Source organism: Aureibaculum sp. 2308TA14-22 (genome assembly GCF_040538665.1).
Lineage (GTDB): Bacteria > Bacteroidota > Bacteroidia > Flavobacteriales > Flavobacteriaceae > Aureibaculum.
Window position 1 is genome coordinate 692,057 of sequence record NZ_JBEWXT010000001.1, and the last position, 57,671, is coordinate 749,727.

The 57,671-nt window shown below is 32.8% G+C and carries 61 protein-coding genes (2 of these 61 running past the window's edge); 24 read left to right on the top strand and 37 right to left on the bottom strand.

Features of this window, described 5'->3' with window-relative positions; translation table 11 throughout:
• The 11 genes from U5A88_RS03090 to U5A88_RS03140 form a co-directional block, all read right to left on the bottom strand.
• Window positions 1-481, bottom strand: the 5' portion of a protein-coding gene (locus U5A88_RS03090) for a serine hydrolase domain-containing protein (protein WP_354203678.1). Its footprint begins 641 nt before the window's first position; only the first 481 of its 1,122 coding nucleotides appear in the window; it begins with the start codon at window positions 479-481; its stop codon lies off the left edge, out of view.
• Window positions 482-571: 90 nt separating this feature from the next.
• Window positions 572-2,224: an N-acyl-D-amino-acid deacylase family protein gene (locus tag U5A88_RS03095; RefSeq protein WP_354203680.1), complete on the bottom strand. Its 1,653-nt coding sequence runs from the start codon at window positions 2,222-2,224 to the stop codon at window positions 572-574.
• A gap of 81 nt (window positions 2,225-2,305) precedes the next feature.
• Window positions 2,306-2,725, bottom strand: coding sequence for a DUF1801 domain-containing protein (locus U5A88_RS03100; RefSeq protein WP_354203682.1), 420 nt, complete (start codon window positions 2,723-2,725; stop codon window positions 2,306-2,308).
• Between the two features lie 108 nt (window positions 2,726-2,833).
• Complete coding sequence (locus U5A88_RS03105) at window positions 2,834-3,658, bottom strand: CHRD domain-containing protein (RefSeq protein ID WP_354203684.1); 825 nt, start codon at window positions 3,656-3,658, stop codon at window positions 2,834-2,836.
• Between the two features lie 250 nt (window positions 3,659-3,908).
• Window positions 3,909-4,706, bottom strand: coding sequence for a GNAT family N-acetyltransferase (locus U5A88_RS03110; RefSeq protein ID WP_354203686.1), 798 nt, complete (start codon window positions 4,704-4,706; stop codon window positions 3,909-3,911).
• On the bottom strand, window positions 4,703-5,749 hold the full coding sequence (locus U5A88_RS03115; RefSeq protein WP_354203688.1) for a S41 family peptidase: 1,047 nt from the start codon (window positions 5,747-5,749) through the stop codon (window positions 4,703-4,705). Before U5A88_RS03115 ends, U5A88_RS03110 begins: the two co-directional genes overlap by 4 nt.
• A gap of 123 nt (window positions 5,750-5,872) precedes the next feature.
• Complete coding sequence (locus U5A88_RS03120; protein WP_354208119.1) at window positions 5,873-6,250, bottom strand: DUF2200 domain-containing protein; 378 nt, start codon at window positions 6,248-6,250, stop codon at window positions 5,873-5,875.
• A 208-nt stretch (window positions 6,251-6,458) separates the two neighbouring features.
• Complete coding sequence (locus U5A88_RS03125) at window positions 6,459-7,481, bottom strand: hypothetical protein (protein WP_354203690.1); 1,023 nt, start codon at window positions 7,479-7,481, stop codon at window positions 6,459-6,461.
• 175 nt (window positions 7,482-7,656) lie between these two features.
• Window positions 7,657-8,448 (bottom strand): DUF6503 family protein, encoded by a 792-nt coding sequence (locus U5A88_RS03130; RefSeq protein ID WP_354203692.1) that lies wholly within the window; start codon window positions 8,446-8,448, stop codon window positions 7,657-7,659.
• Between the two features lie 253 nt (window positions 8,449-8,701).
• Window positions 8,702-9,709, bottom strand: coding sequence for a UDP-N-acetylmuramate dehydrogenase (murB, locus tag U5A88_RS03135; RefSeq protein WP_354203694.1), 1,008 nt, complete (start codon window positions 9,707-9,709; stop codon window positions 8,702-8,704).
• Entirely contained in the window at window positions 9,709-10,899 is a 1,191-nt protein-coding gene (locus U5A88_RS03140) for a pyridoxal phosphate-dependent aminotransferase (protein WP_354203696.1), read from the bottom strand. Before U5A88_RS03140 ends, murB begins: the two co-directional genes overlap by 1 nt.
• Window positions 10,900-11,077: 178 nt before the next feature.
• Between U5A88_RS03140 and U5A88_RS03145 the strand changes: the two genes are divergently transcribed.
• The gene (locus U5A88_RS03145) at window positions 11,078-12,403 is read left to right on the top strand and encodes an aspartyl protease family protein (protein ID WP_354203697.1); all 1,326 of its coding nucleotides are present in this window, start codon (window positions 11,078-11,080) and stop codon (window positions 12,401-12,403) included.
• A gap of 90 nt (window positions 12,404-12,493) precedes the next feature.
• Here U5A88_RS03145 and U5A88_RS03150 read toward each other — a convergent pair whose 3' ends face one another.
• Window positions 12,494-12,955, bottom strand: coding sequence for a DUF1573 domain-containing protein (locus tag U5A88_RS03150; RefSeq protein WP_354203699.1), 462 nt, complete (start codon window positions 12,953-12,955; stop codon window positions 12,494-12,496).
• 136 nt (window positions 12,956-13,091) lie between these two features.
• Here U5A88_RS03150 and U5A88_RS03155 point away from each other — a divergent pair, with 136 nt between their 5' ends.
• Window positions 13,092-15,785, top strand: a complete 2,694-nt coding sequence (locus U5A88_RS03155) for a valine--tRNA ligase (RefSeq protein WP_354203701.1) — start codon at window positions 13,092-13,094, stop codon at window positions 15,783-15,785.
• Window positions 15,786-15,921: 136 nt separating this feature from the next.
• Here the strand turns inward: U5A88_RS03155 and rluF are convergent, their stop codons facing one another.
• The 3 genes from rluF to U5A88_RS03170 form a co-directional block, all read right to left on the bottom strand.
• Window positions 15,922-16,653 (bottom strand): 23S rRNA pseudouridine(2604) synthase RluF, encoded by a 732-nt coding sequence (gene rluF, locus U5A88_RS03160; protein WP_354203703.1) that lies wholly within the window; start codon window positions 16,651-16,653, stop codon window positions 15,922-15,924.
• Between the two features lie 86 nt (window positions 16,654-16,739).
• Window positions 16,740-17,510, bottom strand: coding sequence for a zinc ribbon domain-containing protein (locus tag U5A88_RS03165; protein ID WP_354203705.1), 771 nt, complete (start codon window positions 17,508-17,510; stop codon window positions 16,740-16,742).
• Window positions 17,511-17,513: 3 nt separating this feature from the next.
• Window positions 17,514-18,608 (bottom strand): Nif3-like dinuclear metal center hexameric protein, encoded by a 1,095-nt coding sequence (locus tag U5A88_RS03170; RefSeq protein ID WP_354203707.1) that lies wholly within the window; start codon window positions 18,606-18,608, stop codon window positions 17,514-17,516.
• An 84-nt stretch (window positions 18,609-18,692) separates the two neighbouring features.
• On the opposite strand from U5A88_RS03170, the gene U5A88_RS03175 reads away from it, so the two are divergent.
• Together U5A88_RS03175 and U5A88_RS03180 are read left to right on the top strand one after the other, a co-directional pair.
• Entirely contained in the window at window positions 18,693-19,268 is a 576-nt protein-coding gene (locus tag U5A88_RS03175) for a hypothetical protein (RefSeq protein ID WP_354203708.1), read from the top strand.
• 4 nt (window positions 19,269-19,272) lie between these two features.
• Window positions 19,273-20,406, top strand: coding sequence for a sialidase family protein (locus tag U5A88_RS03180; RefSeq protein ID WP_354203710.1), 1,134 nt, complete (start codon window positions 19,273-19,275; stop codon window positions 20,404-20,406).
• On the opposite strand, the gene mazG is transcribed toward U5A88_RS03180, so the two are convergent.
• From mazG to ruvX, 4 genes are all read right to left on the bottom strand, one after another.
• A complete protein-coding gene (gene mazG, locus U5A88_RS03185) occupies window positions 20,407-21,222 on the bottom strand; it encodes a nucleoside triphosphate pyrophosphohydrolase (RefSeq protein WP_451962857.1) in 816 nt (271 codons plus the stop codon).
• A 103-nt stretch (window positions 21,223-21,325) separates the two neighbouring features.
• Window positions 21,326-21,739: a DUF5606 family protein gene (locus U5A88_RS03190; protein ID WP_354203711.1), complete on the bottom strand. Its 414-nt coding sequence runs from the start codon at window positions 21,737-21,739 to the stop codon at window positions 21,326-21,328.
• 5 nt (window positions 21,740-21,744) lie between these two features.
• Complete coding sequence (gene def, locus U5A88_RS03195; RefSeq protein ID WP_354203713.1) at window positions 21,745-22,323, bottom strand: peptide deformylase; 579 nt, start codon at window positions 22,321-22,323, stop codon at window positions 21,745-21,747.
• Window positions 22,324-22,331: 8 nt separating this feature from the next.
• A complete protein-coding gene (ruvX, locus tag U5A88_RS03200) occupies window positions 22,332-22,748 on the bottom strand; it encodes a Holliday junction resolvase RuvX (protein WP_354203715.1) in 417 nt (138 codons plus the stop codon).
• Window positions 22,749-22,877: 129 nt separating this feature from the next.
• Between ruvX and U5A88_RS03205 the strand changes: the two genes are divergently transcribed.
• From U5A88_RS03205 to U5A88_RS03220, 4 genes are all read left to right on the top strand, one after another.
• The gene (locus tag U5A88_RS03205) at window positions 22,878-23,693 is read left to right on the top strand and encodes a 2,3,4,5-tetrahydropyridine-2,6-dicarboxylate N-succinyltransferase (protein ID WP_354203717.1); all 816 of its coding nucleotides are present in this window, start codon (window positions 22,878-22,880) and stop codon (window positions 23,691-23,693) included.
• A 38-nt stretch (window positions 23,694-23,731) separates the two neighbouring features.
• The gene (locus U5A88_RS03210) at window positions 23,732-24,295 is read left to right on the top strand and encodes an L-threonylcarbamoyladenylate synthase (protein ID WP_354203719.1); all 564 of its coding nucleotides are present in this window, start codon (window positions 23,732-23,734) and stop codon (window positions 24,293-24,295) included.
• A gap of 85 nt (window positions 24,296-24,380) precedes the next feature.
• Window positions 24,381-25,796 (top strand): CCA tRNA nucleotidyltransferase, encoded by a 1,416-nt coding sequence (locus tag U5A88_RS03215; RefSeq protein WP_354203721.1) that lies wholly within the window; start codon window positions 24,381-24,383, stop codon window positions 25,794-25,796.
• A gap of 8 nt (window positions 25,797-25,804) precedes the next feature.
• Window positions 25,805-26,287: a DUF3592 domain-containing protein gene (locus U5A88_RS03220; protein ID WP_354203723.1), complete on the top strand. Its 483-nt coding sequence runs from the start codon at window positions 25,805-25,807 to the stop codon at window positions 26,285-26,287.
• A gap of 15 nt (window positions 26,288-26,302) precedes the next feature.
• Here U5A88_RS03220 and U5A88_RS03225 read toward each other — a convergent pair whose 3' ends face one another.
• From U5A88_RS03225 to U5A88_RS03240, 4 genes are all read right to left on the bottom strand, one after another.
• The gene (locus U5A88_RS03225; RefSeq protein WP_354203724.1) at window positions 26,303-26,863 is read right to left on the bottom strand and encodes a pentapeptide repeat-containing protein; all 561 of its coding nucleotides are present in this window, start codon (window positions 26,861-26,863) and stop codon (window positions 26,303-26,305) included.
• A gap of 80 nt (window positions 26,864-26,943) precedes the next feature.
• Window positions 26,944-28,083, bottom strand: coding sequence for an acyl-CoA dehydrogenase family protein (locus U5A88_RS03230; protein ID WP_354208123.1), 1,140 nt, complete (start codon window positions 28,081-28,083; stop codon window positions 26,944-26,946).
• 69 nt (window positions 28,084-28,152) lie between these two features.
• On the bottom strand, window positions 28,153-29,070 hold the full coding sequence (locus U5A88_RS03235) for a ComEA family DNA-binding protein (RefSeq protein ID WP_354203726.1): 918 nt from the start codon (window positions 29,068-29,070) through the stop codon (window positions 28,153-28,155).
• Between the two features lie 19 nt (window positions 29,071-29,089).
• Window positions 29,090-30,715, bottom strand: coding sequence for an alanine/glycine:cation symporter family protein (locus U5A88_RS03240; protein ID WP_354203728.1), 1,626 nt, complete (start codon window positions 30,713-30,715; stop codon window positions 29,090-29,092).
• A gap of 169 nt (window positions 30,716-30,884) precedes the next feature.
• Between U5A88_RS03240 and U5A88_RS03245 the strand changes: the two genes are divergently transcribed.
• Window positions 30,885-31,247: a CoA-binding protein gene (locus U5A88_RS03245; protein WP_354203730.1), complete on the top strand. Its 363-nt coding sequence runs from the start codon at window positions 30,885-30,887 to the stop codon at window positions 31,245-31,247.
• Here the strand turns inward: U5A88_RS03245 and U5A88_RS03250 are convergent.
• From U5A88_RS03250 to pyrR, 5 genes are read right to left on the bottom strand one after another with little or no spacing between them, the layout of a single operon-like run.
• A complete protein-coding gene (locus U5A88_RS03250; RefSeq protein WP_354203732.1) occupies window positions 31,244-32,200 on the bottom strand; it encodes a ribonuclease Z in 957 nt (318 codons plus the stop codon). The genes U5A88_RS03245 and U5A88_RS03250 overlap by 4 nt on opposite strands.
• Window positions 32,197-32,553, bottom strand: coding sequence for a T9SS type A sorting domain-containing protein (locus U5A88_RS03255; protein ID WP_354203733.1), 357 nt, complete (start codon window positions 32,551-32,553; stop codon window positions 32,197-32,199). The genes U5A88_RS03250 and U5A88_RS03255 overlap by 4 nt, the downstream gene beginning before the upstream one ends.
• A gap of 44 nt (window positions 32,554-32,597) precedes the next feature.
• A complete protein-coding gene (locus U5A88_RS03260) occupies window positions 32,598-32,930 on the bottom strand; it encodes a ribonuclease Z (RefSeq protein ID WP_354203735.1) in 333 nt (110 codons plus the stop codon).
• Complete coding sequence (locus U5A88_RS03265) at window positions 32,927-33,856, bottom strand: aspartate carbamoyltransferase catalytic subunit (RefSeq protein WP_354203737.1); 930 nt, start codon at window positions 33,854-33,856, stop codon at window positions 32,927-32,929. Before U5A88_RS03265 ends, U5A88_RS03260 begins: the two co-directional genes overlap by 4 nt.
• A gap of 1 nt (window position 33,857) precedes the next feature.
• A complete protein-coding gene (pyrR, locus tag U5A88_RS03270) occupies window positions 33,858-34,400 on the bottom strand; it encodes a bifunctional pyr operon transcriptional regulator/uracil phosphoribosyltransferase PyrR (protein WP_354203738.1) in 543 nt (180 codons plus the stop codon).
• Between the two features lie 161 nt (window positions 34,401-34,561).
• On the opposite strand from pyrR, the gene U5A88_RS03275 reads away from it, so the two are divergent.
• Window positions 34,562-35,944, top strand: a complete 1,383-nt coding sequence (locus tag U5A88_RS03275; protein ID WP_354203740.1) for a tetratricopeptide repeat protein — start codon at window positions 34,562-34,564, stop codon at window positions 35,942-35,944.
• A gap of 5 nt (window positions 35,945-35,949) precedes the next feature.
• Here the strand turns inward: U5A88_RS03275 and U5A88_RS03280 are convergent, their stop codons facing one another.
• From U5A88_RS03280 to U5A88_RS03290, 3 genes are read right to left on the bottom strand one after another with little or no spacing between them, the layout of a single operon-like run.
• Window positions 35,950-37,569, bottom strand: coding sequence for an ArnT family glycosyltransferase (locus tag U5A88_RS03280; protein ID WP_354203742.1), 1,620 nt, complete (start codon window positions 37,567-37,569; stop codon window positions 35,950-35,952).
• Complete coding sequence (locus tag U5A88_RS03285; protein ID WP_354203744.1) at window positions 37,566-38,204, bottom strand: lipid-A-disaccharide synthase N-terminal domain-containing protein; 639 nt, start codon at window positions 38,202-38,204, stop codon at window positions 37,566-37,568. Before U5A88_RS03285 ends, U5A88_RS03280 begins: the two co-directional genes overlap by 4 nt.
• A complete protein-coding gene (locus U5A88_RS03290) occupies window positions 38,201-38,923 on the bottom strand; it encodes a glycosyltransferase family 2 protein (protein WP_354203746.1) in 723 nt (240 codons plus the stop codon). The genes U5A88_RS03285 and U5A88_RS03290 overlap by 4 nt, the downstream gene beginning before the upstream one ends.
• 119 nt (window positions 38,924-39,042) lie before the next feature.
• Here U5A88_RS03290 and U5A88_RS03295 point away from each other — a divergent pair, with 119 nt between their 5' ends.
• From U5A88_RS03295 to U5A88_RS03310, 4 genes are all read left to right on the top strand, one after another.
• Window positions 39,043-39,966: a DUF368 domain-containing protein gene (locus tag U5A88_RS03295; protein ID WP_354203748.1), complete on the top strand. Its 924-nt coding sequence runs from the start codon at window positions 39,043-39,045 to the stop codon at window positions 39,964-39,966.
• Window positions 39,967-40,998: a DUF368 domain-containing protein gene (locus U5A88_RS03300; RefSeq protein WP_354203750.1), complete on the top strand. Its 1,032-nt coding sequence runs from the start codon at window positions 39,967-39,969 to the stop codon at window positions 40,996-40,998. It begins immediately after the preceding gene.
• On the top strand, window positions 40,955-41,701 hold the full coding sequence (locus U5A88_RS03305) for a shikimate dehydrogenase family protein (protein WP_354203751.1): 747 nt from the start codon (window positions 40,955-40,957) through the stop codon (window positions 41,699-41,701). The genes U5A88_RS03300 and U5A88_RS03305 overlap by 44 nt, the downstream gene beginning before the upstream one ends.
• Window positions 41,702-41,831: 130 nt before the next feature.
• A complete protein-coding gene (locus tag U5A88_RS03310) occupies window positions 41,832-43,832 on the top strand; it encodes a DUF349 domain-containing protein (protein WP_354203753.1) in 2,001 nt (666 codons plus the stop codon).
• Here U5A88_RS03310 and U5A88_RS03315 read toward each other — a convergent pair.
• Window positions 43,829-44,503, bottom strand: a complete 675-nt coding sequence (locus tag U5A88_RS03315) for a DUF6090 family protein (protein ID WP_354203754.1) — start codon at window positions 44,501-44,503, stop codon at window positions 43,829-43,831. The genes U5A88_RS03310 and U5A88_RS03315 overlap by 4 nt on opposite strands.
• Before the next feature lie 71 nt (window positions 44,504-44,574).
• Window positions 44,575-45,579 (bottom strand): 3-oxoacyl-ACP synthase III family protein, encoded by a 1,005-nt coding sequence (locus U5A88_RS03320; protein WP_354203756.1) that lies wholly within the window; start codon window positions 45,577-45,579, stop codon window positions 44,575-44,577.
• Window positions 45,580-45,733: 154 nt separating this feature from the next.
• Between U5A88_RS03320 and htpG the strand changes: the two genes are divergently transcribed.
• Together htpG and U5A88_RS03330 are read left to right on the top strand one after the other, a co-directional pair.
• A complete protein-coding gene (gene htpG, locus U5A88_RS03325) occupies window positions 45,734-47,662 on the top strand; it encodes a molecular chaperone HtpG (protein WP_354203758.1) in 1,929 nt (642 codons plus the stop codon).
• A gap of 118 nt (window positions 47,663-47,780) precedes the next feature.
• A complete protein-coding gene (locus U5A88_RS03330; RefSeq protein ID WP_354203760.1) occupies window positions 47,781-50,030 on the top strand; it encodes an FUSC family protein in 2,250 nt (749 codons plus the stop codon).
• A gap of 2 nt (window positions 50,031-50,032) precedes the next feature.
• On the opposite strand, the gene U5A88_RS03335 is transcribed toward U5A88_RS03330, so the two are convergent.
• Window positions 50,033-50,431 carry a hypothetical protein gene (locus U5A88_RS03335; protein ID WP_354203762.1) on the bottom strand — a complete coding sequence of 133 codons (399 nt, stop codon included), beginning with the start codon at window positions 50,429-50,431 and terminating at the stop codon, window positions 50,033-50,035.
• Window positions 50,412-51,020 (bottom strand): RNA polymerase sigma factor, encoded by a 609-nt coding sequence (locus U5A88_RS03340; RefSeq protein WP_354203764.1) that lies wholly within the window; start codon window positions 51,018-51,020, stop codon window positions 50,412-50,414. Before U5A88_RS03340 ends, U5A88_RS03335 begins: the two co-directional genes overlap by 20 nt.
• Window positions 51,021-51,143: 123 nt before the next feature.
• Between U5A88_RS03340 and U5A88_RS03345 the strand changes: the two genes are divergently transcribed.
• A complete protein-coding gene (locus U5A88_RS03345) occupies window positions 51,144-51,491 on the top strand; it encodes a DUF6249 domain-containing protein (protein WP_354203766.1) in 348 nt (115 codons plus the stop codon).
• 60 nt (window positions 51,492-51,551) lie between these two features.
• Here the strand turns inward: U5A88_RS03345 and U5A88_RS03350 are convergent, their stop codons facing one another.
• Entirely contained in the window at window positions 51,552-52,250 is a 699-nt protein-coding gene (locus U5A88_RS03350) for a M15 family metallopeptidase (protein ID WP_354203768.1), read from the bottom strand.
• Window positions 52,251-52,482: 232 nt separating this feature from the next.
• Between U5A88_RS03350 and U5A88_RS03355 the strand changes: the two genes are divergently transcribed.
• Window positions 52,483-53,565, top strand: a complete 1,083-nt coding sequence (locus U5A88_RS03355; RefSeq protein ID WP_354203770.1) for a hypothetical protein — start codon at window positions 52,483-52,485, stop codon at window positions 53,563-53,565.
• On the opposite strand, the gene U5A88_RS03360 is transcribed toward U5A88_RS03355, so the two are convergent.
• The gene (locus U5A88_RS03360) at window positions 53,566-54,348 is read right to left on the bottom strand and encodes a S1/P1 nuclease (protein WP_354203772.1); all 783 of its coding nucleotides are present in this window, start codon (window positions 54,346-54,348) and stop codon (window positions 53,566-53,568) included. It lies immediately after the preceding gene.
• Window positions 54,349-54,484: 136 nt separating this feature from the next.
• Here U5A88_RS03360 and U5A88_RS03365 point away from each other — a divergent pair, with 136 nt between their 5' ends.
• From U5A88_RS03365 to U5A88_RS03390, 6 genes are all read left to right on the top strand, one after another.
• Window positions 54,485-55,339, top strand: a complete 855-nt coding sequence (locus U5A88_RS03365) for an SPFH domain-containing protein (RefSeq protein ID WP_354203773.1) — start codon at window positions 54,485-54,487, stop codon at window positions 55,337-55,339.
• An 82-nt stretch (window positions 55,340-55,421) separates the two neighbouring features.
• Window positions 55,422-55,580: a DUF4177 domain-containing protein gene (locus tag U5A88_RS03370; RefSeq protein WP_354203775.1), complete on the top strand. Its 159-nt coding sequence runs from the start codon at window positions 55,422-55,424 to the stop codon at window positions 55,578-55,580.
• A 36-nt stretch (window positions 55,581-55,616) separates the two neighbouring features.
• Entirely contained in the window at window positions 55,617-56,141 is a 525-nt protein-coding gene (locus U5A88_RS03375) for a hypothetical protein (protein ID WP_354203777.1), read from the top strand.
• Window positions 56,138-56,368 (top strand): hypothetical protein, encoded by a 231-nt coding sequence (locus U5A88_RS03380; protein ID WP_354203779.1) that lies wholly within the window; start codon window positions 56,138-56,140, stop codon window positions 56,366-56,368. Before U5A88_RS03375 ends, U5A88_RS03380 begins: the two co-directional genes overlap by 4 nt.
• An 8-nt stretch (window positions 56,369-56,376) precedes the next feature.
• Window positions 56,377-56,544 carry an Arc family DNA binding domain-containing protein gene (locus tag U5A88_RS03385; protein WP_354203781.1) on the top strand — a complete coding sequence of 56 codons (168 nt, stop codon included), beginning with the start codon at window positions 56,377-56,379 and terminating at the stop codon, window positions 56,542-56,544.
• A gap of 56 nt (window positions 56,545-56,600) precedes the next feature.
• A protein-coding gene (locus tag U5A88_RS03390; RefSeq protein ID WP_354203783.1) for a DUF5916 domain-containing protein crosses the window boundary here: on the top strand, window positions 56,601-57,671 show its start. Its footprint extends 1,125 nt past the window's final position; only the first 1,071 of its 2,196 coding nucleotides appear in the window; the start codon lies at window positions 56,601-56,603; its stop codon lies beyond the right edge, outside the window.

Consider the following 57,671-nt stretch of genomic DNA (forward strand, 5'->3'; position numbering starts at 1 on the left):
TTTCAGCATCTTTGACAGTTAAATAAAAAGTGGATTCCGTTCTGGTTTTTCTATTATCTTTTAGGCCAGAAGTATGTGCTAATAAATGTTTGATTTTGACTTTTTCAGCAATCACTTTATTTTTAAAATCAGGAAAGTATTTGTCCATATTGTCGTCAACAGAAAGTTTACCTTCTTCTTGTAAAATTAGTATAGCATTTGAAACAAAGGTTTTCGAAATAGAACCCACATTGAATAGGGTATTGGCATCAATTTTAGTTTTCAGATCTAAATCGGCAATTCCATATCCTTTACTAAAAGCAATACTATCACCTTTCATAATTAGGATAGCTCCTCCGGGTTCATCTATTGGCATTTCACTTGAAAAATAGGTATCCAATTGCTTGACGTCTGTTGTATTTATTGTTTTGGTTTCTTTTTCTGTTTTTTTACAACTTAAGAGGATTATGATAATTGACAGAAAAATTTTTATGTTATTCATGCGGTTTAGTTTTTATTAAAAGCTATTTGACTAAACGAGTTCTCGATACACCACGCAAAAAAAGCGTGGCACTCGAACTGACATCAGTTTTTATTCTTTAAACCCTGGTCCATGTACCACTTTTCCAGGCTTTGCACCAGTATGTTCTCCATCATTTAGTACTAGTGTTCCGTTTACAAGAACATGTACCATTCCACTCGCATACTGATGTGGTTTTTCAAACGTAGCGTGGTCTTGTACCTTGTCAAAATCGAATATGGCGATATCCGCATAATTACCCACTTTTAATTGTCCTCGCTTTTTTATTTTAAGATTAGATGCAGGTAAAGAAGCCATTTTTCTAACGGCTTCTTCCAGCGAAATCAGTTTTTCATCCCGTGTATATTTTCCGATAACTCGAGCAAAATTTCCATACGCACGCGGATGCGTACTATAGTTAAGAAAATCGCCTTCGGTGGCGTAAGACCCAGCATCCGAACCAAAGCTCATCCAAGGCAGGGCAATTTGTTTTCTTACGTTTTCTTCTGACATCATAAAATACACCGTGCTCACATCACTACCGTTTTGTACCACTAGATCCATAGCGGTTTCCTCGGGCGTAGTATTTCGCATTTTGGCAACTTCAGCCAAAGTTTTCCCTGTTAGGTATCGCAAACTGTCATTTTCAAAACCTACTAATATCATTTTATCGGCAGAACCTGCAGCTTGCATTAAACTTTCCCATTCTATGGCAGGCTTACGCATATCCTCCAATACTTTTTTTCTGATGTTGGGGTCTTGCAGACGTTCTGCCCATTTGGCATAACCACCTTCCTGAACCCACGGCGGCATTGAAGCATCCAAACCTGTAGAACCCGCAATATAGCTATACATATTGGTGGTAACGGTCAATCCCGCTTTACGGGCAGAATCTATTTTTGCTACAACAGCATCAAATTTATGCCAATTGTCTTTTCCACTCATTTTAAGATGGTAAATTTCTGCTCTGATATCCGCTTCTTTGGCAATTCGTAATAATTCATTTATGCTTTCCAATAATTTATTGCCTTCGCTACGCATATGCGAAATATAGAGTCCGTCATATTGAGCGGCCACTTTTGAAATTTCAATAAGTTCTTCGGTAGAAGAATAGAAAGCGGGAGCATAAATTAACGAAGAACCAATACCCATAGCACCTTCTTCCATGGCTTGTTTAACCATCATTTTCATGGAATCGAGCTCTACTTCAGTTGGGGCTCTGTCATCATAACCCACGGTATTTATTCTCAGAGTTGTTGCCCCAACAAACGAAGCTATATTGGGAGAAACACCTTTTTTGACCATTTCGTTGAGCTTCTCGTTTAATGAAACCCATGTTGCGGTATTGTTAATGGTATCAATTTTTTTTTGTGGCCCTATGGAGGAGCCTTCCCCAAAAACCTCTAAGGTAACCCCTTGTTTAATGTCGCCCATGGAGCGACCATCTTTATCCAAAGCCGATGCTGCCCAGCTTAGCATATTGATAAATCCAGGAGCAACGGTCAATCCTGTTGCATCAATTTCTTTTTTACCTGTTTTACCACTTAGATTACCAATGGCAGCAATGGTATCAGAGTTAATAGCGATATCACCAATTATCGATTTATTTCCAGAACCGTCAATGAGTTGTCCGTTTTTTATGAGAATATCAAAATCGGGTTCTTTCGCACAGTTAATAATTAACAAGGAACAAAAGATGAGAAGAATTGATTTAAAATTTTTCACGGAAAGCGGTTAAGGCAAATGATTAATTTTAACGAAGTTACGATTATTTTTGAAATAGAATGTTAACTGAAAAAATCAGTATCATGCACCAAGTAATGGTAAATGTTTTACCTTATGATAGGTTAGTGTTATAGCAATGCACTGTTTTAATTCCTCTACAGGAATTTTTTCATTCAATTGAAAAACAATAGCTCGTTTACCTTCAAATTGAAATGTATCACTAAAAATCACTTTAAAAGTCTCAACAAGTCTGCTCGTACATTTAAAATACATAGCGTATTGATTTGGAGTTTTTGCTTTCCAATCCATTCTTAAAGTGCTACCATTTTTTGTAAGATAACTTGGCTCGCCCCATTTCAGAGTTTCTTCTATCGCCTCAAGCCCGTCAATTTCAGTAGCCGTTTCTAAAACTAATGCCCTTAGTTGAAACATTTGTTTTTGCACAGATTTAGGATAGTTATCAAAAACAACTGCGACTTTAGGATCATTTATTAATTCCATAATTCTTCTCCTGAGATTACTTTATAAAAATAGTAAATTGGCTTTAATAAAAAAATAAGGCCGTCTTTTTTAGACGACCTTATTACGAATACTATGAATTGAGTAAAACTATCTTATCTGCCCTCGCATTAAACCAGAAGCATGGTCTGTTGAATGTATATTCACATAAAGAGGATCTTCTAATAATTTTGACATTTTGTTCTCATCTAAAGTAATAGTTTTAGTAACATCTAATTGACTGGCATCTGTTATTTCAAGGTTAATAAATACCTCACCATTTTCAGTAGCATCGCCCAAATGAATATGGCCGGCGGTAATAGCATCAGTAGCTTCTAAATCCGATACAGTTACTTTGTAATAAACCTCTTCACCCACTACCCTAAAAATAGCCATTCCGCTATCATTTCTGTCTGTTATTGCAGGTATTTCATTATCTGGCGATAATACTACATTAAAGGCATTGTTTACTTGTTTATCTAATTGTCCACGAACCAAACCAGCAGGACTATCAGCTGAATGTACATTTACATATACATCTCCTCCCAATAACGCAGCTACTTCTGTCTCGGTTAATTGTATGTTGCCAATTGCTTGATTTCCTTGAAAAGAAATGCTAGAACCATCTACCAAAGTAATTACTGGAGCACCAGTTGAAACAGGATCTCCGCTATGAATATGTGCAACGGTTAGATTATCGCTTCCGGCAAGGTCGTTTAGCGTGATTGAAAATTCAAGAGAGTTATCTTGGTATAATATCATTTTAAAAACTCCCGTTTCTTCCCGATTTTCGACCATAGGAATTTCATTTTCTGTATTTAAGTCAACACTTGCAGCTGCTTTAATCGTTGGCCCCGGATCTCCACCATCATTGAGACAACTAGTTGTAAACCCTAGTAAGATGGTACAAAATAATAATAAAAATGCTTTTTTCATTTGGATGAGTTTAAGTTTTGCCTACTTCAATTTTAAGTCTTTTTCGGCTTAGTTCCGACTTTACTAATGATGCTTTGTTTAATAAAAGGTTGTGCGAAAAACTGAATTATTTTTTCAGATTTGTATATAGTAAAAGAATAAGAAAAATTTTTATTGATATAATCCGATTTCTTTTTTGCTCAAATGCAATTCTATTTTTTCCATTATTATGCAATGGTCTTCGGGAATTTCAATTTCGTTAAATTTGTCATTAAAAATTTACTGAGAGTAATTGATGCATACTTATAAAACCACAATTATAAATTGATTTTACTGAACCAATATTATCTTTTTCGCAAGAACAAATTGGAGTTTTGCCTCTTTCAATAGCTGTATTTTTGGCTTTATTAAGCAAGTATGTGCCATAGCCATTCCTTCTGTAATCAGGAGATACCACCATACCTATATCTGCAAATTCAGATGCTGATAAATTTTTTCTTATCTCGCATGTTCCAATAATTGAACCGTCATTCTCAAAAGAAAATAGTTCTTTTTTCTCAATTAAATTTCCAATATAATCTGTTAACCATTCTGTTGGAGCTCCCATGCTATAATTGTAAAATGTAACAAGTCTTGCAATGTCTTTGTGTTCACATTCTTTTAATGTTCCTTTTTTTTCCAGTAAAGTTACTTCATGGTTATTTTTAAATAAAAAGGTGTTTATTTTAAAATCTTTAGTAAAATTTAATGCAAGCGATAAATAATTAGGGTTGTTTGTGCCTACAATTCCTGATTTAACCTCATGCTCATTAATATACTCTTTAAAGATGGTTTCTCTATCAGAGGAAAAGGTTGGAGTAATATAAAATTGAAGCAATTGGTTACTTTCATCAACTGCAGCATATCCAATTATTTTATCATCAAGTAAAATGTTATAGTGAGTTGCACTGTCTCTAAAAAAAGCCCACATTCCGTCCTGCGGACTTGTTAGTGTTGTTAACCATTCATTTTTTAGATTGGTTAGTGCATCGAAATTAGTTGTTTTAGTAAAACTGTAGTTTTGTTTCATTCTATATTTTTTGAGTTTAGCCATTGAACAGCTCGGTTTATTCCATTGTCTTTTTCGAATTCGATTTTAGGTTCAAACGCAATAGTTTCATCGACATCAACATACTGATCGTAAATATTACCTTCACGGTCTTTGTAATAACTAACAGAAATTGACATGGCTGTTAAACTGTCAATTTGTTTCCAATCAGTAGCAGTAACCTTACCCATAGTTTTGTTTCCAAAAAATCTGGTTTTTGGACGTTTTTTTAAAATCACAGCTAAAGCTTCCCCTGAACTTGCGGTATAAACACTTGTTAGAACTGCAATTTTTTGAATTTTGGTGGCTGTACATTTATTTTCTATAGCCACATTTTGTTCATCATAGTAGAAGTCTCCATTTTTAATTTTCCACACGGAACTCTCATCTTCTGTAACACCTTTTGTGCCTCCTACAATTCCATCTCCAATAATATCAGCTAAACCTTCAACCATAGGAAACATATTACCACCACCATTGAATCTTAAGTCTATAATCCATTTTTTTGCTCCTTTTTCAACTAATTTACAGACCGCATTTTGAATATCGTTTGACATTTTTTGATTGTCTCCCATCGGTAACCCAACAATTCTTACATAGCCTATACTATCTTTTATAATTTGACTTTTGAATTCATAAACTTTCGCCGTTTGAATTTCCGAGTAGATGTCCCAATCTATATTTTTTCTGTGTTCTTTCTTTTCTCCTGAATAGTATGATAGAAATTGATTATTATGAAAAACACGACCGTGGGTGTCATTCAATTTTTTAAGCATTAAATTTAAAGCAGGTTTTAATTGAGAAACGGAATCAGCATTTTTTGCTAATGAATATATTTCCTTTTTTAAAGAGTTCCAATCAACACTTTTTCTATGGAGAGAATTTTTTTCTGCGTGTTCAATTATTTTATCAAGAGTCAATTCAGTTTCAGATTTCTGTGCATAAAAAGTGAATGCATTAAAAATCAGAAAGAATATTAAAATGTATTTCCAAGGGTTTTTCATAATTACGGGTAGTTCTTGCATAGCGTTAGTTGCACGTTAAAGCATCTAAATTAACAAACAAAAACGAACCAGATAAAATTCCGCAGGAATTTTCCGAGTAGCTGAGAACCTAGCAATGAACAGTATACTTTATTAACACGGGTTTTATTTCTTTTCTTCTCGTAAAATTTTTTCCATTTTACGACCTTTTGCCAATTCATCAATCAGTTTTTCCATTTGTCTGCATTGTTTATACAATTCAAATTCATCTTCTATTTCTTCAATTCGATAGCCACAAACAACTCCTTTAATTAGGTGTGCATTAGGATGTATTTTTGCTTTCTCAAAAAACGTTCTAAATGTTACTTTCTCTTCGATAAGCGATTGTAATTTTTTTTCGTTAAAACCTGTAAACCATTCTATTACTTGATGGAACTCTTCTTTTGTTCTACCATGTTTTTCTAATCTATTCCAGTAAAGGGGATAAATAGATGCAAAGATCATATTAGCAACTTTTTCATTTTTTTCAGCTGTAACCTTCATTTTTTGTGATTTTAAATTGATATTAACGTGTTTGTGTATGGTTTCGTGCGGATTTTCAGCCGAAGCGACTTTCACTTTGGATGAGCCACTTGTGGCGAAAAATCCGATGGGAAAAAGGAGCGAGGCTGTGTCTCGCTATTTTTCCAAGTAAACCATTCAGTTTGTTTAAAGATATAAATTTAAATTGAAGTTCGTGTTTTAGCATGAACTATACACGTTGTTGTAAGGCGTTATTTATTCGATTCGTAAATTCAACTTTCTTGTCAACGAACAATGCTAAATTCTTGTATTTACGTTTAATTCCATATAATCCTGTCAGTTTGTTTTCTTGCTTTAATCTGATAATGATATTGTGGCTTTCTAATTCTCCTAAAAATGATAGTTTCCATGTTTCTTTGTTCAATTCAATATCTTTTGACGAAATCTCAATGCTGTCGATACTTTTTAAATCGATAGTTGTTTCGTTCATTATTCCATATCTAAGGTATAGTTTATCATCTTTAATTAATATTGGTCTTTTAGACATTGATTTTAGAAATCCAAGAAGCTGAATTCCAGAATAGATACTTAAAAAAGTTAAAATCCAAGCAACCATAACATTCCATTTTTGAAGTAGAATATGTAAAACAACAGTTTCAACAACAACAATGAAAATGATTGCAATGAGTAGTGAAATTGTTCCACTATCTTTGTGGTAAGAGAATTCATTTTCATTCAGTTTTCTTTTTTTCCAATAAATAAATCCATAGTAAAAAACAGCAATTTCTGTCACTACAGGAATAACTACTCTTTTTGGAAGTATTTCGTAACAAGTGTTTTTTAGTGTCGTGTAAAAGTCAACTTCATCACTTTTATTTACTTTATATCTCTTTATTGCTTTTGTAACATTATAAATGATATATGACACAATCGATAACTCAATTACTGGAAACATCCAAGTCTTAAATAGGTCGAGATAATATTGATTTTCTATCGGAAGTATTGTGGAACAGACTACAATCCCAATAATCAAAAAAGGCACGACCGTTGTCTTTGGAATACTCGTTTTTCTGATAAGCATAAAGTAGATGATAGGAACTGTCAATAATAGGTCGAACGTAATTCCAATCGAGAGTATATTTGGGTTTCTTATAAAAATCGATGATTTCGCTAGGATTATCATCATTCCAATAATCAATATTGGTATTCCAAATATTATTAGATTTTTATGAAGGTTTAATGTTTTGTTCATAGGTTTGTTTTAATGCCTTACGTGTTCGTGTATGGTTAGTTGCGTTGGCTGGAACTAAGTTAGCAAAAGAAAACGAACCAGAGGAAAATCCGTAGGATTTTCCGAGTACACACAGACTTAGCAATTAATTATACACGTTGTTGTGTGTAGTAATTTTTTATGTTCTGATTATAATTTATTCACTAACGTTTTCAAATGCGTCAGCTATAAAAAATTTAAGACTACCAGCAAAAAAAGTCAATTTACTTGCAGGAACTTTAATTCCTTCAACATTAATTTCCCCATCGAACAATACTATTAATCCTTCTTTTGCTTCACCCCAACCATTATCAAAATGAACAGCATGGATTTTATAATCCTCATCAGGAATTACGTATAAAGTGATTTGAATTCCATAGTAACCATGCTCAAAATGATTTGGGTATTCCGTAAATGTGATTGAATTACATTGTTTTCCAAATAAATATTTTTTTCCAACCCCTTCAAGTGGCAGTGCTCCAGCTTTTTTAAGTGCTAGTGGAATGCTAAAATGAAATGTATGATGTTCTTTATAGGTTTGGGCATAGTATTCAGATAAACTGTACGGATATTTTTGATATTTCTCAGGAATTTCCTCAGCCTTATAATTTTTTCCATTTATTGTAAAGAAAGATTTTCCATTTTCAACTCCTTTTATGTAAATTCCATCTTTACGATTTCTAACACATCTATAAACATTCGTATTATTATTTATGGATATTTCCTGTGGCGTGAGGTTTCCATTCATTAGTGAGGTCATATGCATTTTACCAGAAAACTTATCCCAAATTCCATTGCTATCATAATATTTGACAGTTTTTTCAAAAATTTGTTGGGAAGATAGTTCTTCACTTGATTGAGCAAAGGTAAATTGTTGTACTATCAGAAAAGTAAACACAAATGATATGAAAATTTTCGGTCTGTGAATTGAAAAGCTTGTTAAATTCATAATTCAATGTGTTTCAATGTTTTATTTTTGTCTTATTACACACAACAACTGTATAACCGCATTGCGGTTATATCCGTTATAGTTGCAATATACTTATTTAATTTAATGGCTATGCCTAGAAGCATTACTATTTGGGCTTTTGTTTGGCAATGGTAAAAAGTTATCCGTTTGTTAACCGTTAAAAGCGGATAATTTAAAAATGCTCATTTATAAGTAGTTAAGTAAAATAAAAAGGTAATTTTAAAGAAATAAACTAAATAATATTCACTTCCGCCTCAATAGCAATTCCAAATTTAGCTAAAACTGTTTTCTGGATTAATTTAGATAGTTCATATACTTCTTTTCCGGTAGCATTGCCATAATTTACCAACACCAAAGCTTGGTTTTTATGACTTCCAGTATTACCAATCCGTTTGCCTTTAAACCCACATTGTTCTACCAACCAACCGGCTGGTACTTTAATTTCTGTTTCTGAGACTTTGTAGTGCGGTGCATTGGTAAATTTTTCTTGTAATTCTTTAAATTCACTACTAGAAATAACGGGGTTTTTAAAAAAACTACCGCTATTGCCCAATATGGCAGGGTCAGGCAATTTGCTTTGCCGTATGGTAATTACTGCATCAGAAATATTTTTTAGGGTAGGTGTTGTAATTCCATTTTTTTCTAGTTCTGATTGTATAGCACCATAAGAACTGTTTAATATGTGCTTGTTTTTAGTAAGTCTAAAAAACACATTGGTTATAATATATTTTCCTTTCCATTCATTTTTAAAAACGGAATTTCGATAGCCAAATTCACATTCAGTATTACTAAAAGTTTTGGTGTTACCCGTTGCAATTTCAACAGCTTCAACTGAAATGCAGGTGTCTTTTAGTTCAACACCATAAGCACCAATATTTTGTATTGGAGCCGTACCTACGTTTCCAGGAATTAGTGACATGTTTTCTACACCTCCAAAATCGTTATTGATGCACCACAATACAAATTGATGCCAGTTTTCGCCCGCAGCAGCTTTTACAATAACATGGTTGTCGTTTTCTTCAACAATTTCAATGCCCTTAAAGGCAATATGTACAACTAATTTTTCAATATCTTTGGTCAATAAGATATTACTGCCGCCACCTAGTACAAAAAAATCTTTTTGTTGTTTTAGAAGTTGCTTTAACTCATCAATAGAAGTTATCGCTATAAATTGTTTGGCGTTAACATCAATTCCAAAGGTATTATACGGTTTTAAAGAGATATTATTTTGAATGTGCATTAGTCTGTATAAACTTTTAGAGCTTCTTTTAAGATATTGACTGATTGTACCAAACTTTCTTTGTTCAATACATAGGCTATTCTAACTTGGTTTAATCCTACACCAGGGGTAGAGTAGAAGCCACCTGCCGGAGCCACCATAATAGTTTCTCCGTTTACATCAAAATCCTCCAACAACCATTGGGCAAAATTATCTGTATTCTTTACGGGCAATTCAACTATACAATAAAATGCACCTTTGGGCGTACCTACTTTTACACCTTCAATTTTTCGTAGTTCAGCAATCAATGTATTTCGCCGATCCACATATTCAGCAATTACATCATCAAAATAACGTTGAGGAGTTTCTAAAGCAGCCTCGCTTGCAATTTGTGCCAACGTAGGCGGACTCAATCTGGCTTGTGCAAATTTTAACGCTGTTTCTATCACGGATTTATTTTTAGAGACCATACAGCCAATTCTTGCACCGCACATGCTATAACGTTTAGAAACGGAATCAATTACAATAGCATTTTCTTCTAAACCTTCTTCTTGCAGAATTGAATAATGCTCCAAGCTATCGTAAGTAAATTCTCTATATACTTCATCTGCAATTAAAAATAAATCGTGCTTTTTAACAATTGCGGCTAACTTTTTAATTTCTTCTTTAGAATATAAATATCCTGTTGGATTGCCTGGGTTACATATTAAAATGGCTTTGGTTTTTGAAGTAATCAATTTCTCAAATTCTTCAATTGGTGGTAGAGCAAAATTATCGTCAATTTTAGAAACCACTGGTACAATATTTACACTAGAAGCGGTTGAAAATCCGTTGTAATTTGCATAAAAAGGCTCGGGAATTATTACTTCGTCATCAGCATCCATAATACTTCCAAAAGCAAAAAGTAAGGCTTCACTACCGCCCGTGGTTACAATAATATCATTGTGTTTTACATTGATTTCATTTTTTGCATAATAATTGGCAATTTTTTCACGATAAACCTCTGAGCCCTCAGATCTAGAATATGCTAAAATATCTAGCGTACTATTTTTAACAGCTTCTAAAGCTATTTCTGGAGTTTTTATATCGGGCTGACCAATGTTTAAGTGGTATATTTTTTTCCCTTCTTTAAGGGCTTTTTCAGAAAATGGCACCAATTTTCTAATTGGTGATTGTGGCATTAATTTTCCTTTTTTTGATACGGACGGCATGAATGGTGTTTAAAAGTATTAGAAACACAAAATTGCGAAATTTTATTCACTTTTTATAAGAGAACATGAATTATTAAAGTAGGTTTTTCAAAATCTTAAAAAGTTAAAATTTCATAAAAAAGTACAACATATTAAATAATTTACTAAATTTAGATACGTTTAAATAGAGAGTACACTTTTGAAAGCCAGGTTTTTACATATTATTTTACTACTGTTCTTATACGTAAACAGTTATGCCCAAGACAAATTTAATATTTTAGGTAATAAGGATAGCTATGCGGTGTCCTTTAAAATGATTAACAATTTAATTGTTATCCCTATTGAGGTAAATGGCGAAAAGCTTAATTTTTTATTAGACACTGGTATCGATAATTCTTTGCTCATAAATTTAAAGTTAAAGGATTCATTAAACTTAAAGAACGTTGAAGAAGTTCGGTTGAGAGGTTTGGGTGAGGGAGAACATATTTATGCTATAAAGTCTAAAAACAACTCTTTTAAACTGGGTAAAATTTTTAACAACAATCATATGGTGTATGCCATACATAGTGAAGATTTAGATCTTTCTTCACGATTGGGTATTGATGTTAACGGTATTATTGGGGGTGATTTGTTTAGAGATTTTATTGTGGAGATAAATTATACTTCCAAACGTGTAAAGTTTTATAATCCAGATACTTATAAATATAAAGATTGTAAACGATGTGAAGATTTTGACATTCATTTTTATAAAAACAAACCTTACATATATGCTACCGTAGATGTTGAAAAGGAAATACCAGTTAAATTATTGATAGACTCTGGAGGCAGTGATGCTCTGTGGCTCTTTGACAAGTCTAGTTTAGATATTTCAGTTCCGGAAAGACATTTTAATGATTATTTAGGTAGAGGTTTGAGTGGTAATGTTTATGGCAAGCGAAGCAAGATTAAAAAAATAATGCTAGGCAGTTATATACTAGAAGATGCTAATGTTGCTTATCCTGATTTTAATTCCATAGAAAAAGCATATAAACATGAAGGAAGAAATGGCTCAATAGGTTCTGAAGTTTTAAAACGATTTAGAATAGTTTATGATTATCCTAACAAAAGATTAACCATTAAAAAACCGTCAAAATATTTTAATGACCCTTTTTTATATAATATGAGCGGTGTAGAGTTGGCACATAACGGAAGTGTTTTGGTAGGTGAAAGACAAAAACGCATGGCAAGCCAATTAGGTGGAGGCAACGAAAGTGAACAATCAACTGTACAATTAGTGTATAGCTTGGTTTATGCATTAAAACCATCTTACAAAATTGCAGAAATTAGAGAGGATTCTCCGGCAGAGAAAGCAGGATTATTAAAAGGTGACATCGTAAAAAAAATTAATGGGAGACCAGCTTACGAATATAAATTGCAAGACATTACGTATTTATTCTCCAGTAAAGAGGGTAAAAAAGTAAAATTAGAAATTGAGCGTGATGGTGTAAAAATGCAATATGATTTTAAACTCAAAAAGCTACTTTAAGCAATAGTAGTAAAGTTAAGAATTAAAAAAGCGACCCATTAAGGTCGCTTTTTTAGTATTAAATACTCTACTAAATTTAATCTGTAATTCTTATTGCTCTGGGCTAGAAACTATACTTTTTTCGTGCTTTTCTAACTTAGACAAGCTACTTTCCTTTTTTACTGTACCACGTACAGGGATAACAATTTTAGGTCTGTCTGCATTAGAAGTAATAGTGATAGATTTTGCTATTTGTCCAACTCTGTTTGTGTCATACTTCACCGCAATTTCACCACTTTCTCCTGGCATAATTGGTTCTTTTGGTATTGAAGGCACCGTACAACCGCAAGTACTTTTTGCAGAAGCAATAATTAATGGAGATTTACCTACGTTGGTAAATTTTAATAATCTAATACCGTCAGCATTTCTTTCAATTGTACCATAGTCAACTGTTTTAGTTTCAAATTTGAATTTTGGAGCGTTAGGGTCAGTTTTGGTAACTGTAGTTTTTTCTTGTGCATTTAACGAAAAACTAATACATCCGATAAATAATAATACTGCTAATTTTTTCATGTGTTTAGAATTTTTTGATAGTGTAAAGATACAAATTTCTATTAAAAATTATAACGACTAAATTTTATACATATTGTTAGTACAAATGCCTTATAATTGTAACTTTGCGATTATATTCAAAAATGATACCAAAAACATGAGTATTCCCTCTAAATACGATGCTAGCCAAGTAGAAAGTAAGTGGTACGATTACTGGATGAAAAACAATTACTTTCATTCAGAGCCAAATGAGAAAGAACCTTATACAATTGTAATTCCGCCACCAAATGTTACTGGAATTTTGCACATGGGGCATATGCTCAACAATACTATACAAGATGTATTAATAAGACGTGCCAGATTACAGGGCAAAAATGCATGTTGGGTGCCAGGGACAGATCATGCCTCAATCGCTACCGAGGCAAAAGTAGTTGCTAAACTTAAAGAAGAGGGAATTCAAAAAAATGATTTGTCTCGTGATGAATTTTTAAAACATGCTTGGGATTGGACACATGAATATGGTGGTGTAATTTTAGAACAATTAAAAAAGTTAGGTTGTTCTTGCGATTGGGATAGAACCAAATTCACTATGGATGATGACATGAGTGAATCTGTTATCAACGTTTTTATTGACTTATATAATAAAGGATTGATTTATAGAGGTTTTAGAATGGTGAATTGGGATCCAGAAGCAAAAACCACACTATCTGATGAAGAAGTAAACTACGAAGAACGTCAAGGAAATCTATATTATATTCAGTATCAAATAGTGGATTCTGATGATTTAACCGATAAGCATAGCAATATGAGTTCCCCTCCTTCGGAGAGGTTAGGGGAGGCTCTTACCATTGCCACTACCCGTCCTGAAACCATTTTGGGTGATACTGCTATTTGTATTAACCCTAACGATGAGCGTTTTACACATTTAAAAGGTAAAAAGGCAATTGTGCCCTTATGCGATAGGGTAATTCCAATAATTGAAGATGAATATGTTGATGTTGAATTTGGTACAGGTTGCTTAAAGGTAACTCCAGCACATGATGAAAACGATAAAAACTTAGGCGATAAGCATAACTTAGAAGTTATAGATATTTTTAATGAAGATGCTACATTGAATAGTTTCGGATTACATTATCAAGGCAAAGATAGGTTTGTAGTTCGGAAAGAAATAGCTAAGGAGCTAAAAGAAAAAGGATATTTGGTAAAAACGGAAAGCCATGTTCACAAAGTGGGTACTTCAGAACGTACTAAAGCGGTTATAGAGCCACGACTTTCTGACCAATGGTTTTTAAAAATGGAAGAGCTGGCAAAACCAGCTATAAAAGCCGTATTAGAAACCGAAGAGGTAAAGTTTTTCCCAAAAAAGTTTGAAAATACCTACCGACATTGGATGGAAAATATCCGCGATTGGAACATTTCACGTCAATTGTGGTGGGGACAGCGAATTCCTGCCTATTATTTTGGTGATGGTAAAGAAGATTTTGTAGTTGCAAAAAGTAGGGAAGAAGCTTATCACAAAGCAATCTCTAAATCTAAAAACTCAAACCTCAAAATTGAAGATTTAAGACAAGATAATGATGTATTAGATACATGGTTTTCATCTTGGTTATGGCCAATGAGCGTGTTCGATGGCATCAGAAACCCTGAAAATAAAGATATTCAATATTATTATCCTACCAACGATTTGGTTACCGGCCCAGATATTCTGTTCTTTTGGGTAGCTAGAATGATAGTTTCAGGCTATGAGTTTAAAAATGAAAAACCGTTTGAAAATGTTTATTTTACTGGGTTGGTACGTGACAAGCAACGTAGAAAAATGAGCAAGCAGTTGGGTAATTCGCCCGATGCGTTAAAATTGATAGAAAAGTTTGGTGCAGATGGCGTTCGTGTAGGGTTGTTGTTAAGTTCAGCTGCTGGAAATGATTTAATGTTCGATGAAGATTTATGTCAACAAGGCAAGCAATTTGCCAATAAAATTTGGAATGCTTTTAGACTGGTTAAGGGTTGGGAAGTAGATGATACCATAGAGCAGCCCAACTCAAGTAAAATTGCCGTTGAATGGTTCGAGGCTAATTTCCAGCAAACGTTAGTGGAATTTGAAGACCATTTTAGTAAATACAGACTCTCAGATGCTTTAATGGCAACTTATAAACTCATTTGGGATGATTTTGCTTCATGGTTATTGGAAATTGTAAAACCCAATTATGGTAAGCCAATAGATGCCAAAACCTACAAGAGTGTTATTGCCATTTTTGAAGATAATTTAAAAATATTACACCCTTTTATGCCTTTTTTGACAGAAGAAATCTGGCAATTCATAGAAGATAGAAGTGCTGAAGATGCCTTAATAGTAGCTTCTTGGCCACAAAACAAAGAGGTAAACACAGATTTAATCAAGCAATTTGACTTTGCCAAAGATGTGGTTTCCGGTATTAGAAACATCCGTAAAGAAAAGAATATATCATTTAAAGAAACGATTCAATTTTCTGTAATAAACAATGAAAAGGCATCGATCATTTTTGATGATGTTATTCAAAAATTAGGAAATTTAGAAAGCATAGAAACTGTAAGTGAGGCAGTACAAGGTGCATTGACTTTTAGGGTAAAATCTAACGAATATTTTATTCCTATTGCTGGAGCAATTAATGTTGAAGATGAGATTAAGAAACTGACGGAAGAGTTAAATTATACCGAAGGCTTTTTAAAATCCGTTCAGAAAAAATTAGCTAACGAGCGTTTTGTTTCAAATGCTCCTGAACAGGTTGTGGCGAGTGAAAAACAAAAAGAGGCTGATGCCATTGCTAAAATTGAAACGTTAAAGACGAGTTTGGCGAGTTTAGCCCATCCCTAACCCTTCCCGAAGGGAAGGGAACACTCTTGCGGATAATGAAGGGTAAAATTTTATTGACATTTTATAATACAAATGTGAGTACAAAATTTGAAAAAATATAGAATCAAGCTCCCCCCTTTCAGAGGGGGTCTAGGGGCTAATCAACGGTTTTGGTAGAGTCACTAACCAACTCGTTTAGTTCTTTTAGCTCATTATTGGTCAAATACCGCCATTGACCAATAGGAGTATCCAGATTAACGTTCATAATTCGTACACGTTTAAGTTTGGTAACGCGATAGTCCAAATATTCGCACATTCTACGAATCTGCCGGTTTAACCCTTGTGTTAAAACGATAGTAAACTGATTTTTATTCAGTTGTTTTACCTTACACTTACGCGTAACCGTGTCTAAAATAGGAACACCATTGCTCATTTTTTTAATAAAATGGTTGGTAATTGGTTTGTTAACGGTAACTACATATTCTTTTTCGTGATTGTTTCTTGCACGGAGTATTTTATTGACAATATCACCATCGTTGGTTAGAAAAATAAGACCTTCACTCGGTTTGTCCAATCTACCAATAGGAAAAATTCGTGATGGGTAATTGATATAGTCGATAATATTGTCTTTTTCAACACGAGTGTCCGTAGTACAAACAATACCAATAGGCTTGTTAAACGCAATATAAACAGGTTTGCTTTTTGGCTCAGATATGAGTTTTCCGTTTACTCGGACTTCATCATCGGGCATAATTTTTGTGCCAAGTTCAGGTACTTTTCCGTTAATGGTTACGCGGCCTTTGTTAATCAGCTTGTCGGCTGCCCTTCTTGAGCAATAGCCTACCTCGCTGAGGTATTTGTTAATTCGAGTTCCGTCGGTTTTGTTCACTTGGTTAAATTATTTGTTGCAAAATAAAAAGAAAAAACCCATTGAGCAAAGTCAATGGGTTTATATTATTTAGTTGAGGTGAGTTATTAAGAAAATAACTTTTCCATTTTTTGTTGTTCTTCGGCTGCCAATTGAGCATCTACTAGAATTCTACCACTATGCTCGTCAGTAGTAATTTTTTTACGAGTTGCAATTTCAACAATTTGTTGCGGTGGAATGGTAAAGAAAGATCCTCCAGAAGCCCCTCGTTCTACAGGTACTACCGCCAATCCGTTCTTAACATTTTTCCTTATACGACTGTAGGCATTCAGCAAACGTTCATCAATCATTTTGCCATACTCTTTTAGCTTTTTCTCTAACATTTTTTCCTCTTTCTCCGTCTCTTTCAATATAGCGTCCAACTCACCTTTTTTATGTTTAAGATGGGTCTCTTTATCTTTCAGTTTTTCTTTAGCAGCATCAATTATTTCGTTTTTTTGCTCAATTTTTGCAGAAAATTCTTTGATGTGTTTTTCTGCCAATTCTATTTCAAGTTCTTGAAATTCAATTTCTTTGCTAATAGAATCAAACTCTCTATTATTTCTTACGTTTTTTTGCTGCGTAGTGTATTTCTTAATTAAAGCTTTTGCTTCTTCAATTGTGTTTTTTCTGTTTTTAATACTGGTTTCTAGGTTTTCAATTTCATTATTGAAGTTGTTTAACCTCGTATTTAAACCTTCAATTTCATCTTCTAAATCTTCAACTTCCAATGGTAATTCACCACGTGTACTCTTAATTTCATCAATTCTAGAATCAATCAATTGTAAATCGTATAAAGCTCTTAATTTATCTTCTACGGTTAATTCTTTTTTTGCCATTTGTTATATGTAATTGATAGGATTTGTATTTATTCCTGATAAAACGACTGCAAAATTACGGAATTTTTTTGTAAGATAATCTACCAATAGGTTTTTTGTGAACTGTTCACTTTCATAATGACCAATATCAGCTAAAACGATTTGATTTTCAGCTTTGTAAAAATCGTGATACTTAAAATCAGCCGAAACATAACAGTCGGCATTTGAGCGTTTAGCAGCTTCAATAGCAAAACTGCCAGAACCGCCTAAAACGGCCACTTTTTTAATAGGTTTATCCAGTAAATTAGAATGTCGTATTGCTTTTAGATGAAAAGTGTCTTTTAATAATGACAAAAAATTATTTTCATTTGTAGGTTCGGGTAGCTCACCGACCATTCCCATGCCAATATTTTGGTGACTATTATCGGTAGTAATTACATCATAAGCCACTTCTTCATAAGGATGATTTTTAAAGAGTGCTTTTACTACAGCATTTTCTAAATGTTTTTCAAAAACAACACTGATAAAAGTTTCTTTTTCTTGTTGTAATACTCCTTTTTTGCCAAGTGCAGGATTTGATTTTTCGTTTCCTTTGTACGTACCTAATCCACGAATGTTATAACTACAGTTGTCATAATTTCCAATGGCACCAGCACCCGCTTCAAATAAAGCCCTACGTACCCTGTCTGCCACCTGATCTGGTACATAAGTAGTCAGTTTTTTGATAAATCCTGATTTTGGTAGCAATATTTCTGTGTTTTGTAAATTCAATTTTTCGGCCATCATTGCTGAAACACCTTTAATGGAATTATCTAATGCGGTATGCATGCTGTAAATGGCAATGTTATTTTTGATGGCTTTGAGTACTACGCGTTCCACATAATTATTACCATTTATCTTTTTTAATCCCGAAAAAATAATCGGATGAAAACTTACAATAAGATTACACTTTTTTTCAATGGCCTCATCAACTACAGTTTCCAACGTATCTAAAGTAACCAAAACCCCTGTAACTTCAGTTTGATAATGGCCAACTAAAAGTCCAACATTATCAAAATCTTCGGCATACTGCAAAGGAGCAAGTTCTTCTAGGTAATTAGTAATATCTTTTATTATCATGTGTTACATGTTTCGGATTTGAAATTCAAAGTTAATAGAAATAAATTTAAAATTATTTTTTGATTATTTTTGATAACTACTATTATGATTAAAAAAACCGAACACTGTCTTTTGTGCGAAAACCAAAAACATAATTTTGAAAATGGGGTGTATTGTGGCTTGACGGATAAGAAACCTGATTTTGAAAAAACTTGTAATCTGATTAAATTCGGAAACGCTTTGGAAGACAGTATTTTAGAAAAAAATGTTGAACTTCGCTTAGTTGAGAGAACAAAAGTAGATACCATAGGGCATTTGGTTATTTTTCTTTTAATTGGTTTGTGTGTTGTTTTTTTTGGAAGTTATTTATTAGATATTTTTGGGATTAAATTACTAACTCACAGAGGTGGAGTAAGGGCTGAGGCTTTAATGCCAATGGTTTTTATAGTTCTAATAGGGATTGGCCTCATAGTTTTTGCAGTTGCTCCTGTAAATCTTTATCGCCGAAATTTGAAAGTAGCCAAAACCAATAAAGAAAAATTAGATAAAATTTTGGATGAATATAACCTCACTTATACATTAGACTTGTCACTCCATAAAAAATGGCCAAATGATATTGAAGTAGAACATAAATTAAATGTCAATTCCAAACATCAAAAGGGAAGTCATTTCATAAAATAATAAAATGAATATATCACATAAAACCATTATCACCCTATGTTTACTTTCTTTACTAATTTCAACTTCTTGGGGTCAAGAAACAACTAATGAAATAAGTACTACTAAAGATTTAAACTACCTATTCAAAAGCGGAACGGAAGGTTATAATTGCTTTAGAATTCCCGCCATTGTAACGATCAATAAAGGCACAATATTGGCTTTTGCAGAAGGAAGAAAAAATGGTTGTTCAGATACAGGAAATATTGATTTGGTGATGAAACGTTCAGAAGATAATGGTAAAACTTGGAGCAAATTAATGGTAATTTGGGATGATGGTAATAATGTTTGCGGGAATCCCGCTCCAGTGGTTGATAAAATGACAGGAGCTGTACATTTATTGTCAACTTGGAATTTAGGCGAAGACCATGAAAGTGAAATTATAGCAGGGACAAGCAAAGACACACGACGGATTTTCTCATTGAGTTCCACAGATGATGGGAAAAGCTGGACAACCCCAAAAGAAATTACGACATCGGTTAAAAAAGAGAATTGGACCTGGTACGCCACAGGTCCGGTGCACGGCATTCAGCTAGAGCATGGTAAAAATAAAGGGAGGCTAATTATTCCTTGTGACCATATTGAGGCAGAAACCAAAAAATACTATTCGCATATTATTTATTCCGACGACCACGGTATGACATGGAAATTAGGTGGCAGCACACCTCAAGACCAAGTAAATGAATGCACCATAGCCGAGTTGCCCAATGGCAATTTGATGTTGAACATGCGGAATTACGATCGTACTCAAAAAACGCGAAAAGTTGCCATAAGCAAAGACGGTGGTTTGACTTGGGGTAACATTTACCCAGATGCTAATTTAATAGAGCCTATTTGCCAAGCAAGTATGTTAAAAGTGACCGATAAAAAGAAAACGGTGTTGTATTTTTTAAACCCTGCTAGTGAAGACAAACGTGAAAAAATGACACTCAAAAAGAGTTTAGACAACGGGAAAACGTGGTCAGTTGTTAATATCTTATTTTCTGGCCCATCTGCCTATTCTGATTTAACTTTACTTTCTAATGGTAATTTAGGATGTTTTTATGAAGCTGGAAATGATAATCCTTATCAGGGAATTGTTTTTGAGGTGGTTAAGTTATAGTTATTTGAACAATCTTTTTGAATTATTCCAATGTACATCCATTTCTGCCAAGGTCATTTCAGAAAGCACTTTACCTTCTTTTTTAGCGGCTTCTTCTAAAAACTGAAAACGTTTAATAAATTTTTTATTTGTTTTTTCAAGTGCATTTTCAGGATTTACCTTGATAAATCTGGCATAATTAATTAGCGAGAAAAGCACATCGCCAAATTCACTTTCAATAGTTTCTGTATTCCCTTTTTTAATTTCAGATTCCAGTTCTAAAATTTCTTCTTTTACTTTATCAAAAACCTGATGCGGTTCTTCCCAATCAAAACCAACTCCGGCAACTTTATCTTGAATCCTATTGGCTTTTACTAAAGCAGGTAAGCTTTTAGGAACACCCTCCAAAACACTTTTTTTACCTTCTTTTAGTTTTAGTTTTTCCCAATTTTGTTTGACTTCTTCTTCATTTTTCACATCAATATCACCATAAATATGAGGGTGTCTGCTAATTAATTTTTCAGAAATGGTATTGGCAACATCGGCAATGTCAAAGTCGTTGGATTCGGATCCAATTTTTGCGTAAAAAACAATGTGAAGCAACAAATCGCCTAACTCTTTTTTTATTTCTTGTAGGTCGTTATCGAGTATGGCATCGCCCAGTTCGTAGGTTTCCTCTATGGTCAAATGCCGTAAGGATTGCAGGGTTTGCTTTTTGTCCCAAGGACATTTTTCACGCAACTCGTCCATAATGTCCAATAGACGGTTAAAAGCTGCTAAATGTTCTTTTCTGGGCAAAATTGGTGTATTGGTAAAGCCCCTTTGCCCTTCGGGCATTTCCCCTCAGGGGAAATCATCGGAACTTCATTTTAGAATTAGATTAAACTTTTTATATTCACATTACAAGTTCCCTCCCTTAAGGGGAGGGCTAGGGAAGGGCTTATTCCTCCTCTTCACTTTCCTCTTTAATCGAAGAAAAATCAAATTTATTGGTAGCTAATACATTATACCATTGAACAACTTTTTTAATATTTGAAGCGTAAACTCTTTCCTCGTCATAGTTTGGCAATACTTCACTAAAAAAAGCTTTCAATTTATCATTACTTTCTTTGTGGCTCAATGCCTCTTTATTGCCTAATTTTTCTCCCATGTTTTTTAACACATTTCGTAAAGGCATTTCATCTTCGTAAGTATAAATGGCAATATCGTTTAGCACACTTACATTCTGCATGGCATTTACCGGCATTCTTTTTTTGTCTGTTAAAGATTGTACCAGCAATCCGCCTTTGGTTTGCGATACAATTTCATATAATCCGGGTTTACCGGCTATTGCGACAATTTTCTCTAAGGTCATAAATTTTATTTTTTAGGAAACTTCATTCTGTAATCAACATCAATTTTTCCTTTGCTTATGTTGGTTAATTTCTTTTTTAATAATCTTTTCTTTAGTGATGACAGTTTATCCGTAAATAAAATACCTTCAATATGGTCATATTCGTGCTGCACAACTCTGGCGGCTAATCCGTTAAGGTTTTCAGTATGTTTTTTAAAATTTTCATCAAAATACTCAATTGTCAATTTTTCATTTCTAAAAACATCTTCGTTAATATTGGGAATACTCAAACAGCCTTCGGTAAATGCCCATTCATTACCTTCTTCTGTAGTGATTTTGGCATTTATAAATACTTTTTTAAAACTTTTTAAAAACTCTTGTTCTTCTTTAGGTAATTCGTCGTCTTCACTAAATGGAGAAGTGTCCACAAGAAAAAGGCGAATGGCTTTTCCAATTTGAGGAGCTGCTAAACCTACACCACGAGCGTTTTTCATGGTTTCTTTCATGTTTTCAATCAATTCACTAAGATTTGGGTAATCTTTGTCTATTTCAACTCCTACTTTTCGCAAAACAGGATCTCCGTAAGCTACTATGGGTAATACCATTTGTAAATTTAATTTTTAAGGCTGTAAAGATACGATTGTAAAATAATTGTGGCACTGATTTCGTCAATTAATGCTTTGTTTTGACGTTGTTTTTTTTTGAGGCCACTATCAATCATAGTCTGAAAAGCCATTTTTGAAGTAAAACGTTCATCAATTCTCTTTATCGGAATTTCAGGATATAATTTTATTAACCTATTGATAAATGGGATAATTAAGGCCTCACTTTCCGATACCTGATTATTCATCTGTTTGGGTTCGCCAATCAAAAAAAGTTCGACTTTTTCTGTGCTGAGGTAATCAGCCAAAAAGTCAAAAAATTCATGCGTTGCAACAGTGGTAAGACCAGAAGCGATGAGTTGCAATTCATCGGTAACTGCAATTCCCGTTCTTTTTTTACCATAATCTATTGCTAAAATGCGAGCCATACTAAAGGTTAAATTTTATGCAAAAATAACTTTTCTGTTATAATTTGATAAATTTTGGGTTCATATTAATTAGAGCAATTATATTTGTTGCTAATTTTTAGAGATAATATTAACTATTGAATACGAAAAATGACCGAATTACAACTACATATTGAAGCGGCATGGGATAACCGTGAATTGTTAAAAAAGGAATCCACTCAACAAATTATTAGAGAGGTAATTACTTTATTGGATAAAGGTAAATTACGTGTTGCAGAGCCTATAGCTTCAGGGTGGCAAGTAAACGAGTGGGTTAAAAAAGCAGTGGTACTGTATTTTCCTATACAAAAAATGGAAGTGTTGGAAGCCGGTATTTTTGAATATCACGATAAAATTCCTTTAAAAAGTGGTTATCAAGAAAAAGGGATTCGAGTTGTGCCACATGCAGTTGCACGTCATGGAGCTTACATATCTAGCGGTACTATTTTAATGCCCAGCTATGTGAATATCGGAGCTTATGTAGATGAAGGCACTATGGTCGATACTTGGGCCACAGTGGGTAGTTGTGCTCAAATTGGAAAAAATGTACACTTAAGCGGTGGCGTTGGTATTGGTGGCGTTTTGGAACCGTTACAAGCAGCTCCAGTAATTATTGAAGATAATTGTTTTATAGGTTCTAGATGTATAGTTGTAGAGGGTGTAAGGGTAGAGAAGGAGGCCGTTTTAGGTGCTAATGTAGTATTGACAATGAGTACAAAAATTATTGATGTAACTGGTGATGAACCTGTCATTACAAAAGGTGTTGTTCCTGCAGGATCTGTAGTTATACCCGGTAGTTATACCAAATCGTTTAAGGCAGGAGATTATAATGTACCTTGTGCACTTATTATTGGTAAAAGAAAAGAAAGTACCAATAAGAAAACTTCATTGAACGATGCGTTACGCGAATATGATGTAGCTGTGTAATTTTTAACAAATAGTAAATAATACTTTCCTTGAATTTAATGGTAAACAACGAAGTTGATACTGCACTGAAAATACTAGATAAAGGTGAAGTCTTACTTTACCCAACTGATACCGTTTGGGGAATAGGCTGTGATGCTACTAATGAAGAAGCGGTTTCGAAAATATTTAAAATAAAAAAACGCAGCGAAAGTAAAAGTTTGGTCATCTTGGTTGATAGTTTGGAAATGTTGAAGAACTATGTAGAAACCATTCCTAATAAGGTTTTAGAAATGCTAAAGGATTCAAAAAAACCTACTACAATTATTTACAAAAACCCAATTGGGTTGGCTAAAAATGTTTTTGCCAATGATAATACCGTTGCCATAAGAATTGTACAGCACGAGTTCTGTCAAAAATTGATTGCTAAATTTGGTAAGCCAATCGTTTCCACTTCGGCAAATATTAGCGGAATGTCTACACCCCAATCTTTTAAAGAAATTGATAAATCCGTTTTGGATGCCGTTGATTATGTGGTAAATTTGGATCGCGATAAAACAATGGACAAACCTTCTAGAATTATTAGAATTTTGGAAGATGGGATATTGCAAATTATTCGAGAGTGATAATTTACAACCTTGTCATTCAGAGTGTAGTAAAGCGAAACGAAGAATCTCATTTATTGCTGCATGAATTTAAATAAAAAAGAAATTGAGCAATTATAAACACGCCATTACATCAGAAATTTTTGAAATAATTTCTAAAGCATCCCAATCATTGGGTCTGGAGAGCTACGTGATTGGTGGTTTTGTACGTGATTTTTTATTGGAACGGAACAGCGGAGCAAAAGACATAGATATTGTTACTGTTGGCAGTGGTATTGAGCTGGCAAAAAAGGTGGCAGAATTAGTGCCGAATAATCCAAAAATTCAAATTTTTAAAACCTATGGTACAGCAATGCTTCGATTTGAAGATGTTGAGGTGGAATTTGTTGGTGCACGCAAAGAATCGTATGCCAAAGAGAGTAGAAATCCTGTGGTAGAAGAAGGCACCTTGCAAGACGACCAAAACCGACGTGATTTTACCATAAATGCCATGGCATTGAGTTTAAATAAAGATAATTATGGTGATTTGTTAGATCCGTTTAACGGGACAGAAGATTTGGAAAGCGGAATTATAAAAACGCCTTTAGATCCTGATATTACTTATTCCGATGATCCGTTACGGATGATGAGGGCAATTAGATTTGCTACACAACTGAATTTTACCATTGAGCAAAATTCTTTAAATGCCATTACTAAAAATGCTCATAGAATCGACATTATTACCAAAGAGCGAATTGTTGATGAGTTGCATAAAATTTTATTATCCAAAAAACCCTCTATTGGGTTTAAATTGTTGGAAAAGACAAACTTGTTACAGCGTTTCTTGCCCGAACTGACTGCTTTAAAAGGGGTAGCTGAGGAGAAAGGACAACGCCATAAAGACAATTTTTACCATACGTTGCAGGTTGTAGATAATATTTCGGAACATACCGATAACCTATGGTTACGATGGACAGCACTGTTGCACGATATTGGTAAAGCTCCCACAAAACGTTTTGATAAAAAGCTGGGTTGGACGTTTCACGGTCATGAATTTGTGGGCTCAAAAATGGTGTATAAACTATTTAAACGTTTAAAAATGCCATTGAATGAAAAAATGAAATACGTTCAGAAATTGGTGTTATTAAGTTCTAGACCAGTCATTTTAGCCGAAGATGTAACGGATTCTGCCGTTAGACGTTTAATTTTTGATGCTGGCGAAGACATTGACGATTTAATGACCCATTGCGAAGCCGACATTACTACACAAAACCCAAAAAAGAAAAAACAATACCTCAATAATTTTAAAAGGGTACGCGAAAAAATTGCTGATGTTGAAGAACGCGACCAAGTCCGTAATTTTCAACCGCCCATTACGGGAGAACTAATTATGGAAACCTTTAACCTAAAACCGTGCCGAGAAATAGGCACCTTAAAAGAAGCGATAAAAGAAGCCATTTTAGAAGGCGAAATTAAAAATGAGTATGATGAGGCGTATCAGTTTATGTTAAAAAAAGCAGGGGAAATGGGGTTGGAGCAATAAAATTATTTATGAGCAATAATTTATTTGAATTAACTATTGGAGCAGTACTCATTCTTACAGGAATAATTTTCCTGTATTTATTATTTCTTAGTATTTATATTAATTACAAAATAAATACTTGGAACTCTATTAATGGAAAAATATTAGTTTCTAATTTATCGAAAAAAGTAAAGCGATATTCAATTGATTTAGATGATTACGGAGATTCAACAGAAATAGCCTACACGAACAAAGTTATTTTTGAATTCGAAATTGAGAATTGTACTTATGTTTCTGATAGATTATATTATTTGAATTTTAATAAGTGGTTTTTAACCAATAAATTTAAAAAAAGCTTAGCTGAAAAGTATATAATAGGCAAAGAAGTTAAAGTATATTATAATCCGAAAGAAATTGAGAAAGCATTTCTAGTTCAAAAAACACCAATAACTATTTTACTTTCTTATTCTTTATTGAGCATTTTAGGAGGATTATTTTTTATGTTTTGGTAGTTCATAAAAATAAACTTACTCCACCACAATCCCATACTGCTGTAATAACCCAATTAGCCCATCATTAGAAAATTTAGCTCCTTTAATATAGTTTTGTTCAGGGTTTAGGGCATAATTATAGGCTGTAGTAAAATCAGCTCTTTCAATATTGGTTTGGTCAAAAATTGCATTTTCAAAGTTGCAATTGCTAAAATTCCCATCGCTTACATCGGCTTGTGTAAAATCAACTTCTTGTAAGTTACAATCAATAAATTTTGGGTTTCGGAATGTTCGGTTATAGAAAGAGGAGAAGTTTAATTGACAGCCTTCAAAACTCACCATACAGGTAAACTTATCAGCTTTATCAAAGGCCAAACCCAATAATTTACAGTTTTTAAACTGCACTTCATTAAAAACGGTATCGTAAATTTTAGCGGAACTTAAATCGCAATCAAAAAATTCGCAATCTTCAAACGTAATTGATGATAAATCGGAATAACTAAAAATACAATCTCTAAATGTACACGCTACATATTCGTCTTTCGGTAAGGGTTCTTTGGTGTAATTTACTTTTTTGAAAGTTTTATTCTCAATCATTCGTCATTTTTTAAATAAAAACTTTATGAACTTAAATCTTCAACAACTACACAATTGAATAAATCCACAATTTAACAGCACTATTTCAATATATTCCTCGCAATAACCACCTTTTGAATTTCTGTGGTGCCTTCGCCAATAGTACAAAGTTTTGAATCTCTATAAAATTTTTCTACCGGAAATTCTTTGCTGTAACCATAACCACCATGAATTTGAACCGCTTCATTGGCAGCTTTTACACACACTTCCGAAGCGTACATTTTTGCCATAGCACCAGCTGTTGTAACACTTTTTCCTGCATTTTTTAACGAAGCCGCTTTATGTAACAGGAGTTCTGAGGCTTCTATTTCCGTGGCCATATCTGCTAATTTAAAAGAAATGCCCTGAAACTTGCTTATGGGCTTTCCAAACTGAACACGTTCTTTTGAGTATTTTAAGGAGGCTTCATAAGATCCTTTGGCAATGCCTAAGCTTAAAGCTCCGATTGATATTCTACCTCCATCCAACACTTTTAAGGCCTGTATAAATCCATCACCCTCATTGCCCAACAATTTGTCTTTGTGTACACGACAATTGTCAAAAATAAGTTCTGCGGTTTCTGAAGCTCGCATACCTAATTTATCTTCTTTTTTACCCGATGTAAACCCTTTTGTACCTTTTTCTATAACAAAGGCTGACATTCCGTGGCTATCTCCTTTTTCGCCAGTTCTGGCAATTACTACGGCTACATCTCCGCTAATACCGTGTGTTATAAAGTTTTTTGCTCCGTTTAGTACGTAATAATCGCCATCTTTGGTTGCGGTAGTGTTCATGCCGCCGGCATCAGAGCCTGTATTGTGTTCGGTAAGTCCCCATGCACCAATCCATTCGGCTGAAGCTAATTTGGGCAACCACTTTTTCTTTTGGGCTTCGTTACCAAAATAATAAATATGGCCACTGCACAGTGAATTATGTGCGGCAACCGATAAACCAATAGAAGGATCTACCTTGGAGATTTCTTCGATTATGGCAATGTATTCATGGTAGCCAAAACCTGACCCACCGTACTCTTCGGGAATAAAAACGCTCATAAAGCCCATTTCACCCGCTTTTTTAAATAGGGAAATAGGAAAGGTTTGAGCCTCGTCCCATTCCATTATATATGGACGGATATATTTCTCAGCAAATTCTTTGGCTGCTTCAGCTATATGTTTTTGTTCTTCAGAATATTCAAAATTCATCATAAAAGTATAATCGTGTAATTGTTTAACTGTTTAATCGGGATTCAATAAACGTCTATCTAAAACCGATTAACGAGCTTCCAAATATAACGCTATTCTATCAAATTTATCTAAGGGAAAGTCGGGTATTTTTTTGAGTTCTTCCAACGATTGAATTTCAGCAACTTCGTCACGATATTCAAATATCTTTTTTGTTAACTCGTAATCAATGTAAATGATTGATAGTACTTCTTTGAAAGAGGCGGTATTTACATTTATTTTTTTGATAGTTGGGTTGGAAAGTACTTTATATTTTGCCAACACTTTATCGGCTATTTCTTTATCCAGATAATACACTTCGTACAATTGTTGGTTTATTGAAAATCCGCCTAACTTGGTTCTATAGCTAACAATACGTTGCGACAGCTTTTCACCTATTCCATTAATAGATTGTAATTCTTCTGCAGTAGCTGTGTTCAAATCGCGAATTTCAACTGGTTTTTCAGGTGCTTTAGTTGTCGGTTTATTACTTTTTTCTTGAGCCTGAAACATATTATTCTCCCATTTTTTTGAGTTCTTTTTAGGGTTTGTTACCCAATCTGGAAATTTAAAATACGGAGAAATTACATCCAATAAACTGTCCGAAATTTTTGTGATTTCTTGAAACTCTTTTGCGGAGTTTACAAATTTTCCATCAGCCCTGTGTTTTAAAATCCTATCGATTTCTTCAGTGGTCATACCTAACTGATAGCCTTTAAAATCGGTTATAAAACTTGGGTTGAATGGGTAAATTTTTGGAATTGATTTTTCCTCATTCTCTACTATCTTAATTTGCTTTAAAGAATCAATCTTTTCTTGTATTTTACTGATTTCAATTTCATTGGGAGCAGTATCATTTCCAAGCATTGGAATGACAAAAAAATAAATAAGTTGCAAGAGAATAATGATTAAGGCCAAAAAGAAAATCCCATTCCGTTGGCTTTTATTAAACCAGAAATGGGATTTCATATTTACTTGATTTTATAAATTAACTAGCCTTATCAGCTTTTATTGCACCTACATACTTTTTCAATTCTTCTTTTACTCTAGGGAACAGCAGTAATAGTCCAATCATATTTGGAAAAACTAAAGCTAATATCATTGCATCAGAGAATTTTATAACGGCATCTAAAGTAGCAGCAGCACCAATAACAACAAATACTAAGAATAATATTTTGTAAACAATATCAGCAGTTTTACCTTTTCCAAAAAGATACTTCCATGATTGCAATCCGTAATAGGACCAAGATATCATTGTAGAAAATGCAAATAATACAATGGCAATGGTTAGTACATAAGAAAAGTGAGGTATAACGGCATCAAAAGCTCTAGATGTTAAATCAACACCCCCTAAGCTTTCACCCGTACCATTTAAAATTACATTACTACCATCAACAGCACCATAGGCAAAAACACTTTGCATGTTAGCCCCATCAATATTAAAAAAGATAATTACTAATGCTGTCATTGTACAAATAACAACAGTATCAATAAAAGGTTCTAAAAGAGCAACAACACCTTCCGAAGCTGCATAATTAGTTTTAACGGCCGAGTGAGCAATCGCTGCAGAACCAGCACCAGCTTCATTTGAAAAAGCAGCACGCTGAAAACCAACAATAAGTACTCCAATAAAACCACCTACACCAGCCATTGGTGTGAATGCACCATTAAAAATTAATCCAAAGGCATCATCAATATATTGATAGTTAGCAAATATTATAATTAAAGCGGCCAATACATATATACCCGCCATAAAGGGAACAATTTTTTCCGTAATACTAGCAATTCTTTTAATACCACCAATAATTACAATACCTACAAGAACTGCTAAGATAATTCCTATAATAAATCCTGTAGCTCCACCTTCAAGTCCCATTAATGAAGAAAGTTGTACTGTTGCTTGATTAGATTGGAAAGCATTACCACCACCAAAAGAAGCACCAACACATAAGATAGCAAAAAGACCACCGAGTACTTTTCCTAAACCACCCATTTTCTTTTCTTTAAGTGCTTTTGATAAGTAATACATTGGTCCACCGTGTACAGTTCCATCAGCATCTACATCTCTATATTTTACACCAAGGGTACACTCCACAAATTTTGTTGACATTCCTATCAAACCACAAACTATCATCCAGAAAGTTGCACCTGGACCACCTAGTGCAATTGCTACTGCAACACCAGCTATATTACCTAAACCAACTGTACCAGAAACAGCTGTTGCCAATGCTTGAAAATGCGAAACCTCTCCATGATTACCTTCATCTCTAATTGTATTTGGTATATCACCGTCAACTAAATCCATGTCAGTTTTTTCGACACCTCTATTTTCAATTTCATCATATTTTCCTCTAACCGTATTAATGGCTAATGGAAATTTAGTAATACTTGGAAATTTAAAATAGATAGTAAAAAATGAAGCACCCAACACTAAAAGGATTACCACAAAAGGGACATTGTATTCACCAATGGGTACGGTAGTTAAAACCAAATTTTCCCACCAAACGGCCTTGGGCATAAACCAATCGTTAATACGTTCGTCTAGCCCTTTTTCTTGGGCAAATATTGCTATTGGAGTCAGAAATAATAGTAAACTTAGTAACTTTTTATTCATAATAAAAGGAGTTGATTTTTTAATTTTTATGTTGCAATATCATAAAAAAAATGGAGTTAATGAAAGTTTTGTGACTAAATATTGAATTAATCTTACTTTATTGTTTTTTAAAATCATAAAAAATGATTACCTTTTACCGTAATTTTAAAACTATACGTCAAAAATAACTATGAGTAAAAAAACATTAGTAATAGGTGCTTCAATCAAACCCAGCAGATACGCTTACATAGCGATAAAAAGATTACTTGATAAGAATTATGAGGTTAAAGCAATAGGCTCAAAGCAGGGGTTAATTGGTATAGTGAGAATTGAAACCGGTAAACCTCCATACAAAGATATTGACACTGTTACATTGTATTTGAACCCTGAACGACAAGCGGAGTATTACGATTATATTATTTCATTACAACCCAAGCGTGTTATTTTTAATCCGGGTACAGAAAATCCAGAGCTTGTCAAATTGCTAAATAAAAACAATATTGAAGCAGAAATAGCTTGTACGTTAGTCTTACTGTCGATAGATGAGTATTAATTTTGATGAGCAATTATCAATTCATCAGGTACTTTACTGTCTATTTTAATTATCTTACCTGCTTTAGCAAGAATTACATTTTCGAAAACAGTTTTAGCTTCTTGTTTAAAAAGTTCAATATCATTATATCTACTCGAATAATGACCAAGTATCAATTGTCCCACATTCGCTTTTCTTGCAATTTTGCCAGCTTCTTCAGCAGTAGAGTGTTTAGTGGTAAGTGCGGTTTCTTGCCTGTCCTTTAAAAAAGTAGCTTCATGGTAAAGCAAGTCCACATTTTTTATTATTGAAGTAATCTCTGGCTTGTAAACGGTGTCGCTACAAAAAGCATAGCTCAAAGATTTATTAGGATTAAATGTAAGTTTATGGTTTTCAATAACTTGCCCATCATCTTTTATAAAATCTTTACCATCTTTTAAGTTTTGATAATCGCAAATTTCAATTTCAGAATTTTCTTTAATTGCTTCAATATTCAGTTTTCGTTCCCCGATTTTTTCTTTAAATAAAAAACCATTGGTATAAACGCGATGCTCTAGAGGAATAGTATATACTTCCACCTCATCGTCTTCAAAAATAAGTTCGCTTTTATCGCTTTGAAGTTCATGATAGACAATGTCAAACTGTGGCCAAGAATTGCTTGTCCGCAATTGTAAGGTTATAATTTCCTTGAGTCCAATTGGAGCATAAATATGCAAATCGTTTTTACGATTTAAAAGTCCAAAGGTTGAAATAAGCCCAATTAAACCAAAAAAATGATCTCCGTGTAAATGTGAGATAAAAATGTTGTCTATAGTAGAGAACTTGATTTTGTACTTTCTAAGTTGCACCTGTGTCCCTTCACCACAATCAATTAAAAACCGCCTATTATTAATTTCTAAATACTGTGACGTTGGATGAGCAAAAGTTCTCGGCGTAGCCGAATGGCAACCTAATATGGTCAAGCTTATACTCATTTAATAACAATCCGTTTCGATTTAATTTCGGTATTGGTTTTAATTGAATAAATATAAATTCCTGAATCTAGCTTGTCTCGGTAGAACGGAATAGAATTGGCACCAACTTTAGTGGTGTATTTTTGTGAATATACCACATTGCCTATTAGGTCTTTTACCGAAAATTCTATTTCAAAAACAGCAACTGCTTTGAATTTAATTTTCGTTGTAACGCTAAAAGGATTTGGTGAGGCAACAATTTCTTTTACGACAGTAACCGAATCTGGGGTAGAGCCGCTTTTTTCTTGCTGTTGTGCTACAACCGCTGAAGAAAATGAAACCAATAAAATAAATAAGAGTAGTTTTTTTACCATAAGCTATTTAAAGTTTTTCCCATAATTTAGTGTAATGTTTAGGATTAAAATCCTAAATCTCTTTCAATATTTTCCATTTCTACTATATCCCTAGCTTCAACTAGTGTAGGTACAGCAATTATTTCGTCGGGGAAGTTGTCTGCCTCAATCTCATTTAAAATAATAACAAAAGACATGCCATTATTTCTATGCTGTTCTACAATTGGCAAAAATAATAAGATATTTTCTATATCTACCCCTTTAGTCATAGAAAAATCAAGAATAATATTCTCGTTTTTAAAATTAATATATTTTTTTGAGAAATCCGAAAAAAAATCATCAAATGATAATTTTTCATTTCTGAAAACAGTTGCTAAATCCGTTTTTTCTATACTCATTTTTTTATTTGTTGTGCTAATAAATAGATAACTGCCATTCTAATGGCTACTCCGTTTTCTACCTGATTTAAAATAATGGACTGATTTGAGTCCGCAACATCACTCGTAATTTCAACACCTCTATTTATCGGACCTGGGTGCATTATCACAATTTTCTTGCCAAGGCTGTTCAATAGTTCTTTGTTAATACCAAAAAGCTGTGTATACTCTCTAATTGATGGAAAATAATTAATATCCATCCGTTCGTGCTGTACACGCAAAACATTAGCAACATCGCACCAAGCCAACGCTTTTTTCAGATTGGTTTCAACTTCTACGCCTAAACTTGTAATGTGTTTTGGAATTAATGTTGTTGGACCACAAACTTTAACTTTTGCACCTTGTAGTTGTAAAGCGAAAATATTTGACAACGCAACTCTTGAGTGCAAAATATCGCCGATGATTACAACTTTTTTTCCTTTGACAGTACCTAATTCTTCTTTAATCGAATAACTGTCCAATAAGGCCTGTGTTGGATGTTCATGTGCTCCGTCACCTGCATTTATAATTCTTGCATCTACGTGTTTTGATAAAAAAACGCCCGCACCAACATTTGGATGCCGCATTATAACAATATCAACTTTCATAGAAAGGATATTATTTACGGTATCTATTAATGTTTCTCCTTTTTTTACCGAGGACTGACTTGCAGAAAAATTAATTATATCTGCCGAAAGTCTTTTTTCGGCCAGTTCAAAAGACAATTTTGTTCTAGTACTGTTTTCAAAAAACAAATTGGCAATGGTAATATCTCTTAACGAAGGTACTTTCTTTATGGGTCTATTAATCACTTCTTTAAAATGGTCTGCAGTTTCAAAAATTAGATCAATATCTTCTTTTTTAAGATATTTGATTCCTAATAAATGGTCTGTGCTTAACGCTTTCATTTTAATTATTGCTTAATAAATAAACGGCATCTTTTTTATCATTTTCTAGCCAAGAAACTTTTACTTTTTCTGAATTGATAACATCAACTTGTCTGCCTTTATAATTCGGTTGAATTGGTAAATGACGACTAAATCTCCTGTCGATCAATACCAATAGCTCAATAGATTCAGGCCTTCCGAAAGATTGAAGTGCAGTCAAAGCAGATCTAACACTTCTTCCAGAAAATAGCACATCATCAATAATAACTACATTTTTATCCTCTACAATAAAATCAATTGTTGTATTACTAGCAGCCAAAGGTGCGTCTCTTCGTCTAAAATCGTCACGATAAAACGTAATGTCCAACTGGCCGAGTTTTATATTTGAAATGTTATAATCCTTCTGTAAAATTTCAGTTAATCTTTTGGCAAGAAAAATACCTCTGGGCTGGAGACCAATCAAAACAGTATTCTTAAAATCGTTATGGTTTTCAATAAGTTGACATGCCAAGCGATGAAGGATAATGTGAATATCTTTAGCGTTAAGTAATGTCTTCTTTGCCATTATAGCAGTGCAAACCTTTGATTGTAGTGCAAAAATACATCTTTTTTTAATAAATAAAACGGTTTATAACGTGTTAATTAATTTGTTAACAACATTTGGGCTATCAGCTTAATAAAAAAAGAGATTGCATTAATTTTAAATTCGTAAGAAAACCTGATTATATGCACTCTTTTCAAAATGATGATGAAATTCCATTATCAAAATTTGAATCCATGTTAAAAACCAATAGTGTATATTTTTTCGATTCAACCGAATTTGAAGAAATTATTATACATTATATGAATGTAGGTAAAATGTCTTTAGCTAAAAAAGCCTTAGACTTGGGCTTGAGACAACACCCTGCTTCTATAGCTTTAAAATTGGCTTGTGTTGAAGTGTTTTTGTACGAAGATAAATTGAACAAAGCGGAACAATTGTTAAATGAGCTGGAAGAGCTGGAACCGCAAAACGATCAGGTATTTCTTCATAAAGCTACATTGTTATCAAAAAAAGACAAGCATAAAGAAGCAATTATTGCTTTAAATCAAGCACTTTTATGTACCGAAGACGAAGCAGATATTTATTCAATGATAGGTATGGAGTATTTGTATTTAGAGGATTTTGACACTGCCAGATTGAATTTTGCAAAATGTTTAGATGTTGAATTTGATGATTATTCTTCATTATACAATGTAATTTATTGCTTTGATATGCAAGATAAGCATAAAGAAGCTATCGACTATTTAATCGATTATATTGAAAAAGATCCCTATAGTGAAATTGCTTGGCATCAATTGGGTCGGCAATATTATATGGTCGAGAATTTTTTAGAAGCCTTGAACGCTTTTGACTATTCTATTTTAATTGATGAGTATTTTATTGGTGCATATCTCGAAAAAGCCAAAACCTTAGAAGAACTTAAACGTTACGAGGAAGCAATAGCTAACTATCAACTAACTATTAATTTAGAAGATGGTACTTCATTCGCCTACCTTAGAATTGCCCATTGTTATGAGCAAATGGGCAAAACAAAACAAGCTTTAAAATATTATAATATTACGGTAAAAGAAGATCCGTTATTAGATAAAGGTTGGTTGGCCCTTACCAATTTATATATTAAAACCGAAAATTATCAAAAGGCGTTATATTTTATAAACAAAGCATTGTTGATTGACGAAAACAATTCCATTTACTGGATGCGTTATGCAGAAATCAACCTAAAGTTGAATTTCTTTGAAGAAGCAACCAAAGGCTTTCAGAAATGTTTGGATTTGGAAGATTATGCCCTGGATATTTTTATTGCTTTGACCGATGTTTTGCACTTTATAGGCGAGTTTGAAGATGCTATAAAGGTATTGTTAAAGGCTCAAAAGCTATACGATGACTTTGCTGAAATTGAGTATAGACTGGCAGGATTATATATGCTTACACAACAAGAAAAATTAGGGTTGAAATTACTAGAAAAAGCATTAAAATTAGATTACGATTATCACCATGTAATCAAAGATGTTTACCCTTCTGTTTTTGAACTTGAAGCAGTAAAAATTTTAATTGCAACTTCTTAGCTTAATTAGTAATAAATTGTCCACTTTTCCATTGTTTTTTTGGAGTTATATTTTCTTTTTAGCCAATTTAATTCTATTGGCAATTGCTTTTTATAAAGAAGTAAAACCGTCGGTTTTTCAATAACCTGCTTTAAATAGTTTATTTCAGATTCATCTTCCATGTTAATTAGATAATTTTTCCAATCAAAATCTTCTTCAAATTGGGTTTCCCGGTTTAAGGATTCGTCGCCATTGTAAAGTGAAATTATGGATTTGTTAAGCCCAAAAGCGATAGATGGTTTTCTGGTGTTGTAAACCAAAATATCCCTGTCGTTTAAGTTTTCTTGTTTTATAAACTCGGTAATAGGCTTCGCTCCATTAACATTCAATTCATTTTTTGAAAAAATCACAGAGCTACTGATCAGTAATAATAAAGCAATTAATAAGGATGTAAATACAGGTTTAGACTTTGTTTCAATTGATTTTGATTTGTAAATTATAATTGTTAGTACCGCCACTGTTAGACTTGCAATAGCCAAATAATAAGGGAAGTCAAGCCCAAACTCTACAAAAGGGGCAACTACAAAAGCAATCAGTATCAATCCTGAAAAACCGAGTACAATAGCATTGACTATTTTTACTTTTTCAATTTCAATTTTAGAAAATAAATGAGCAGTTAATATTGCCAAAACACTATATAAAGGTAAAATATAAAGAATACGCTTTGATGAAGAAATAGAAAAGAAAATTAATGGGATAACCACCGCCATTAGCATGGTAAAATGCAATGTTTTAAACTTGAACCTATTTTTTTGCTCTTTTATTAAATAGAGTAATGCCAAAAACCAGGGTAAACCTACTAAGGGTGCAAATGCTAAAAAATACCAAAAAGGCTCAGTCCTCCCAAACGCATTTTTAGAGAATCGGTCTGCGGTTTGTTTCCCTAAAAAATAATCGACAAAAGTAGGATTCTGAATTCCTAAATGGATAAACCATGATGAGGCAATGACTAAAAACATTACCCAAGCCAAAATATGATGGATAGAAAAATTTCTTTTTGGGGATTCTGTACGGTTATAAAACAGGATAAAAATTATGGGTACAATAAAAATTACCGGACCTTTTGTTAAAAAACCAAGCCCCAAACTTATGGTAAAAAAATAGAGCCATTTTAGAAACCCTGTTTTACGATATTTGACCCAGCTGAAGATACTTAATAAGGCAAAAGTTGCCAAAAAGGCATCGGTAGTTAAATTCCGTGATGAAATTAAAACCAATGGAAAACTAAAATATATCATGGCTGCCCATAGAGCAGTCTTTTTATTGTCAAATAATAATATTGTTAATCTGTAAACCAAAACTAGCTGTAATAAAACAGCCAATTGTAAAAAAAAGCGAGCTCCAAAAGGGTTTATACCAAATATTTGATAGCCTAATGCCGTAATTTGATAGGTTAGCGGAGGTTTATGATAATGGTGTACATCCAACAGATTAGGATGCACATAATCGCCAGAAACATACATTGCCCTACCAATTTCCGCATACCTAGCATCGCTACTCTCAATAACGCCATAAGATCCTATGTTAATTAACAGTGCAATAGCAGCAATAGCTAAAAAGATATTGAAATTGAAAGTATTCTTCATTTTTGGTGCTTTAGAAGTATGTATATATTTCTACTATAGATTATAAAACCAAATAATTGTCCGATGAATAAAACAGGATCCTTTCTAATTACTGCATAGCTTAAAATCATTAAGGAACCGATAAGGCTGAGCATCCAAAACCCAAAGGGTAGAGAGGATTCCTTTTTGCGTTCGGAATAAATCCATTGATATACAAACCTTAAGGTAAAAATAATTTGTCCAATGCTACCCCAAATTAACAATTTAAGAGGAATATCTTCATTGCGGAATAAACGTTCTACATCTATTTGATTATTGTTAAAAGAATAAACAGCAATTAAAAAAGGAAAAGCCAATAAAAAACCTCGTAAAATTTTTGGCAATTTTTTCCAAGAACCTTGCAATTGCATATTCCGGATGTAAATAAAATAAGTCAAAGATTGTCCAAGCATAATGGCAAAATCATCACGTAACCAACCATAAATAAACAATAAAAAAGAAGCAATTAGGCTCAATTGCCAAAATAACTCAGGGGTTAATACTTTTTTTACCCTTTCGGATTGAATCCATTGTAATAACAATCTTGCGGAAAACAAGATTTGAGCCGAAAAACCAATGACATAAACAAAGTATTTGTATGAAAGCCACTCACTCATGAGCCAATTTTTGACTTTTCTATGGTGTAGTTGATGTAGCGTCTACGCATCCATCTATACCCAAAAGTATCGCGTAAAGCTTTTAATGATCTATTAAAAATATTGAATTTAGATTGCCCTGCAATACGTTCAAAATGCTGTACTTTTAGTTGTTTTATTTTTCCGTTTTGTAATAAAATCAATGCAGGAATAAAGCGGTGCATTCCTTTAAAAAATGGAATTTTTTTGGCTACATCGGTATGAATTACCTTTAGAGGGCAACCTGTGTCAATAATACCATCGTTTATCAATCCACGTCTTATACTGTTTGCAATTAGTGATTGTATTTTTTTGTTCAACGTATCCTTTCTTTTACCTCTAAAGCCAATTACCGCTTGGTAATTGTCAATATCTGCCAATAGCATGTCAAAGTCATACGGTGTGGTCTGTAAATCGGCGTCAATATACCCAATTAATTCAGTGTCAATATGGTCAATTCCAGCTTTAATGGCAGCACTTAATCCGCAATTTTCTTTAAACTTTAAGTATTCGAAATCAGAATTAGTATTACAGATTTCAACAATTTTATTAAAACTGCCATCAGTTGATCCATCATCTACAAAAAGCACTTTGCTTTTGGTTTTGCTCTTTGAAAAATAGTCTGTAAACGTGCTGTGAATTCTATCTAAATTGTCAATTTCATTAAAAACGGGAATGATAATGGTCATTCTATAATTCATTTGGCTATTGGTTTTAGATAGTGTGCAAATGTACAAATATTTGAAAACTAGTTTGAGTACATTTTTAAAGAAATACCTATAAACAATTTAACTATATTTGAGGCTAATTTTATTTATAGATGAAGAGAAGTTTAAAAGACTATTTGGCTATTACATTTAAAGGTATTGCAATGGGAGCAGCTGATGTTGTTCCAGGAGTTTCTGGAGGAACAATCGCCTTTATATCAGGTATTTATGAAGAATTATTAGAGACCATAAATAGTGTAAATTTTAATGCTGTTAAAACCTTAAGAAAGGAAGGCGTAAAGGCAGCATGGAAATCAATTAATGGCAATTTTTTAATTGCTCTTTTACTTGGAATTGGTATTAGTATTCTTTCATTGGCTAAACTTATTAAGTACTTATTAGAGAATGAGCCAATTTTATTATGGTCTTTCTTTTTTGGATTGGTGTTGGCGAGTGTATTTTTTGTGGGAAAACAAATAAAAAATTGGAATGTTGTAAAAGTTATAATGTTATTAATAGGTGCAGTAATAGCCTATTATATAACTATTTTACCTGTAACGGCCACCTACAATACACCCATCTGGTTTTTGTTTTTATCTGGTGCATTGGCTATTTGTGCTATGATTTTACCTGGTATTTCAGGCAGTTTTATTTTGTTGTTGTTAGGAGCTTACAAACCTGTAATCGATGCTCTGGACGAAAGAGATTTAAAAACACTTTTTATTGTTGGGTGCGGAGCAATTGTTGGGCTATTGACTTTTTCGAGGGTGTTAAAATGGCTTTTTGATAAATATAAAAGTATAACGTTGTCCGTTTTAACGGGCTTTATAGCTGGTTCTTTAAATAAAATTTGGCCTTGGAAAGAGGTGATTTCATCGGAAATGATTCATGGTAAGTTAAAAATTTTGGAAGAAAAAAGTATTTCACCTTTTAGTTTTGAAGGCGATCCACAATTGGTTTGGGCTTGTGTTTTAGCAATAATTGGAATTGCAGTAATTTATGGACTGGAAAAATTCTCGAATGTAAAGGTTGCTTAAATGGCTAAAGAACGAACCGTTTCAGATAAATTCTTCCTTTTTTTAAAAGGACTAGCAATGGGGGCTGCCAATAAGGTACCCGGTGTTTCGGGAGGTATAGTTGCTTTTGTGGGCGGATTTTATGAGGAATTAATCTATTCTCTCCAAAAAGTGAATGCCAAAGCATTCAAATTACTATTTAACGGTCGTTTTAAGAGTTTTTACAACTATACCAATGCCCAATTTTTAATCTTGATTTTTGCCGGCAGTATATTTAGTTACTTCAGTGTTTCTCAGGTACTTGATTATTTTATAAAGAATTACGAACTATACGTTTGGAGTACTTTTTTTGGGATGATAATCGGCTCAATTTATTATATAAGTAAGCAATTTAAAGATTGGTCAACTCAAAATATTATAGGTATTATTTCGGGCATTGTGGTTGGTATAGCCATCAGTTTTATGAATCCTGCCAAAGAAAATGACAATTTGTTTTTTGTGTTTTTTTGTGGAATAATTGGTGTAACTGGTATGACGCTTCCAGGGTTGTCGGGCTCGTTTATTCTGATATTATTGGGCAATTATGTACTCCTTTTGGTCGATTCGGTAAATATGTTATATAAAACCATTATCGATATTTTTCAAGGCAATTTTGAATTTTTAAAAGATACGATTAGGGTTAGATATTTAAAAATTGTAGCTGTTTTTGGTGCTGGATCGGCTTTTGGCTTGGTGTTTACCTCACAAATATTAGCTTATGTTTTAAAACGTTGGCACCAGTTGGTAACTGCTATTATAATTGGATTTATAAGTGGTTCTTTAGGTATAGTATGGCCATGGAAACGTGCTGTGTATAAATTGGATAATGGAAATTTTTTATTAGACTCTAAAGGAGAAAAGATTATACAAAACTATAAACGATTTATTCCTAAGATTACAGAAACAGAAACTTGGATAGCCATTGCTTTTATTATGTTGGGAGTTGCAATTGTTTTATTGATAGATTTTTATGGAAAAAATGCAAAAAGAAAGAAAGTTCGGATTAATAGGTAAAGATATATCCTATTCGTTTTCCAGACATTATTTTACTAAAAAATTTCAAGAATTAAAGTTGGAAAATCATCGATATGTAAATTTTGATTTGCAAACTATTGAAGATTTTTCTCAAATTAATCTAGAAGAAGTAAGTGGGTTTAACGTAACAATACCTTACAAAGAAAAAATTATGCAATTTTTAGATAAGGTTGATGGTGTTGCCAAAGAAATAGGAGCGGTAAATACTATTAAAATTACAAATGAAAACCAGTTGATTGGCCACAATACAGACTATTATGGATTTGAAGAGTCCTTGAAGCCATTTTTAAAATCGCATCATAAAAAGGCTTTGGTATTGGGTACTGGTGGTGCATCAAAGGCCATATTATTTGTACTTAAAAAAATGCATATTGATTATTTAGTAGTTTCCCGAACACCTAAAAACAAACAAATATCTTATCAAGACATCACTAAAAAATTAATCGGTAATTACACGGTAATTATCAATAGTACCCCACTGGGTACTTATCCTAATGTAGATAAGTGTCCTGATCTTCCATATCAATATATTACTGAACAGTATCTGTTGTTCGATTTAATTTACAATCCTGAAAAAACTACATTTTTAACTAAGGGTGAAGCAAATGGAGCAACAATTATAAACGGGTTAAAAATGTTGGAACTACAAGCAGAAAAAGCTTGGACTATTTGGAATTTGTAAGTTCTTTCTTCTTTACGCAACCAAATAAATAGAGTTGCATCATATTTAAAATAGTTTGCATTGTGTTAATGCTATTACTATCTTTAAAGACTTTTAGTTTTAAAAGAGGAACCCTTAAACATTAAAAATAATGTTAGACAACAAGCCAAATAGTATAGAGAGCGAGAATTCAACAATAAAGCCTACGGATGTTATTGCAGAAAATGTTGATAAATTAAAAACAGAAGATATTGCTGATAAGCATTCGGAAGAAGAAAATGAACAGTCTGATAGTTCCAATACAGAAGAAAATACTGATTCAACATTAGCAAACTCATCCGAAGTTAATGAGGATAAATCTGATGTTAGCGAGAATAATACTGCTCTGGTTGATGAGTCTGTATCTAAATCATCTGAAGATAAGGAAGTAGTTGAGCAAAAAGTAAACTACGAGAAATTAGATTTGGAGGGGTTGGTAAAAGAGCTTCAAAAATTGCTTAAATCTGGGACAATTACCGATATTAAAAGTGATGTTGAGGCTATAAAAAAGAATTTCAATAAAAAATTCGGTCAACTGTTAGTAGAAAAAAAAGAAACTTTTTTAGCAGATGGGGGTAATGAGATTGACTTCTATTATAGCACTCCGATAAAATCTACCTATAACGATTTACTTTTTGAGTATAAAACGAAAAGAGAAGCTTATTATGCAAATAAAGCAAGTGAGCAAAAAGAAAATTTAGTAAAACGTTTGGCTCTAATTGAAGAATTAAAAGAACTTATTGATACTGCTGAACCATCTACAATGTATGGTCTTTTTAAAGAGCTACAAGATAAATGGCGTGCTATTGGAAGGATTCCTAGTGCACAGTACAATGACACTTGGCGTACCTATGAACACCATGTAGAACGATTTTACGATCTGTTGCATTTAAGTAACGATTTGCGAGACCTAGATTTTAAACATAATTTAGAAGAAAAAATAAAACTAGCGGAACGAGCGGAGCAATTAGCGGAGATGACCGATTTAAACGCTGCTTTTAAAGAACTTCAGGTATTACATAGATTGTGGAAAGAAGAAGTGGGGCCAGTGGGTAGAGAGCATCGTGAAGGAATATGGGAACGTTTTAGTAATGCCACAAAAAAAATTCACGAGAAAAGACATGAGCATCAAAAAGTATTGGAATCTAAGTATGAAGAAAATGTAGATAAGAAAAGAGCCGTTATTGATAAGATTTCCAATTTAACAGAAGATGACAGTAAAGGTTCTCATAAGTTTTGGCAGCAGAAAATCAAGGAATTGGAAGAGTTGAGGCAACAGTTTTTCAAAATAGGAAAAGTGCCCAGAAGTGTAAATGATAAGATTTGGAAAGAATTTAAAGAGTCCACACGTAAATTTAATAGGCAAAAGAATGCATATTATAAAAATGTAAAAAGTGAGCAACACGAAAATCTTAAAAAGAAAAATGCCTTGGTTGAAAAAGCAGAATCTTTAAAAGATAGTGAAGATTTTGATGCTACAACGGATATTATGAAGCAAATTCAGGCCGAATGGAAAACCATTGGTCATGTGCCTCGAAAATATTCCGATAAAATCTGGAAACAATTTAAAAATGCTTGCAACCATTATTTTGATAGACTTCATGGTAAACAAGATGAAGCTAATAAGGAACAAGTAGAAGCTTTTAATAAGAAAAAAGAATTGCTTGAAAATCTTAAAAATCAGGCAAATAAAAATGAATCATTAGGGTTAGATGTTATCAATTCTTATATAGAAGATTGGAATAAATTGGAGCGTTTACCGCATAATATGAACCATATAGAAGTGAAGTTTAATAAAACGCTAAATTCACTTTATAGTAAATTGGATTTGAACGAGAAAGAAATTGCCATGCTCAAGTTCAAAAACATGGTAAATAATTATCTAGAAACTAAAAACCACCGAAAACTGGAAAACGAACAGCAATTTGTCAGAAAAAAAATTGATGAAGTTACCCGAGAAATTCAGCAATTGGAAAATAATATGGGCTTTTTTGCAAATGCTGATTCCGATAGCCCCCTATTAAGAGGGGTGCAAGATAATATTGAAAATTACAATCAACAATTAGAAATTTGGAAAACTAAGTTAGACTATATAACTAAGTTGGAATATTAATCGAATTTGGCTAATTCTTTTTCTACATATTGAATGGTTTGCTCAAGATAAGAAGGATCCAACGCCTTATCTATAGATGTTAATGCGTCAATTTGGTAGCTGATAAGATTTTGTAATTCTTGATCTTTTAATTTTTCAATAATTTTTAAATTGTCAGAAATACTATCTGATGATAAATTCAATTCTTTTAAAATATAAGGCCTAACATTATTATGAATAAATGCTCTTTGTGACTTTTCAAAATTGCCAAAATACTCATAATATATTTCATAATGTCGTGCAATGATGCTCTTTAAAGTATCATTGCTTATTAGGTTTAGCTTACCGCTAAATTTCATGTTGATATACGAAGAATTAATTTTTTGTTTTATATATTCATTATCAAGTTTGTTTGTTAAGGAATCAATTTTTGAGTAATTACCGTTTTTAATTTGCGTTAAATATGCGATACTTTTCTTTAATTCTTTGTCAGAATAGTCAACTGTAAATTTTTCATAATTTAACTCATTTAATAATAGTTCTAATGATTTTTTCTCTTCCTTTCTATCCTTTATGTTTTCATTCCAATTATTTAACTGAACCGCAATAAAAATACCCAATACCACAATCAGTATTTCACCTAAAAAATAGGTAATAGTTTTTGGTAATTTGCTTCTAAAAAATTTTGACATAGATTATTCTTAATAATACTTTGTTGGAATTTTGAATTTGATTTTTGGAAATTTAGACACTACCACTACCACTACCATCTCATAATCACACTTCCCCAAGTAAATCCGCTTCCAAAAGCGGCCAAAACGACAAGATCATTATCTTTTATTTTCCCTTTTTCATGAGCTTCGGTCAATGCAATAATTATTGAAGCTGCTGTTGTATTACCGTACTTCATAATATTATTAAACACCTGATTGTCTTCTAACTGGAACTTCTTTTGAATAAATTGAGCAATACGCAAATTAGCTTGATGTGGGATAAGGATATCAATATCCGTTGGAGCCAACTTATTAGTTTTTAAACCTTCCATAATTACTTCGCTAAAACGAACTACGGCGTTTTTAAAGACAAAAGTACCGTCCATATATGGAAAGTAAGAGGTGTCTTCCTCATCAGAAGCTAAAATTTCTGGAACCCAATGTTTAATACTAGGTGATTTTACGACTAACTTTTCCGCATATTGACCTTCACTATGCAAATGAGAGGATAGAATACCCTTGTTGTTGTCTTCAGTTCTTGATAATACACAAGCTCCCGCACCGTCGCCAAAAATAACTGAAACACCACGGCCACGTGTAGTTTTGTCTAATCCGTTAGAATGGTATTCTGCTCCAATGACCAATATGTTTTTATACATCCCAGTTTTAATAAACTGATCGGCAGTTGAAAGGGCATAAATAAACCCCGAACACTGATTTCTAATATCTAAAGCTCCAATAGTTGGCATGTCTAACATATCTTGGATTTGAACGCCACACCCAGGAAAATAATAATCGGGACTTAAGGTGGCAAATACTATAAAGTCAATATCATCTTTGGTCAAACCTGCACGCTCAATAGCGATCTTGGCTGCTTTTGCACCCATTGTTGCAGAGGTTTCATCGCTATTTTCAGGAATCCAACGGCGTTCTTTAATGCCTGTTCGTTCTTGAATCCACTCATCATTGGTATCCATAATTTTTGAAAGGTCATCATTGGTTACCACATTATCTGGTACGTAAAAACCAAGTCCCGTTATTTTTGAATTGTACATGCTATAAATTTTAAATATATAATTATGCAAGATAGGAAAGATTTATGATTTGTAAATTGGCTTTTAAATTCTGCCATCTTGTCATTTTAATCAGCTTGGTATTTTTTTTGACTAGTGTTGTTTATATTTTAAAATAATTTAAACTTAATATATTATGGCAAAAGGAACTATTAATGTTTCAGTTGAAAACATATTTCCACTAATTAAAAAATTCTTGTATTCAGATCATGAAATCTTTTTACGCGAATTAATATCTAATGCAACAGACGCAACTTTAAAGTTAAAACACCTTTCTACTATTGGTGAAACTAAGGTTGATTATGGCAATCCTCAAATTGAAGTCAAGATTGATAAAGACGGAAAAAAACTCCATATCATCGACCAAGGAGTGGGAATGACCAAGGAAGAAGTTGAGAAATATATTAACGAAGTTGCTTTTTCTGGTGCTGAAGAGTTTTTAGAAAAGTATAAAGATTCTGCCAAAGATTCTGGAATTATCGGTCATTTTGGACTTGGTTTTTATTCCGCTTTTATGGTGGCAGAAAAAGTAGAAATTATTACTAAATCACATGTCGAAAAAGAAGATGCTATGCTTTGGGTTTGTGATGGTTCTCCTGAATTCACTTTAACCAAAGCCAAGAAAAAGGATAGAGGTACAGAAATCATCTTACATATGGCTGAGGATTCTACAGAATTTTTGGAAGAACACAGAATCAGGGAATTGTTGTTAAAGTACAACAAGTTTATGCCTGTGCCAATAAAATTTGGAACGAAAGAAATTAACGATCCAGATTTTGAACCCAAAACAACAAAAGATAAAGATGGTAAAGAAACTACTGAGCCTCACAAACAGATAACAGTTGATAATATAATCAACAATCCAAACCCAGCTTGGACAAAACAACCAGCAGAATTAAAAAATGAAGATTACAGCTCTTTTTACAGAGAATTGTACCCAATGCAGTTTGAAGAGCCCTTGTTCAACATCCACTTAAATGTCGATTATCCATTTAATTTAACAGGTATTTTGTACTTTCCTAAATTGACGACCAATTTAGATGTCCAAAAGGACAGAATCCAATTGTATCAAAATCAGGTATTTGTAACCGATAACGTGGAAGGAATCGTACCTGATTTTCTACAAATGTTACGTGGTGTAATTGATTCACCAGATATTCCGCTAAACGTTTCGCGTAGTTATTTGCAGGCAGATGGAGCTGTAAAAAAGATTTCGAGCTATATCACAAAAAAAGTAGCGGATAAATTGCAATCGTTGTTTAAAAACGATCGAGAAGCTTTTGAAAAGAAATGGAACGACATTAAGATCGTAATTGAATACGGAATGCTTTCTGAGCCTAAATTCTATGAAAAAGCCCAAAAGTTTGCATTGTTCCCAACAGTTGACGATAACTACTTTACTTTTGATGAATTAATTGAAAAAGTAAAACCTGGACAGACGGATAAGGACAAAAATATCGTTTTATTATATGCCACAAATGCAGACGAACAGCATAGTTATATTCAAGAAGCTAAAGAAAAAGGATATGAAGTGTTGTTGTTGGATTCGCCCATAGTTTCTCATTTAATCCAAAAAATTGAAGGTGAAAACTCTGAATTGTCAGCTGAAAAGCAGCCAATAAAATTTGCTAGAGTAGATTCTGATTTTATTGATAACCTTATCAAAAAAGACGAAGAACAAATTTCTAAATTATCTGATGAAGAAAAGACTAAGCTAAAAGAAATTGTTGAGGGGATTGTACCTAAAGAAAAATACACGGTACAATTGGAAGCTTTAGACTCTAAAGCCAATCCGTTTGTGATAACCATTCCTGAATTTATGCGTAGAATGAAAGAGATGAGCCAAACTGGAGGTGGTGGCATGATGGGAATGAGTAATTTCCCTGAAATGTACAATTTGGTGGTGAATACCAATAATGACTTGATGCAGAAAATCTTAAAAGCCAAAGGGAAAAAAGAAGAATATGTAAATCAGGCCTTAGACTTGGCAAAACTGTCTCAAAACCTATTAAAAGGTAAAGATTTGACCAGTTTTATCAAACGTAGTTTCGACCTTATGAAATAAATAGGTATTAATCCCGTTAGGGCTCGGGATAGAATTTTGAACCGCTTTTCTTTGATAAGAAAAGCGGTTTTTTATCGTAATTAAATTTAACTTAAATTACCTTTACGGTATATAAGAAATGGTAAAAGAAACCTTAAAAAATATAGAATTATTTATAAAAGGGGCTAGTTTTTACAGAGGTATTGTATTAACAATTGCTGTAATCATCCCAATGGTTTTGTTATATGTTATAGATCAAACATCAATTATCTTACCTATTGTTTTCGGAACTTTTGTAAATGCACCAAGTGATATTCCAGGAAGTTTGAAACGAAAAGTGAATGGAATTTTAATCAGTATTGTATTGACGGTAGCGGTTACTGCAATAGTTTTATTTGCCAAACCCTATTTTTTTATATTATTGATTGTACTTGCTTTTTTATCCTTTTTTTGTGCAATGATTGCCATATATGGCTTTAGAGGATCGTTAATTGCATTTTCTGGATTGTTGGCCATGGTATTGGCTCTAGCAGTAAAGAACCTATATGGTGTGGATATTTTATTGCATGCTGGCTTTATGATAATTGGTGGCTTATGGTATCTATTATTTTCATTTCTGTTAAACAGAATATCTTCTAAAAAAGACGAGAAACAGCTACTCTCAGAAGCTTTAGACTTAACTGGAGAATACTTGGAAATAAGGGGTGAATTGTTGGTGGAAAGAGAGCAACATGATACACTTTTCAAAAAGATTTTAGAATTACAGACCAAAATTAACGAAAAGCACGAAACCCTTAGAGAATCGTTATTTATAAAAAGAAAGAAATCTGGTCGCTCCCATTACGAAGAAAAACGATTGCTCATCTTTATTTCGTTGGTAGATATTTTAGAACTTGCTATTGCAAATACTATTGATTACTCAAAAATCGACATACTGTTTAAGCCTGAAAAAAGAGACTTGATAGCATTTAAAGAAGTCAATAAGGCTATGGGTAATCATTTAAGGATGTTGTCAGAAAAAATCATAAATAATGATAAGGTTCCTTCTAAGAACACCTTGCTAATAGTTTTTGAAAAAGCAGAGCAAACTATTGAAAATTACGTGAACGAAATAGGTCTGCCAAAGGCTAGAGAAGGAGCATTGACTTTACGAAATCTTTATAGTTACCAGTTGCAATTGTTAGACCAAATCAGAGCTATCAGAAGAGCAATGTCAAATGTTGAAAATGCATCTAAATTATCGTTGAAAAGGCAGGATGCGAGCCAGTTTATTACACTGCAAGAATACAGTTTTTCATTGCTTTTCGAGCATTTAAGTTTTAAGTCTACTATTTTTAGACATGCTTTGCGTTTAAGTGTAACCGTAGTAACTGCATATTTATTAGGGAGTTTTTTAGACATAAAAAATGCGTATTGGATAATTCTGACCCTAATCGTTATTATGCGACCTAATTATGGACTGACCAAAGAGCGTTCTCTAAATAGAATTATTGGAACTGTAATTGGGGCTGCGGTTGCTGCATTGATTATTTTTACAACCCAAAACATAATTGTCTATGGTGTTTTGGCCATATTATCATTAACTTTTGCTTTTTCGTTAATTCAACAAAACTACAAAGCCGGAGCAGCTTTTATTACGCTGCATGTTATTTTTGTGTATGCATTATTACAACCTGATGCATTTGAAGTAATAGGTTACCGTGTGTTGGATACTTTAATTGGAGCAATATTGGCAGTCATTGCAAACTATATACTTTGGCCATTATGGGAGTTTAGGAATTTGGATCAGGATATTTTAGAGGTGCTTAAAAGAAATGATAATTATCTGTTGGCAACCAAAGAAATGTACAATTCAAAAAACGCACTTCATCCGCAATATAAAGTGCCTAGAAAAGAGGCCTTTTTGGCAATGAGTGAATTAAACGCTGCATTTCAGAAAGTAACAGAAGACCCTAGGTCTAAACAAAAAGAATTTTCTCTTATCTATGATATTGTTACGTTAAATCATACTATTATATCAGCTATTGCTTCTTTGGGAAGTTTTATTCAAAAACACGAGGTGAATTCCCTAAAAGAGCAGTTTGATGTTTTTATAGAACACCTAAGTAATACGTTGAAAGAAACTGCTAATATTTTAGATAAAAATAAAAAATTAGAAATTACCGCTCAGGATAGTGTAGAAACTGCAAAAGAAGAGTTATTGGATAACTACGTTAATTTAGCTAATGAGCGAAATCAAGAAATACAATCTGGTCAATTGGGCATTAAAAAAGAAATGCTTATCAATTTGCAAGAAGCACATCTACTGTACAATCAGTTAATTTGGCTAAAAAACTTAACGGAAAATCTTAAAAAAGCAACGTTTAAATATAAAAATGTTTTACGATAATTCTATATACTCAATCTTTTGTTAAAATAGTTTTTCAGTATAATAATTTGTACTAAAAAAAGCACAGATACTATTGTAGCTGCATAAATTGTTGTATTAGAAAAATTTAATTCAGGTATAAGATTTTTGCTAAAATCAAGTTCGAAATAATTCATCCATTTTGATTTTGCTAGGTTTCCGTAAAGCGTTATGTAGGTTAACAGTGCAATTATTGAAACACAAATAAGTACCCATATTTTTTTTGAAATTAGCGGTTTGTACTCAAATACTTTTTGCTGGTTCATTTGCTCAACTTGAGCCATAATGGTATTTGAAAAATCTGTAGATGTTGAATGTAATTCATTATCAAGCATCACCTTATCTATTAATTTTTCTATATTTTTACTTTCTTCCGTATTCATAATGCTCTATTATTTCTGGTGATAACCTTTTTTTTAAAATAGTTGCTAATTTTTTTCTACTTCTAAACAGTTTCACTTTTATATTATTTGGTTTTAAATTAACAATTTTTGCTATTTCATCCAATGATAAATCTTCAAAATAATACAAGGTTAATAAAAAACTATCCTCACTTGGTAGCAATTGCATACAATTTTTAATCGCAATTTTTCTTTCTTCTTGCTCCATTGTGTCCAATACATTTTCCAGTGTTTTAATTTGGTTTTCGGTAAATTCATTAATGGCCACGGTTTGTTGTTGTCGTTTTGTCTTTTTTAAACGATCCAAGCATGTATTATAGGCAATACTGTAGAGCCAAGTTGAAAATTTTGATTCTCCTTTAAATTTATTTAATGACTTAAAAGCCTTTATAAACGTATCTTGGCTTATTTCTTCAGCTTCCTCCTTGTTTTTAACCATCCGCAACGCTAACGTATATACCAAATCCTTATAACAATTAACTAATACTGAGTATTTCTGAGTATCACCATCTAGTATTTCTGTTATATAATTTTGGTCACTGATTTCGGTCATATAACTATATGACTTCAAAAAATAAGTTTTGGTTACACTTTTATTGAAAAAATATGTTGTTAAATCTGTAACCATAATTAAAAGTGTACCGTCATAAACAATATAACACATTAAAATTAATCAATTAAAATTTAACTAATTATGGGATCAGAAGTAATCATATTACCATTAATCTTTGCAGGAATTTTCGGAATTTTCTATTTGTATTTTACAACAAGGAATAAAGAACGGATGGCACTAATTGAAAAAGGAGCAGATGCAAAGATATTTGCTAGAGGTAGAGAACATACGGCTCCAGTATGGAAAGTTTTGACGCTTAATTTGGCATTGTTGCTGATGGGGATAGGTGCAGGTATTGTTATTGGAGGAATTCTTCATCAAAACCTTAATGACCCGCAGCATATTATAATGCCAGGTACAATTTTCTTAATGGCTGGTACTGGCTTACTAGTCGGATTCTTTTTAACAAAGAACTTAGATAAAGAATAGATTTCTTTTAGTAATTGACAACAACAAAAAATCCGCTTTAAAAGCGGATTTTTTGTTGTTTTATTCTATAGAGAAATCAAAATAAGTATCAGGATAAGGCTCTTTAGCTAACGTAAAATGCCACCATTCTTTTTCATGTGGCTTAAAACCGTGTTTTACCATTCTACGTTGTAACATTAATCGAATGGAACGTTGGTTTTTGGTAACGTTTTTATAATTTACATTAGATCTTTCATCAAATAAATCAAAATCACTACCTAAGTCTAATATATGTCCAGTTTTTAAAGATACTATGGTTAAATCTACCGTACTTCCTCTACTATGTCCAGATTTAGCGGAAATATATTCCTCTTTAAATAAATCCTTTTTATCTATGTTAGGATAGTATTTTTCTTTCATTTTGGTGTCAGTGGTATCTTGTGCCCATTTTATAAATTGATTAACAGCACGCTGTGGTCTGTAAGCATCAAACACCAATAGGCCAAAGCCTAATTTTTCAAATTCTTGTTGTACTTTCTTTAATGCCTCTGCAGCCTCTACGGTTAAGATACATTTAGGTTTGTTGTACCCATCGATTGGTCGTCCAATAAAGTTATTATCTGAATAATAACGTAAATCGGTTCTTAATTTAGGGATAACCTCTTTTACATAAACAAAACCTTCAGGTAGCGTACCTGATTTATTCTGAGCTTGAATTTGAACAGAAATACTAACTAATACTATAACTGATAAAAGTTTTATGAAATTTAAAATTTTCATTAATTTAATCTTTTGGGTTAAGAGTTTAACGCTAAAGTATTCAATATATTTTATAAAAAAGTGTAATGGCAAGTGAGTAGTAAGGTAATAAGCTTAACTATTACAAGCTTTAAAAAATAAAATTTTCATTATTTATCAATTAAAAAAGTTACCATTCAAACTTTAAATATAAAGGTAAGATAGAACCTCAAATAGGTTTTATCACTATATTTAAGCAAAATTTAAGAGTAAAATGGATCAAAAATTAATGTCTAAGAAAAAGCCTGCCTTTCCTATTACGGATAAGCTTTCAAATTATCTTACCAAACATGGCAGGAATATTAAGATCCCTATTTTTTATGAAGATTTGTTGCGTTTTCAGGGAGCAGTAGAAATTTTTGATGAAGATGGAAACGATACGTTGTGGGTCAGTGTATATTTTGCAGAACATGAACGCGATGAGATAGAAATGAGCTTAAAACGTATTTATACCATTTTAAATGCTGATGGTAGTGATACTATGATACCTTATTTGAATATTGATAGCATTGATTTTTGCACTTTTGGCAATTCAAAACCATTTAGAATTAAGGTTAGAAATATTTTAAATGACAATTACCTCTTTTTTTATATTAAAAAAGCAGATGCATCACGTATTTATGGGTTGGAGCTTGAACACTTATTATCACCAAATTATATTTATTTTCTAGTTTATAAAGATACTTTAATTGAAGAGCATATCTCAGGAATACCAGGCGATACTTTTATTGAAAAACATTTAGATTTATGTTCGGAACAAGACAAAAGAGCTATAGCGAAAGAGTTTGTAAAGTTTAACGAACGTTGTTTTGTGCGTTTATTAGGTGACATGCGTTCCTATAATTATGTAATGGTTTTGACTCATGACTTTGATAGAATTCAATATAGAATTAGAGCTATTGATTTTGATCAACAAAGTTTTGAGGGCAACCCAAAAGTTTATAAGCCCCAATTTTTAAAAGAGAATAACAAGCTGGTAGAAATGACTACTGATGTTTTGCGAAGAGAATCAATTGACCAATATAAATTAGAAGAACGTTCTTTATTAGCTAAAAGAGCCACAAGTGAACAAACAAGATTAGATGAGGTGTTGAATTGCATGGGTAATGATGTATTATCCTCGACCGAGAAAATAAAAGAACTTAAAAATGGACTGTTAGAATTAACCGGTGATGTTAATTTTAAAAAATCTGAGAGTATGGGTGAAATATTAAAAAGTGCATTAAATTTTGTGAATAGAAATTATCAAAACTTAAATCCTTATATTATTAGAAATAATCAGATTGATAAAATTTAATTATCCAAAAATATCTTCTAATATTTTTGCCAATCGGATACCGCCAATTTGTAATTGTTTTCTAACGGTTTTAAAATAATCGTAGTTATATTGATAACGTAAGTTTTCACCTATCTCTACAGAACCGTAAACTTCTTTTGTCAATTTATGCATGCCATTTACCCAATCAACTACTGATCCTTTTTTAATAACCTTAATCTGTTCTTTTGATAAATCCTCGGCATTTTCTGCCAATTCTAAATAACTCATGCCCCATTCTTCAATCATATTTTCATCCCATACTCTATGTAAATTTGTACCTCTACCAAACCACTGTACTTGTATGGTGTTGCCACCTTTGTCTTCGGCTCTGCCAACATGCATTGGTTGATGCAGATCACCTACTAAATGCACTAGCATCTTTAAGTAAAAAACCTTGTCTTCTTTAGAGCTATTCTCGTCTTTCAAAACTTCAACACATTTATTAATTCCTGTAACCAAATCACCTTTTGGGTTTTTTTCGGATGTTTCATAAGTTTTATCAAAAGGCATGTTCACATAATGCCATGTATAGAATTTGTCATATTTTCTATCTGATTTTATTTCGTCTCCATAAGTTGAAACAAAGGCCAGACTTTGCCCATCAAGTAACTTGTCAATTTTTTTAAGCACTCTTTTCTTTAGGTAACTCTCTGCAATTTCTCCTGTTGCTCTATGACCGGTTGGTCCCCAATCAGTAACTGAAGCAAATATGGAACTTGAAATAAACAATGCTGATAAAAAAAGTGAAATTTTTGAACTCATACTAAAGATTTTGTACAAAAATAGGAAATTAATTGGTGATATTATTTGCAAATATCAAAAATAATGTTATATCTTTGTGATATCAAATTAATATCATAATAAATTTACAAACAAACTAATATTAAATCTTAATACAATGAAAGAAGAGAAAATTATAAAAGTGCCCAACGGTTATTTCATGTTGTTTTTTGCCCTCGTTTTAATTGGCGGTGGTATTTACGGATTCATCAATATCGATATTGCATTTGTTATAGCAGTAGTTATTGGAATTTTTTTACTGCCAGGATTTTTCTTGGTAAACCCTAATACATCAAAAGTGTTGTTGCTTTTTGGTAAATATGTAGGTACGGTTAAAGAAAATGGTTTCTTTTGGGCTAACCCGTTTTATACCAAAAGAAAAATTTCTTTAAGGGCAAGTAATTTTGATAGCGAACGAGTAAAGGTAAATGACAAGTTAGGTAATCCGATAATGATTAGTACCATTTTAGTATGGCGTGTACAAAACACTTATAAAGCCGCTTTTGATGTTGATAATTTTGAGAATTTTGTACGTGTACAAAGTGATGCAGCGGTACGGAAATTGGCAAGTTTATATCCTTACGATAATTTTGCGGACGAAGGGTTGGATGAGGATATTACGTTGCGTGCTAGTGTAAATGAGGTAAGTGAGGCTTTGGAAGAAGAACTTTCTGAACGTTTGGCAATGGCAGGTATTGAGGTGCTGGAAGCTAGAATTGGTTACTTGGCGTATGCCCAAGAAATTGCAAATGCTATGTTAAAGCGTCAGCAAGCTACTGCTATTGTTGCTGCTAGACATAAGATTGTTGAAGGTGCAGTGAGTATGGTAGAAATGGCTTTGGACGAATTAAGCAAAAAAGATATTGTAGATCTTGATGAAGAGCGAAAAGCCACTATGGTAAGCAATTTAATGGTGATTTTATGTTCCGATAAAGATGCTACGCCCGTATTGAACACAGGTACTTTAACATAAAAAACGCCTCAAGATAGCTATCGGGGCAACCTTCTACGAAAGGGGGTAGCGTTAAATAGGAATATAAAAAAACAGAAGTAAAATGAAAGAATATAAAGTAGTTACTTGGAAACGGGGATTGACAGGGAATAATAGAAAATTAGAAGATACATTAAACCAACATGCACAATCAGGTTGGACGGTCCGCCATATTGCAGAACAATCTACTAGGATAGTTTTTGAAAGGGATAAAAACAGATAGTTTGGGTGTGATTTCCAAATTTAAATCTAATTTATAATGAAAATTTTCAGAGAAAAACAAAAATTTAATCAGTGGTGGCTTTATATTATTATCGGAGCTTCTTTATTGGCAATGATAATTCCTGTAGCTATAAATTCTGAAGAAATACTTCAAGATAAAGTTGCTAAAATAGCTCTGTCTATTTCATTTTTATTGACCTTAGCTGCAATTCTTATAATACGCATGATAACACTGCATACAAGAATTGACGAAAAAGGAATACATTATAGATTTACTCCTTTTCATAGAAAGCAATACTTAATAGCTTGGAGTGATATTAGCAATGTGTATGTGAGAAAATATAATGCAATTTCGGAGTATGGTGGTTGGGGATATAGAGGTAATATTTTAAGATCTAGCGGCAAAGTATCTAATGGTAAAGCATACAACATTAAAGGTAACCAAGGCATTCAAATAGAATTAACCAATGGAAAAAAAATGTTAATAGGAACACAAAAAGAAGTTGAAGTTCAAAGGGTTTTAGATACTTATCAATCAAAATTTATAAAAACTACAGAATGAAAATTATAGTTATTATGTTGTGTTTTTGTATAACCATTATTGGATATGCACAAGAAAATAATTATAAAGGAAAAGAATTGAATATTCCATCCGAAAAGGTAACTATTAAAAGTGCTTTAATAACGCAAAAAACTAATATTTATATTAATGGTGATTTACCAATTAGTGAAAAATTGGTAACAGGAGTTGCAAAATTTATCAACCAAAAAGTGGTGGTAAAGAAGTAGTATATATTATGGCTAAGAAAAAAGCATTTGCATTACGGATAAATGAGGAAACTTTTAAAGCTATTGAAAAATGGGCTGCTGATGAATTTCGAAGCACCAATGGTCAAATAGAGTGGATGTTGCAGCGGAGTTTAAAAGAGGCGAAGCGGGAGCCTAAGAAAAAAGAAAAAGAGTAAGAACTTCTTGAAGAGACTTTTATAAAAAATGATATATTTGGGGTATTAATCAGCCAATGAAATACCTTAACAACCTTATCTTTCTGACAATTCTGTTATCCTATTGTATTGTAAACGCACAAAAACAGGTAACAGTAAAGTACATTAGTGAGCCTATAAATATTGATGCTGTTTTAGATGAATCCGCTTGGCAACTGGCTGATAAGGCAGATAAATTTTGGCAATACTTCCCTTCAGATTCCATACAATCTAAGCAGCAATCGGAAATTAAAATGTTATTTGATGATAATTACTTGTATGTAGGCATAAAGGTTTTTGCCTCTGGTAATGATTATGTTATTCCTTCATTACGTAGAGACTTTAGAGCGGGTGGTAATGATAATATCAGTTTGTATTTTGATACTTTTAATGATGGTACCAATGCCTTTTTCTTCGGTACAAATCCTCAGGGAGTTTTAAGAGAGGCTTTAATTTCTGGTGGCGGGTCAGGTAATAATGGCTTTGATACGAGCTGGGATACCAAATGGATTGGTGAATCTAAAATATATGATAATTATTATTTAGCTGAGTGGAGAATACCACTTTCGGCTTTCAAATACAATGAAGGAGAAACCAAATGGCGTTTTAATAGTTACAGATTTGATACGCAAGACAACGAACGCAGTACTTGGACCCAAATCCCTCAGAATCAACCCATTTTTAATTTAGCCTATATGGGTGATATGATTTTTGAAAAACCACTCGGTAAGTCTAAGTCACCCATTTCCTTAATTCCATTTATAAATACAGGTGCATATAAAGATTATGAAGAAAACACTGATGACTTTTCTTTTAAGGTTGGTGGTGATGCAAAAATAACCATCGGTAATAGTATGAACTTAGATTTTACAATCAACCCTGATTTTTCTCAGGTAGAGGTTGACCAGCAAGTCACCAATCTTACACGCTTTAGTATCGCTTTGCCCGAAAGGAGGCAATTTTTTGTTGAAAATAGTGATCTCTTTTCAGATTTTGGTGATAATAGAGATGCAAAACCGTTTTTCTCAAGACGTATTGGTATTGCAGAAGATATTGATGGCAACACTATTGAAAATGATATTATAGCAGGCGTAAGGCTTAGTGGAAAG

What these genes read in the sequence shown, in the direction of transcription:
- U5A88_RS03180 (WP_354203710.1), top strand. Translation starts at nt 19,273, where the DNA reads ATGAATATATCACATAAAACCATTATCACCCTATGTTTACTTTCTTTA.
- U5A88_RS03125 (WP_354203690.1), bottom strand. Translation starts at nt 7,481, where the DNA reads ATGAACAAAACATTAAACCTTCATAAAAATCTAATAATATTTGGAATA.
- U5A88_RS03265 (WP_354203737.1), bottom strand. Translation starts at nt 33,856, where the DNA reads ATGAAAGCGTTAAGCACAGACCATTTATTAGGAATCAAATATCTTAAA.
- U5A88_RS03360 (WP_354203772.1), bottom strand. Translation starts at nt 54,348, where the DNA reads ATGAGTTCAAAAATTTCACTTTTTTTATCAGCATTGTTTATTTCAAGT.
- U5A88_RS03305 (WP_354203751.1), top strand. Translation starts at nt 40,955, where the DNA reads ATGGAAAAAATGCAAAAAGAAAGAAAGTTCGGATTAATAGGTAAAGAT.
- U5A88_RS03150 (WP_354203699.1), bottom strand. Translation starts at nt 12,955, where the DNA reads ATGAAAAAATTAGCAGTATTATTATTTATCGGATGTATTAGTTTTTCG.
- U5A88_RS03385 (WP_354203781.1), top strand. Translation starts at nt 56,377, where the DNA reads ATGGCTAAGAAAAAAGCATTTGCATTACGGATAAATGAGGAAACTTTT.
- U5A88_RS03380 (WP_354203779.1), top strand. Translation starts at nt 56,138, where the DNA reads ATGAAAATTATAGTTATTATGTTGTGTTTTTGTATAACCATTATTGGA.
- U5A88_RS03120 (WP_354208119.1), bottom strand. Translation starts at nt 6,250, where the DNA reads ATGAAGGTTACAGCTGAAAAAAATGAAAAAGTTGCTAATATGATCTTT.
- U5A88_RS03335 (WP_354203762.1), bottom strand. Translation starts at nt 50,431, where the DNA reads ATGAATACGGAAGAAAGTAAAAATATAGAAAAATTAATAGATAAGGTG.
- U5A88_RS03300 (WP_354203750.1), top strand. Translation starts at nt 39,967, where the DNA reads ATGGCTAAAGAACGAACCGTTTCAGATAAATTCTTCCTTTTTTTAAAA.
- ruvX (WP_354203715.1), bottom strand. Translation starts at nt 22,748, where the DNA reads ATGGCTCGCATTTTAGCAATAGATTATGGTAAAAAAAGAACGGGAATT.
- U5A88_RS03235 (WP_354203726.1), bottom strand. Translation starts at nt 29,070, where the DNA reads ATGAAATCCCATTTCTGGTTTAATAAAAGCCAACGGAATGGGATTTTC.
- U5A88_RS03130 (WP_354203692.1), bottom strand. Translation starts at nt 8,448, where the DNA reads ATGAATTTAACAAGCTTTTCAATTCACAGACCGAAAATTTTCATATCA.
- U5A88_RS03280 (WP_354203742.1), bottom strand. Translation starts at nt 37,569, where the DNA reads ATGAAGAATACTTTCAATTTCAATATCTTTTTAGCTATTGCTGCTATT.
- U5A88_RS03370 (WP_354203775.1), top strand. Translation starts at nt 55,422, where the DNA reads ATGAAAGAATATAAAGTAGTTACTTGGAAACGGGGATTGACAGGGAAT.
- pyrR (WP_354203738.1), bottom strand. Translation starts at nt 34,400, where the DNA reads ATGGCAAAGAAGACATTACTTAACGCTAAAGATATTCACATTATCCTT.
- U5A88_RS03365 (WP_354203773.1), top strand. Translation starts at nt 54,485, where the DNA reads ATGAAAGAAGAGAAAATTATAAAAGTGCCCAACGGTTATTTCATGTTG.
- U5A88_RS03140 (WP_354203696.1), bottom strand. Translation starts at nt 10,899, where the DNA reads ATGCCGTCCGTATCAAAAAAAGGAAAATTAATGCCACAATCACCAATT.
- U5A88_RS03320 (WP_354203756.1), bottom strand. Translation starts at nt 45,579, where the DNA reads ATGTACAATTCAAAAATAACGGGACTTGGTTTTTACGTACCAGATAAT.
- U5A88_RS03260 (WP_354203735.1), bottom strand. Translation starts at nt 32,930, where the DNA reads ATGAGTATAGAAAAAACGGATTTAGCAACTGTTTTCAGAAATGAAAAA.
- U5A88_RS03345 (WP_354203766.1), top strand. Translation starts at nt 51,144, where the DNA reads ATGGGATCAGAAGTAATCATATTACCATTAATCTTTGCAGGAATTTTC.
- def (WP_354203713.1), bottom strand. Translation starts at nt 22,323, where the DNA reads ATGGTATTACCCATAGTAGCTTACGGAGATCCTGTTTTGCGAAAAGTA.
- U5A88_RS03295 (WP_354203748.1), top strand. Translation starts at nt 39,043, where the DNA reads ATGAAGAGAAGTTTAAAAGACTATTTGGCTATTACATTTAAAGGTATT.
- U5A88_RS03350 (WP_354203768.1), bottom strand. Translation starts at nt 52,250, where the DNA reads ATGAAAATTTTAAATTTCATAAAACTTTTATCAGTTATAGTATTAGTT.
- U5A88_RS03275 (WP_354203740.1), top strand. Translation starts at nt 34,562, where the DNA reads ATGCACTCTTTTCAAAATGATGATGAAATTCCATTATCAAAATTTGAA.
- htpG (WP_354203758.1), top strand. Translation starts at nt 45,734, where the DNA reads ATGGCAAAAGGAACTATTAATGTTTCAGTTGAAAACATATTTCCACTA.
- U5A88_RS03165 (WP_354203705.1), bottom strand. Translation starts at nt 17,510, where the DNA reads ATGGCAAAAAAAGAATTAACCGTAGAAGATAAATTAAGAGCTTTATAC.
- U5A88_RS03310 (WP_354203753.1), top strand. Translation starts at nt 41,832, where the DNA reads ATGTTAGACAACAAGCCAAATAGTATAGAGAGCGAGAATTCAACAATA.
- U5A88_RS03355 (WP_354203770.1), top strand. Translation starts at nt 52,483, where the DNA reads ATGGATCAAAAATTAATGTCTAAGAAAAAGCCTGCCTTTCCTATTACG.
- U5A88_RS03285 (WP_354203744.1), bottom strand. Translation starts at nt 38,204, where the DNA reads ATGAGTGAGTGGCTTTCATACAAATACTTTGTTTATGTCATTGGTTTT.
- U5A88_RS03375 (WP_354203777.1), top strand. Translation starts at nt 55,617, where the DNA reads ATGAAAATTTTCAGAGAAAAACAAAAATTTAATCAGTGGTGGCTTTAT.
- U5A88_RS03170 (WP_354203707.1), bottom strand. Translation starts at nt 18,608, where the DNA reads ATGATAATAAAAGATATTACTAATTACCTAGAAGAACTTGCTCCTTTG.
- U5A88_RS03255 (WP_354203733.1), bottom strand. Translation starts at nt 32,553, where the DNA reads ATGGTAAAAAAACTACTCTTATTTATTTTATTGGTTTCATTTTCTTCA.
- U5A88_RS03250 (WP_354203732.1), bottom strand. Translation starts at nt 32,200, where the DNA reads ATGAGTATAAGCTTGACCATATTAGGTTGCCATTCGGCTACGCCGAGA.
- U5A88_RS03330 (WP_354203760.1), top strand. Translation starts at nt 47,781, where the DNA reads ATGGTAAAAGAAACCTTAAAAAATATAGAATTATTTATAAAAGGGGCT.
- U5A88_RS03105 (WP_354203684.1), bottom strand. Translation starts at nt 3,658, where the DNA reads ATGAAAAAAGCATTTTTATTATTATTTTGTACCATCTTACTAGGGTTT.
- U5A88_RS03230 (WP_354208123.1), bottom strand. Translation starts at nt 28,083, where the DNA reads ATGAATTTTGAATATTCTGAAGAACAAAAACATATAGCTGAAGCAGCC.
- U5A88_RS03155 (WP_354203701.1), top strand. Translation starts at nt 13,092, where the DNA reads ATGAGTATTCCCTCTAAATACGATGCTAGCCAAGTAGAAAGTAAGTGG.
- U5A88_RS03205 (WP_354203717.1), top strand. Translation starts at nt 22,878, where the DNA reads ATGACCGAATTACAACTACATATTGAAGCGGCATGGGATAACCGTGAA.
- mazG (WP_451962857.1), bottom strand. Translation starts at nt 21,222, where the DNA reads ATGCCCGAAGGGCAAAGGGGCTTTACCAATACACCAATTTTGCCCAGA.
- murB (WP_354203694.1), bottom strand. Translation starts at nt 9,709, where the DNA reads ATGCACATTCAAAATAATATCTCTTTAAAACCGTATAATACCTTTGGA.
- U5A88_RS03245 (WP_354203730.1), top strand. Translation starts at nt 30,885, where the DNA reads ATGAGTAAAAAAACATTAGTAATAGGTGCTTCAATCAAACCCAGCAGA.
- U5A88_RS03290 (WP_354203746.1), bottom strand. Translation starts at nt 38,923, where the DNA reads ATGAATTATAGAATGACCATTATCATTCCCGTTTTTAATGAAATTGAC.
- U5A88_RS03110 (WP_354203686.1), bottom strand. Translation starts at nt 4,706, where the DNA reads ATGAAACAAAACTACAGTTTTACTAAAACAACTAATTTCGATGCACTA.
- U5A88_RS03225 (WP_354203724.1), bottom strand. Translation starts at nt 26,863, where the DNA reads ATGATTGAGAATAAAACTTTCAAAAAAGTAAATTACACCAAAGAACCC.
- U5A88_RS03190 (WP_354203711.1), bottom strand. Translation starts at nt 21,739, where the DNA reads ATGACCTTAGAGAAAATTGTCGCAATAGCCGGTAAACCCGGATTATAT.
- U5A88_RS03100 (WP_354203682.1), bottom strand. Translation starts at nt 2,725, where the DNA reads ATGGAATTAATAAATGATCCTAAAGTCGCAGTTGTTTTTGATAACTAT.
- U5A88_RS03115 (WP_354203688.1), bottom strand. Translation starts at nt 5,749, where the DNA reads ATGCAAGAACTACCCGTAATTATGAAAAACCCTTGGAAATACATTTTA.
- U5A88_RS03210 (WP_354203719.1), top strand. Translation starts at nt 23,732, where the DNA reads ATGGTAAACAACGAAGTTGATACTGCACTGAAAATACTAGATAAAGGT.
- U5A88_RS03240 (WP_354203728.1), bottom strand. Translation starts at nt 30,715, where the DNA reads ATGAATAAAAAGTTACTAAGTTTACTATTATTTCTGACTCCAATAGCA.
- U5A88_RS03220 (WP_354203723.1), top strand. Translation starts at nt 25,805, where the DNA reads ATGAGCAATAATTTATTTGAATTAACTATTGGAGCAGTACTCATTCTT.
- U5A88_RS03175 (WP_354203708.1), top strand. Translation starts at nt 18,693, where the DNA reads ATGATTAAAAAAACCGAACACTGTCTTTTGTGCGAAAACCAAAAACAT.
- U5A88_RS03315 (WP_354203754.1), bottom strand. Translation starts at nt 44,503, where the DNA reads ATGTCAAAATTTTTTAGAAGCAAATTACCAAAAACTATTACCTATTTT.